The sequence below is a fragment of the Streptomyces sp. NPDC050703 genome (genome assembly GCF_040654435.1).
GTDB lineage: Bacteria > Actinomycetota > Actinomycetes > Streptomycetales > Streptomycetaceae > Streptomyces.
In genome coordinates this window covers 56,484-113,285 of record NZ_JBFAHX010000007.1, presented here as the reverse complement: position 1 = coordinate 113,285, position 56,802 = coordinate 56,484, and the positions used below count along the sequence as shown (strand labels likewise).

54 protein-coding genes (2 of these 54 running past the window's edge) are annotated in these 56,802 nt (G+C 69.4%); 28 read left to right on the top strand and 26 right to left on the bottom strand.

Annotated features, from left to right (window positions below):
- Positions 1 to 1,356 carry the 3' portion of a YibE/F family protein gene (locus AB0I16_RS09335; protein ID WP_363248694.1) on the top strand. Its footprint begins 48 nt before the window's first position, so 1,356 of the gene's 1,404 nt are visible here — the last part of the coding sequence; its start codon lies off the left edge, out of view; the stop codon is at positions 1,354 to 1,356.
- Between the two features lie 96 nt (positions 1,357 to 1,452).
- Here the strand turns inward: AB0I16_RS09335 and AB0I16_RS09330 are convergent, their stop codons facing one another.
- The 4 genes from AB0I16_RS09330 to AB0I16_RS09315 form a co-directional block, all read right to left on the bottom strand.
- On the bottom strand, positions 1,453 to 1,890 hold the full coding sequence (locus tag AB0I16_RS09330; protein ID WP_363248693.1) for an SsgA family sporulation/cell division regulator: 438 nt from the start codon (positions 1,888 to 1,890) through the stop codon (positions 1,453 to 1,455).
- 104 nt (positions 1,891 to 1,994) lie between these two features.
- Entirely contained in the window at positions 1,995 to 2,729 is a 735-nt protein-coding gene (locus AB0I16_RS09325) for a helix-turn-helix domain-containing protein (RefSeq protein ID WP_363248816.1), read from the bottom strand.
- A 289-nt stretch (positions 2,730 to 3,018) separates the two neighbouring features.
- Positions 3,019 to 3,240, bottom strand: coding sequence for a DUF5326 family protein (locus tag AB0I16_RS09320; RefSeq protein WP_363248692.1), 222 nt, complete (start codon positions 3,238 to 3,240; stop codon positions 3,019 to 3,021).
- Positions 3,241 to 3,412: 172 nt separating this feature from the next.
- Positions 3,413 to 3,730 (bottom strand): cupin domain-containing protein, encoded by a 318-nt coding sequence (locus AB0I16_RS09315; protein ID WP_363248691.1) that lies wholly within the window; start codon positions 3,728 to 3,730, stop codon positions 3,413 to 3,415.
- Between the two features lie 108 nt (positions 3,731 to 3,838).
- Between AB0I16_RS09315 and AB0I16_RS09310 the strand changes: the two genes are divergently transcribed.
- From AB0I16_RS09310 to AB0I16_RS09295, 4 genes are all read left to right on the top strand, one after another.
- Positions 3,839 to 4,219, top strand: coding sequence for a phage holin family protein (locus tag AB0I16_RS09310; RefSeq protein WP_363248690.1), 381 nt, complete (start codon positions 3,839 to 3,841; stop codon positions 4,217 to 4,219).
- Between the two features lie 153 nt (positions 4,220 to 4,372).
- Complete coding sequence (locus AB0I16_RS09305; RefSeq protein WP_363248689.1) at positions 4,373 to 5,530, top strand: cystathionine gamma-lyase; 1,158 nt, start codon at positions 4,373 to 4,375, stop codon at positions 5,528 to 5,530.
- Between the two features lie 246 nt (positions 5,531 to 5,776).
- The gene (locus tag AB0I16_RS09300) at positions 5,777 to 6,682 is read left to right on the top strand and encodes a LysR family transcriptional regulator (protein ID WP_363248688.1); all 906 of its coding nucleotides are present in this window, start codon (positions 5,777 to 5,779) and stop codon (positions 6,680 to 6,682) included.
- A 130-nt stretch (positions 6,683 to 6,812) separates the two neighbouring features.
- Entirely contained in the window at positions 6,813 to 7,295 is a 483-nt protein-coding gene (locus AB0I16_RS09295) for an NUDIX hydrolase (protein ID WP_363248687.1), read from the top strand.
- 21 nt (positions 7,296 to 7,316) lie between these two features.
- On the opposite strand, the gene AB0I16_RS09290 is transcribed toward AB0I16_RS09295, so the two are convergent.
- Together AB0I16_RS09290 and AB0I16_RS09285 are read right to left on the bottom strand one after the other, a co-directional pair.
- Entirely contained in the window at positions 7,317 to 8,597 is a 1,281-nt protein-coding gene (locus tag AB0I16_RS09290) for a globin domain-containing protein (RefSeq protein ID WP_363248686.1), read from the bottom strand.
- A 304-nt stretch (positions 8,598 to 8,901) separates the two neighbouring features.
- Positions 8,902 to 9,531 carry an HAD-IB family phosphatase gene (locus AB0I16_RS09285; protein WP_363248685.1) on the bottom strand — a complete coding sequence of 210 codons (630 nt, stop codon included), beginning with the start codon at positions 9,529 to 9,531 and terminating at the stop codon, positions 8,902 to 8,904.
- Between the two features lie 76 nt (positions 9,532 to 9,607).
- Between AB0I16_RS09285 and AB0I16_RS09280 the strand changes: the two genes are divergently transcribed.
- Entirely contained in the window at positions 9,608 to 10,144 is a 537-nt protein-coding gene (locus AB0I16_RS09280) for a DUF2269 domain-containing protein (protein ID WP_363248684.1), read from the top strand.
- Between the two features lie 5 nt (positions 10,145 to 10,149).
- A complete protein-coding gene (locus tag AB0I16_RS09275; RefSeq protein WP_363248683.1) occupies positions 10,150 to 11,019 on the top strand; it encodes a GNAT family N-acetyltransferase in 870 nt (289 codons plus the stop codon).
- A 94-nt stretch (positions 11,020 to 11,113) separates the two neighbouring features.
- On the opposite strand, the gene AB0I16_RS09270 is transcribed toward AB0I16_RS09275, so the two are convergent.
- Positions 11,114 to 11,533 carry a heme-binding protein gene (locus tag AB0I16_RS09270; protein ID WP_363248682.1) on the bottom strand — a complete coding sequence of 140 codons (420 nt, stop codon included), beginning with the start codon at positions 11,531 to 11,533 and terminating at the stop codon, positions 11,114 to 11,116.
- A gap of 45 nt (positions 11,534 to 11,578) precedes the next feature.
- On the bottom strand, positions 11,579 to 12,793 hold the full coding sequence (locus tag AB0I16_RS09265) for an MFS transporter (protein ID WP_363248681.1): 1,215 nt from the start codon (positions 12,791 to 12,793) through the stop codon (positions 11,579 to 11,581).
- Between the two features lie 141 nt (positions 12,794 to 12,934).
- On the opposite strand from AB0I16_RS09265, the gene AB0I16_RS09260 reads away from it, so the two are divergent.
- A complete protein-coding gene (locus AB0I16_RS09260; protein WP_363248680.1) occupies positions 12,935 to 13,393 on the top strand; it encodes a MarR family transcriptional regulator in 459 nt (152 codons plus the stop codon).
- Positions 13,394 to 13,505: 112 nt separating this feature from the next.
- Complete coding sequence (locus AB0I16_RS09255; protein WP_363248679.1) at positions 13,506 to 13,958, top strand: GNAT family N-acetyltransferase; 453 nt, start codon at positions 13,506 to 13,508, stop codon at positions 13,956 to 13,958.
- A 194-nt stretch (positions 13,959 to 14,152) separates the two neighbouring features.
- Here the strand turns inward: AB0I16_RS09255 and AB0I16_RS09250 are convergent, their stop codons facing one another.
- The gene (locus tag AB0I16_RS09250) at positions 14,153 to 15,529 is read right to left on the bottom strand and encodes a serine hydrolase domain-containing protein (RefSeq protein WP_363248678.1); all 1,377 of its coding nucleotides are present in this window, start codon (positions 15,527 to 15,529) and stop codon (positions 14,153 to 14,155) included.
- Positions 15,530 to 15,664: 135 nt separating this feature from the next.
- Positions 15,665 to 17,137, bottom strand: a complete 1,473-nt coding sequence (gene dnaB, locus AB0I16_RS09245; protein ID WP_363248677.1) for a replicative DNA helicase — start codon at positions 17,135 to 17,137, stop codon at positions 15,665 to 15,667.
- Between the two features lie 458 nt (positions 17,138 to 17,595).
- Between dnaB and AB0I16_RS09240 the strand changes: the two genes are divergently transcribed.
- Complete coding sequence (locus AB0I16_RS09240) at positions 17,596 to 18,933, top strand: MATE family efflux transporter (RefSeq protein WP_363248676.1); 1,338 nt, start codon at positions 17,596 to 17,598, stop codon at positions 18,931 to 18,933.
- 145 nt (positions 18,934 to 19,078) lie between these two features.
- Here the strand turns inward: AB0I16_RS09240 and rplI are convergent, their stop codons facing one another.
- From rplI to rpsF, 4 genes are all read right to left on the bottom strand, one after another.
- Complete coding sequence (gene rplI / locus AB0I16_RS09235) at positions 19,079 to 19,525, bottom strand: 50S ribosomal protein L9 (protein ID WP_363248675.1); 447 nt, start codon at positions 19,523 to 19,525, stop codon at positions 19,079 to 19,081.
- A gap of 18 nt (positions 19,526 to 19,543) precedes the next feature.
- On the bottom strand, positions 19,544 to 19,780 hold the full coding sequence (gene rpsR / locus AB0I16_RS09230; RefSeq protein ID WP_003949403.1) for a 30S ribosomal protein S18: 237 nt from the start codon (positions 19,778 to 19,780) through the stop codon (positions 19,544 to 19,546).
- Between the two features lie 72 nt (positions 19,781 to 19,852).
- Positions 19,853 to 20,449, bottom strand: coding sequence for a single-stranded DNA-binding protein (locus AB0I16_RS09225; RefSeq protein WP_150169892.1), 597 nt, complete (start codon positions 20,447 to 20,449; stop codon positions 19,853 to 19,855).
- A gap of 76 nt (positions 20,450 to 20,525) precedes the next feature.
- On the bottom strand, positions 20,526 to 20,816 hold the full coding sequence (gene rpsF / locus AB0I16_RS09220) for a 30S ribosomal protein S6 (RefSeq protein ID WP_016644628.1): 291 nt from the start codon (positions 20,814 to 20,816) through the stop codon (positions 20,526 to 20,528).
- Between the two features lie 267 nt (positions 20,817 to 21,083).
- On the opposite strand from rpsF, the gene AB0I16_RS09215 reads away from it, so the two are divergent.
- From AB0I16_RS09215 to AB0I16_RS09205, 3 genes are all read left to right on the top strand, one after another.
- Positions 21,084 to 21,401, top strand: coding sequence for a hypothetical protein (locus tag AB0I16_RS09215; RefSeq protein WP_363248674.1), 318 nt, complete (start codon positions 21,084 to 21,086; stop codon positions 21,399 to 21,401).
- Between the two features lie 146 nt (positions 21,402 to 21,547).
- Positions 21,548 to 22,669: a peptidoglycan bridge formation glycyltransferase FemA/FemB family protein gene (locus AB0I16_RS09210; RefSeq protein ID WP_062771398.1), complete on the top strand. Its 1,122-nt coding sequence runs from the start codon at positions 21,548 to 21,550 to the stop codon at positions 22,667 to 22,669.
- Between the two features lie 65 nt (positions 22,670 to 22,734).
- On the top strand, positions 22,735 to 23,766 hold the full coding sequence (locus AB0I16_RS09205) for an alanine racemase (RefSeq protein ID WP_363248673.1): 1,032 nt from the start codon (positions 22,735 to 22,737) through the stop codon (positions 23,764 to 23,766).
- An 84-nt stretch (positions 23,767 to 23,850) separates the two neighbouring features.
- Here AB0I16_RS09205 and AB0I16_RS09200 read toward each other — a convergent pair whose 3' ends face one another.
- Complete coding sequence (locus AB0I16_RS09200; RefSeq protein ID WP_363248672.1) at positions 23,851 to 25,389, bottom strand: glycosyltransferase 87 family protein; 1,539 nt, start codon at positions 25,387 to 25,389, stop codon at positions 23,851 to 23,853.
- Between the two features lie 111 nt (positions 25,390 to 25,500).
- Positions 25,501 to 28,242 (bottom strand): transglycosylase domain-containing protein, encoded by a 2,742-nt coding sequence (locus tag AB0I16_RS09195; protein ID WP_363248671.1) that lies wholly within the window; start codon positions 28,240 to 28,242, stop codon positions 25,501 to 25,503.
- A gap of 372 nt (positions 28,243 to 28,614) precedes the next feature.
- Here AB0I16_RS09195 and AB0I16_RS09190 point away from each other — a divergent pair, with 372 nt between their 5' ends.
- The 4 genes from AB0I16_RS09190 to AB0I16_RS09175 all read left to right on the top strand — a co-directional run bounded on the left by AB0I16_RS09190 (position 28,615) and on the right by AB0I16_RS09175 (position 32,427).
- Positions 28,615 to 29,301 carry a helix-turn-helix transcriptional regulator gene (locus AB0I16_RS09190; protein ID WP_363248670.1) on the top strand — a complete coding sequence of 229 codons (687 nt, stop codon included), beginning with the start codon at positions 28,615 to 28,617 and terminating at the stop codon, positions 29,299 to 29,301.
- 59 nt (positions 29,302 to 29,360) lie between these two features.
- On the top strand, positions 29,361 to 30,443 hold the full coding sequence (locus AB0I16_RS09185) for an inositol-3-phosphate synthase (protein WP_363248669.1): 1,083 nt from the start codon (positions 29,361 to 29,363) through the stop codon (positions 30,441 to 30,443).
- 89 nt (positions 30,444 to 30,532) lie between these two features.
- On the top strand, positions 30,533 to 31,789 hold the full coding sequence (locus tag AB0I16_RS09180) for an MFS transporter (RefSeq protein ID WP_363248668.1): 1,257 nt from the start codon (positions 30,533 to 30,535) through the stop codon (positions 31,787 to 31,789).
- A gap of 113 nt (positions 31,790 to 31,902) precedes the next feature.
- Positions 31,903 to 32,427: a hypothetical protein gene (locus AB0I16_RS09175; RefSeq protein ID WP_363248667.1), complete on the top strand. Its 525-nt coding sequence runs from the start codon at positions 31,903 to 31,905 to the stop codon at positions 32,425 to 32,427.
- Between the two features lie 168 nt (positions 32,428 to 32,595).
- Here the strand turns inward: AB0I16_RS09175 and AB0I16_RS09170 are convergent, their stop codons facing one another.
- Entirely contained in the window at positions 32,596 to 34,062 is a 1,467-nt protein-coding gene (locus tag AB0I16_RS09170) for a CCA tRNA nucleotidyltransferase (protein WP_363248666.1), read from the bottom strand.
- Between the two features lie 192 nt (positions 34,063 to 34,254).
- Here AB0I16_RS09170 and AB0I16_RS09165 point away from each other — a divergent pair, with 192 nt between their 5' ends.
- The 7 genes from AB0I16_RS09165 to trxA all read left to right on the top strand — a co-directional run bounded on the left by AB0I16_RS09165 (position 34,255) and on the right by trxA (position 44,220).
- Entirely contained in the window at positions 34,255 to 36,603 is a 2,349-nt protein-coding gene (locus tag AB0I16_RS09165; RefSeq protein WP_363248665.1) for a DUF6049 family protein, read from the top strand.
- A gap of 47 nt (positions 36,604 to 36,650) precedes the next feature.
- Positions 36,651 to 39,083, top strand: coding sequence for a murein biosynthesis integral membrane protein MurJ (gene murJ / locus AB0I16_RS09160; protein ID WP_363248664.1), 2,433 nt, complete (start codon positions 36,651 to 36,653; stop codon positions 39,081 to 39,083).
- 118 nt (positions 39,084 to 39,201) lie between these two features.
- A complete protein-coding gene (locus tag AB0I16_RS09155) occupies positions 39,202 to 40,917 on the top strand; it encodes a protein kinase family protein (RefSeq protein WP_363248663.1) in 1,716 nt (571 codons plus the stop codon).
- Between the two features lie 43 nt (positions 40,918 to 40,960).
- Positions 40,961 to 41,710, top strand: coding sequence for an RNA polymerase sigma factor SigM (gene sigM / locus AB0I16_RS09150; RefSeq protein WP_363248662.1), 750 nt, complete (start codon positions 40,961 to 40,963; stop codon positions 41,708 to 41,710).
- The gene (locus tag AB0I16_RS09145) at positions 41,707 to 42,672 is read left to right on the top strand and encodes a hypothetical protein (protein ID WP_363248661.1); all 966 of its coding nucleotides are present in this window, start codon (positions 41,707 to 41,709) and stop codon (positions 42,670 to 42,672) included. The genes sigM and AB0I16_RS09145 overlap by 4 nt, the downstream gene beginning before the upstream one ends.
- Before the next feature lie 215 nt (positions 42,673 to 42,887).
- Positions 42,888 to 43,850, top strand: a complete 963-nt coding sequence (gene trxB / locus AB0I16_RS09140) for a thioredoxin-disulfide reductase (RefSeq protein WP_363248660.1) — start codon at positions 42,888 to 42,890, stop codon at positions 43,848 to 43,850.
- 37 nt (positions 43,851 to 43,887) lie between these two features.
- Entirely contained in the window at positions 43,888 to 44,220 is a 333-nt protein-coding gene (trxA, locus tag AB0I16_RS09135; RefSeq protein ID WP_363248659.1) for a thioredoxin, read from the top strand.
- Positions 44,221 to 44,322: 102 nt separating this feature from the next.
- On the opposite strand, the gene AB0I16_RS09130 is transcribed toward trxA, so the two are convergent.
- The 9 genes from AB0I16_RS09130 to rpmH form a co-directional block, all read right to left on the bottom strand.
- Positions 44,323 to 44,940 carry a GNAT family N-acetyltransferase gene (locus tag AB0I16_RS09130; RefSeq protein WP_363248658.1) on the bottom strand — a complete coding sequence of 206 codons (618 nt, stop codon included), beginning with the start codon at positions 44,938 to 44,940 and terminating at the stop codon, positions 44,323 to 44,325.
- Between the two features lie 307 nt (positions 44,941 to 45,247).
- Positions 45,248 to 46,363 (bottom strand): ParB/RepB/Spo0J family partition protein, encoded by a 1,116-nt coding sequence (locus AB0I16_RS09125; protein ID WP_363248657.1) that lies wholly within the window; start codon positions 46,361 to 46,363, stop codon positions 45,248 to 45,250.
- Positions 46,360 to 47,439: a ParA family protein gene (locus AB0I16_RS09120; RefSeq protein ID WP_363248815.1), complete on the bottom strand. Its 1,080-nt coding sequence runs from the start codon at positions 47,437 to 47,439 to the stop codon at positions 46,360 to 46,362. Before AB0I16_RS09120 ends, AB0I16_RS09125 begins: the two co-directional genes overlap by 4 nt.
- Positions 47,440 to 47,701: 262 nt before the next feature.
- Positions 47,702 to 48,418 (bottom strand): 16S rRNA (guanine(527)-N(7))-methyltransferase RsmG, encoded by a 717-nt coding sequence (rsmG, locus tag AB0I16_RS09115; protein WP_363248656.1) that lies wholly within the window; start codon positions 48,416 to 48,418, stop codon positions 47,702 to 47,704.
- A 102-nt stretch (positions 48,419 to 48,520) separates the two neighbouring features.
- Entirely contained in the window at positions 48,521 to 49,036 is a 516-nt protein-coding gene (locus AB0I16_RS09110; RefSeq protein WP_363248655.1) for a R3H domain-containing nucleic acid-binding protein, read from the bottom strand.
- 14 nt (positions 49,037 to 49,050) lie between these two features.
- A complete protein-coding gene (gene yidC, locus AB0I16_RS09105) occupies positions 49,051 to 50,352 on the bottom strand; it encodes a membrane protein insertase YidC (RefSeq protein ID WP_363248654.1) in 1,302 nt (433 codons plus the stop codon).
- A 3-nt stretch (positions 50,353 to 50,355) separates the two neighbouring features.
- Positions 50,356 to 50,712, bottom strand: coding sequence for a membrane protein insertion efficiency factor YidD (gene yidD, locus AB0I16_RS09100; RefSeq protein WP_363248653.1), 357 nt, complete (start codon positions 50,710 to 50,712; stop codon positions 50,356 to 50,358).
- Positions 50,709 to 51,080, bottom strand: a complete 372-nt coding sequence (gene rnpA / locus AB0I16_RS09095; RefSeq protein WP_363248652.1) for a ribonuclease P protein component — start codon at positions 51,078 to 51,080, stop codon at positions 50,709 to 50,711. Before rnpA ends, yidD begins: the two co-directional genes overlap by 4 nt.
- Before the next feature lie 21 nt (positions 51,081 to 51,101).
- Positions 51,102 to 51,239 carry a 50S ribosomal protein L34 gene (gene rpmH / locus AB0I16_RS09090; protein WP_006381191.1) on the bottom strand — a complete coding sequence of 46 codons (138 nt, stop codon included), beginning with the start codon at positions 51,237 to 51,239 and terminating at the stop codon, positions 51,102 to 51,104.
- Between the two features lie 366 nt (positions 51,240 to 51,605).
- Between rpmH and dnaA the strand changes: the two genes are divergently transcribed.
- The 4 genes from dnaA to recF all read left to right on the top strand — a co-directional run.
- A complete protein-coding gene (dnaA, locus tag AB0I16_RS09085) occupies positions 51,606 to 53,492 on the top strand; it encodes a chromosomal replication initiator protein DnaA (protein WP_363248651.1) in 1,887 nt (628 codons plus the stop codon).
- A 1,063-nt stretch (positions 53,493 to 54,555) separates the two neighbouring features.
- Positions 54,556 to 55,686: a DNA polymerase III subunit beta gene (dnaN, locus tag AB0I16_RS09080; protein ID WP_363248650.1), complete on the top strand. Its 1,131-nt coding sequence runs from the start codon at positions 54,556 to 54,558 to the stop codon at positions 55,684 to 55,686.
- 90 nt (positions 55,687 to 55,776) lie between these two features.
- A complete protein-coding gene (gene gnd, locus AB0I16_RS09075; RefSeq protein ID WP_363248649.1) occupies positions 55,777 to 56,661 on the top strand; it encodes a phosphogluconate dehydrogenase (NAD(+)-dependent, decarboxylating) in 885 nt (294 codons plus the stop codon).
- An 81-nt stretch (positions 56,662 to 56,742) separates the two neighbouring features.
- Positions 56,743 to 56,802 carry the beginning of a DNA replication/repair protein RecF gene (gene recF / locus AB0I16_RS09070; RefSeq protein ID WP_363248648.1) on the top strand. It continues 1,062 nt past the right edge of the window, so only the first 60 of its 1,122 coding nucleotides appear in the window; its start codon is at positions 56,743 to 56,745; the stop codon falls past the right edge of the window.

Sequence of the window (56,802 nt, the reverse complement as noted above, 5' to 3'; positions counted from 1 at the left end):
GTCTCCGGCCCGCCACCGGGTGACCGCGGCCATGGAGGCGGTCATGCGCACAGTCATGGACACTCGCACAGCCATGGTCCGGCCGCGCCCGTCTCCCGGCATCTGCGCAAGGTCATCGCCGCGGTGCTGATCCCGTTCGCCGCCGCGGTCGTCGTGGGGCTCCTGGTCTACTGGCCCGGAGGCACGCCCTCGCACGAACGCACCGGCGTCGGCTTCGACCGGCAGACGCAGTCGGCGTCGGTCACGAAGGTGCGGGAACTCCCCTGCAAGGACCTCAACCCCTCGCAGACCCCGCCGAACGGCGACACCTCCACGGCCGAGGGCCAGTCCGCCCAGTCACGGGCGACCGGCACCTGCAAGAAGGCGACGATCGAGGTCAGCAGCGGCAAGGACAAGGGCCGCACGTTCACCGAGGTCATCCAGCCCGACTCACCCCGCCAGCTGAAGCAGGGACAAGAGGTGGTGGTCGCCTACGAGCCCAAGGCCCCGGAGGGCCTTCAGTACTCGGTCGCCGACGTGAACCGCAGAATTCCGATGGCCCTGCTCGCCGGCATCTTCGCGCTGGCCGTCGTCGTGGTGGGGCGGCTGCGCGGCGTCATGGCCCTGGTCGCGCTCGCCATCAGCTTCCTGGTGCTCACCTTCTTCATCCTGCCCGCCATCCTCCAGGGCTCGAACCCCCTGGTCGTGGCGGTGATCGGGGCGAGCGCCATCATGTTGATCGCGCTCTATCTCTGCCATGGGCTCACGGCCCGCACCTCCGTCGCCGTGCTCGGCACGCTCATCTCCCTCCTCCTGATCGGTCTGCTCGGCTCGCTCTTCATCGGCTGGGCGGCGCTGACCGGCAACACGGACGACAACACGGGCCTCATCCATGGCCTGTATCCGTCCATCGACATGAGCGGTCTGCTGCTCGCCGGCGTCATCATCGGCTCCCTCGGCGTCCTGGACGACGTGACGGTCACCCAGACGTCGGCGGTCTGGGAACTGCACCAGGCCAACCCGACGATGGGCTGGCGCGGCCTCTACCGTGCGGGCATCCGCATCGGCCGCGACCACATCGCCTCGGTCGTCAACACCCTCGTCCTCGCCTACGCGGGCGCCGCGCTGCCCCTGCTGCTGCTCTTCTCCATCGCACAGTCCAGCGTGGGCACGGTGGCCAACAGCGAGCTGGTCGCCGAGGAGATCGTGCGCACCCTGATCGGCTCGATCGGCCTGGTCGCCTCGGTCCCCGTGACGACCGCGCTGGCCGCCCTGGTCGTCTCCGCCGACCGCACGTCCGGCCCGGCCCCCGCGGCGACGGGTGCCCCCGCCCCCCGCTCCTCCCGTGGAGGGAAGGGCCGCCGCAGGAAGGCGTGAACGACCGCCGACGGACGAGGAGGCCGGCTCGCCGCCTGCCGCGCCACCGCGAAATGCAGCAATCTGCCATGGCCACCGGCCCCTTGGGGGCCGGGGTCAGCCCGCGTTCTGCTCCTCGGCGAGGATGCGGTCGAGCGTTTCGTCGAGATGCGCCTCGAAGTCGGCGAGCGCCCGCTCCTGCCCGAGCGGCACCAGCCGGTCCGTCCGGTCGAGGAAGGCCAGGAGCGGCGGGATGCCCACGCGGAACAGCGCCTGCTCCGCACCCACCTGAAGCTTGATCAGCGCCTCGTCGAGCAGATCGGGATCGGTGGGCTCGATGCGCACGTCCCCCACGCCGCACGGCCGGCCCACCCCGTCGATCAGCAGCTCCCGCCCGAAGGCCCAGGTCACCGGCGCGTCCCCGGGAAGGTGGAAGGTGAGCCGCACGGCGTACGGATCATCGCTCTCGTACCTCAGCTCCACCGGAATACGGAACGACAGATCCTCGGAAACGAGGAAGTTCATCATGACCTCTGCCTGTACCGAGTCGTCCATCGCGCAATACCCCGTCCCTCAGCCCTGGGAGTGGCCAGGAACCGACTCCCTGACACTCTGGGCATCTTGCTCAAAGTGCATGCCACGTCACAAGGAGTGAGTTTTCAGATGCTGATAGAGAAGCCGAGTGTCCCTAGTAGCTTTCCGATTTCGCGTTGCAGGGACTGCACTGCTGCTAGCAGCCGGTCCGCCTGATGGGAAGGGACAGAAATGGCCATCGTCGCCGCGATGTCACCCAGTGTGATCGGAATGGCGGCGCACACGGTCCCGAGCGCGTACTCCTGACGCTCCACGACGGGGCGCATCCGGTCCGCCGCGTCGAGCCTCCGAAGGAACGTGCGGTCGTCCCGCACCGAGTAACGCGTGATCGACTGCACGGGATAGCGGTCCAGGTGGTCCCTCCTTGCTTCGGCGTCGAGTTGACCGAGCAGACACTGGCCGATCGCATGGGCGTGGCCCGTCTCCCGGAAATCGGCCCACTCCTCGACGGCCGGGTTGCCCGGGCTGTCCGCGACGGTCACGAGCTCGATCTCGCCCTCGCGGTAGACGGCGAAGTAGAGGGGCGCCCCGATGACCTCGTGCCAGTGCGCCAGGGTCGCGTCGAGCGTGCCGCGCCGTCTCTGCCGCGCCCCGCCGGCGCCCAGCCGCTCGGCCGCCTCACCGAGCACGAGCAGCCCTTTCCTGCGGCTCAGATAGCCCTCGTAGGTCAGCGTGCGCAACAGGTGATACGCCGTGGGCAGCGCGAGCCCGGCCTCGCGGGCCAACTGCTTGGCGGGGGCTCCGTCCGGATGCGAGGCGGCGGCTTCCAGCAACCGCATCGCCCGCTGCACGGAGCCGATGAGGGTCGGCGCGGTGGTGGCGTGGTCCGACGGCGTGGCTCTGTCCGGTGGAGTGGCTCCACCTGCTGACGTACCAGCATCGGCCGCGACCAAGGTTCTCTCCCGAAGCGCGAGGGGGCCGCCCGTACCGGAGGCTCACGGGGTGGGGCGGTGCGCCCGTACACGAGGGCCGGCCCGACGGCGGACTCGGACTCTAGCCCTTGGCCACCGCTCTACGGCCACGGGTTGCGGAAACTTCCCCCGGCCGAGGGAATCCCGGCGTGCATGCGCTGGTGCAAGAACGGCGCGGTCACCAGTCCGAGCGCGACGAGGACGAACCGGATATGAACTTCCGTACGACATAGATGAGTCCGCCGACCAGGGCGACGAAGAGCAGCGCCTTGAAGAGCAGGCCGATCACGAAGCCGACGACGCTCGCGATCACACCGCCGAACACGACCAGCGCGATGACGGGCACCGCCACCCACTTCACCCACCACGGCAATCCCGCAAAGATCTCCTTCGCCGCCATCGTCCATACCTCTCTCTGCACTCGTCGCATCGGTGCAGGTCCCTGAATTTCCGCAGGTCCCCGGCTTCTGCATTCGATGCTAGGGCGCCGAAGGGCTCCGTGGGGGCCGCGGAGCCCTTGTCTGCCCCTGATCCGTCCCCTAGGGAACCCTGAGGCCAGAGCCTCGATCCCGTCAGCCTTCGGGCGGAGAGAAGACGACGAGAACCCGCAGGTCCTCGCTGATGTGGTGGAACTTGTGGGCCACCCCGGCCGGGACGTAGACGACGCTGCCGCGCGCCACCGACGTGGTCTCCATGCCCACCGTGATCGAAGCGCGCCCGCTGACCACCATGTACACCTCGTCCTGCCCGTGCGGCTGCTGCGGATCGGAGTCTCCCGCGTCGAGCGCGTAGAGACCGACCGACATGTTCCGCTCCCGCAGAAACTGCAGATACGCGCCGTCGTTCGCCGCGCGCTCCGCCTCCAGCTCGTCCAGTCGGAATGCCTTCATCGCCGTCGTACGCCCCTTGCTGGTGTGGGCTCCGCGGGCGTTCTCGCGCGGACCTCTCCGCCGCCCGGAGCCGACCTCTCGTGATCCCCGTCTGCCACGATCAGACACATGAAGAATTTCGTAGTCAAGACGATCGCCAACGCCGCGGCCCTGGCCGTCGCCGTGTGGCTGCTGGACGACATCACCCTGACCGGCGACAGCACGGGCAAGAAGGCCGGCACGCTCATTGTCGTGGCTCTCCTCTTCGGCCTCGTGAACTTCCTGGTCAAGCCGGTGGTGAAGGTCCTGACCTTCCCGTTGTTCATCCTGACCCTCGGCCTGATCACCCTGGTGGTCAACGCCCTGATGCTGCTGCTCACCTCGTGGCTCGCCGACAAGCTCGACGTCAGTTTCCACGTGGACGGCTTCTGGACCGCCGTCCTGGGCGGCCTGATCATCTCCATCGTGTCCTGGGCCATGAACGTCGTGCTCCCCGACGACAAGGACTGAAGGCGCCGCCTCGCCGGGCGGGCCGCCTCCGCCGCCCCCGCGCCGCCTCGGGGCACCCCACGCCCCTTCCGTCCGGCCAGTGCCCGAGAATGGACAGGGCGCTGGGTGACGGCCTGCCCGGCGCCGTACGGCGAGCGGTGAAAGGCGGGCGGCATGACGGATTCGGCGGCCACGGGTGACGGTACGGCGGATGTGGGCGACGGCACGCGGGCGGTGCGGGCCGGGCTGCCCGAGCCGGTGAAGTACGAGCCGACGCTGCCGGGGCCGGTGTTCGCTGCCCACTTCCATCTGCCGGGCGACCCCACGGGCGGATACGCCTACGCGCGCGACGAGAACCCCACCTGGACGCATCTGGAGCGCGCCATCGGCGAGCTGGAGGCGCCGGACGCCGGGGACGTCGAGACGCTCACCTTCGCCTCCGGCATGGCCGCGATCTCGGCTGTGCTGTTCTCGCAGCTGCGAGCCGGCGACACGGTGGTCCTGCCCGACGACGGCTACCAAGTGCTCCCCCTGGTCCGCGAGCAGCTCACGGCCTACGGGATCGAGGTGCGGACCGCGCCGACCGGCGGTGACGCCCAGCTCGGCGTCCTCGACGGCGCGAAGCTGCTGTGGATCGAGACGCCGTCCAACCCCGGCCTCGACGTGTGCGACGTGCGCAGGCTCGCCGACGCGGCACACGCGCGTGGCGCCCTCGTGGCCGTCGACAACACCCTGGCCACACCGCTCGGCCAGCGTCCGCTCGAACTGGGCGCCGACTTCGCGGTGGCCAGCGGCACGAAGATGCTCACCGGCCACGGCGACCTCCTCCTGGGGTACGTCTCCTGCCGTGACGCGGAGCTCACCGCCTCCGTTCGGCGGTGGCGCAAGATCGTCGGGGCGATTCCGGGGCCGATGGAGGCCTGGCTGGCACACCGTTCACTGGCCACGCTCCACCTCCGCGCCGACCGGCAGAACGTGAACGCCCTGGCTCTCGCCGAGGCCCTGCGCGAGCGCCCCGAGGTCACCGGGCTGCGCTACCCCGGCCTGCCCGACGACCCTTCGTACACGATCGCCTCGCGACAGATGCGTCGCTTCGGGTGCGTGGTCTCGTTCACGCTGCCCACACGCGCGCGTGCCGAGCGTTTTCTCGAATCGCTGCGGCTGGTGGACGACGCGACCAGCTTCGGGGGGGTGCGTTCGACGGCGGAGCGGCGCCGGCGGTGGGGCGGGGACGCTGTCCCGGAGGGCTTCATCCGCTTCTCGGCGGGCGCGGAGGACCCCGACGACCTGGTGGCCGACGTGCTCCGCGCGCTGGACGAGTCGGCCGACTGAGCGCCGCCGTGCGCCCGGCCCCCTCTTCCGCACTTCGGGTCCGGGCGTCAGGGTGCTTCGGCTGCGCACATTGAACGGTCCGAGCCTCCCCCCTCGTGGCTCGGACCGCTCCGGTTCCGCGCGCGAAGAACCGCGTCGACAAGGCTAGTTGACTCTGTGTCAGTGTCCAATCACGGTAGCGACAGAGACCTATCGACATATTTATAGTTGGGCGCGCCCGAGAGTGCGGAGGGAGGGAGCGCCGTCATGGACCTGGCCCTGCTGCGCACCTTCGTCACGGTGCACCGGGCCGGTTCCTTCACCCGCGCGGCAGCCCTCCTCGGTCTGTCCCAGCCCGCCGTCACCTCGCAGATAAGGACGCTGGAGCGCCAGTTGGGCCGCCCCCTCTTCCTGCGCCAGGCCCGCGGGGTGACGCCCACGACCATCGGTGACGAGCTCGCCCACAAGGCCGCCCCTCATCTGGACGCTCTCGTGGAGATAGCCGAGACAGGACTCGACGAGGACTCCTCCGTGCGCACGCTCCACCTCGCCGGGCCCCCGGAGTTCACCGCGGAACGCGCTCTGCCCGCGCTCACCGCGCTGACCGGCCACGACGGCCACAGCTACGCCCTGCGCGCGTCATTCGGCACCGCCGAGGAAACCCTGGAGGGGCTGGCCGCCGGCCACCATGAGCTGGCCATCGGCACGGCTCAGCCGCGCGGCGGGCTGCTCACCGCCACACCGCTCTGCGACGAGGAGCACGTACTGGTCGCGGGGGAGCGCTGGGCAGCCCGCATCGGACCCGGCAAGCTGCACCGCAAGGGAGCGCTGCCGCTGGAGAACCTGCCGGTGGTCGAGGTGCACGAGTCCCTGCCGTTCGTCTCGCGCTACTGGGCCGCCGTCTTCGACGCCCGCCCCGCGGCCTCCGGCGCCGTCATCGTGCCGGACCTGCGTGCGGTCCTCGCCTGCACGGCCGCGGGCGCCGGCCTGGCCGTACTGCCCCGCTATCTGTGTGCCGAGGCCCTCAAGCGCGGGGACGTCGTCGCGCTGCTCGACCCCGCGGTGCCGCCTCTGCGCACGTATTTCCTGGCGGTGCGGACGGGCACGCTGGCCATGCCGCACATAGCGCGGGCGCATGCGTGGCTGCTACACGCCGCGGCTGACTGGACCTGATGCCGCGACCGAGCGGACTGATGACCGTGGCCGATCTGACCGGATACCCGCGACGGCGCCACTGGGCTTGATGGCCTCCACGGCCGGTCGATGATGTTTCACGTGGAACAGTCCGGGCCACATTCCCCCCATGACCGTCCGACCTGTGGTCAAGCGCACCGCACGCGCCGTCCTGCTGGACGGCGACGACCTGATCCTGATCAAGCGCACCAAACCCGGCGTCGACCCCTACTGGCTCACCCCCGGTGGCGGCGTGGAGCCGGAGGACGCGACCGTGGTCGATGCCCTGCACCGCGAGCTGGACGAGGAACTCGGGGCCAAGGTCACCGACGTGGTCCCCTGCTTCGTCGACACCGTGGAGCACATCGGTGAGGACAGCGCGTCGACCGGCGTGAAGGTGCAGCACTTCTTCGTCTGCCGTCTTGAGTCCATGGACCTCAGCCGTCGGCATGGCCCCGAGATCGAGGAGCCGTGCGGCGAGTACGAGATCGTGCATGTGCCCTTCACCCGGATCGGCATCGCCTCGGTCCACCTCGTGCCGCTGTCGCTGCGGCACTACCTGGACGGCAACATCGAGGGAGTGCGCGCGATGCACGCCCCTGACCTGGGCTGAACCTCGGCAGTCACGCTCTGCTCAACTCGGCGGGGCCCCGGCCGCCACCAGTTCCTCGACGGCGTCGTGGCGTATCCGGCCCTCGGGTATGCCGACGCCGCGCAGGGCGTCCACTCCGTTGCGGATCATGCCGGGCGGGCCTGAGAGGTAGGCGTCATATTCGTTCCACGGTCCGTAGGCGCGCAGGGCGTTCGGGAGTTGTGACCGCTGGTCGACGACCGGGCGGACCGCCAGCCAGGGATGGGCACGCTGAAGCCACAGCAGGGTGTCGATGTCGTACAGGTCGTGGTCGATGCGGGCGCCGTAGAACACTTCGACCGGGCGCCGTCTGCCATGCTCCGCGACGTCCTCGACCATGGCCTTGATCGGCGCGATGCCGGTACCGCCGCCGAGGCAGAGGAGGCCGCTGTCGGTGGTGTGGTCCACGGTCATCGAACCGGCGGGCGGTCCGAGCCGCACGATGTCGCCGGGCCGGGCACGGTGCACGAGGGCGTTGGATACCCAGCCGGCCGGTACGGCCTTGACGTGGAAGGACAGCAGTCCGTCACCCCGGGGCGCCGACGCGAAGGAGTAGTGCCGCCAGATCCGAGGCCACCAGGGCGTCTCCAGGCCGGCGTACTGCCCGGCGAGGAAGGGGTACGACTGGTCCGGGCGCACCGTGACGACGGCGATGTCGGAGGTCCGCAGCTCGTGCGCGACCACCTCGGCGTGCCACCAGGCGGGGGCCCTCAGCTCGTCGTCGGCCGCCGCGTCGATCATGATCTGGGAGATCGTCGTGTACGCACGGACCCACGCGGCCTCGGTCGCCTCGTCCCAGGACGCGCCCGTGTACCGGCTGAGCGCGTCGATCAGGCACTCCCCGACGGCGGGATAGTGCTCGGGCCTCGTCCCGTACTTGCGGTGTCCGCGGCCGAGACCCCGCAGATACGAGGTGAGCGCGTCCTCGTGGTCGATGTGCTCGGCGGCCGTGAGCAGCGCCTTCAGAATCCGCTCCCGCTGGATGTCCATCGCCACGGGGAACAGGGAGCGCAGGTCCGGACGGCGTGTGAAGAGCAGTGCGTAGAAGTACGAGGTGACCTGGTCGGCCCTGGGGCCGATCTCCGCCAACGTGCGCCGCACCAGGAGCGCGTCGGGGGATGCCGGTCTCACCTGACCCGATGCCCGGGCGAGGGAATCGGCCTGTGGCCCCGGGGTGGCGGTCTCGGGGGTCTGCTCGCCCTGTGGCGGCCTGTGCGAGGCGAACCAGGCGCCTCCGCGGCCGGGAGCGCCGTCATCCGCCGACATGGTGGTCGGAGCGTCCATGCTGTGCCTCGCCTCGCACGTCTCTCGGTAGGTCCGAGTACTCCCTGCCGGAAGCCGCCTGCGTTTCCCCGCTCTGCCTCGATGGCCGCCACGACACAGGGAACATCGGCTTCCCCGGGCCCACGGACAAGTGGGGCGAGAACGCGACATTGGCCGCAGCCACCTCACCGCAGCATGCCATTCACCGCCGCCGCGCAGGTGGCATAGCGCGAAAGTGCGCGCTCTGGATCTCCCCGCCCCGCCAGGCTTCCGCGCTTCGTGCGCGTACCTGCCCCTGAGCGGTCGGGCCCCCGTCACGCGTCTGTCAGGCGTCCCTCACCAGCTCGTACGCCTTGCGGAGATCCCGCCCGACATAGCTGTGCGTCGCCAGGCTCACCAGCCGCGGATCGGCGTTGACCGCGACCGATACGGGTACGGCGGTGAACAGGTCCAGGTCGGAGAGCGAATCGCCGTACGCGACACAGTCACCGGCGCCGATGCCGAACTCCGCACGGAGACGGGACGCGATCTCCACCTTCGCCGCCGCGTTGAGGATGCCCGTCGGCTCTACCGGCTCGGTGAACGGCACGGCGGGGAAGCGTGAACCGTGCGCGGCGTGCGCTCCCCAGTCGATGAGCCGCTCGACGAAGAAGGACGGGGAGAGGGACACCACCGCGCAGTAATCGCCGCCCGCCCGGATCTCGGCCCAGGTCTCGCGTATCCCGGCGAGCCAGGGCGCGCCCTCGAAGGCGGCGGTCACATGCGCGTCCGTGAGCTCGGCCCACAGGGCGTGCACGCGCACCGCGTACTCCGGTGAGTCGATCCGCCCCACGACGAACTCGCGCTCCAGTGCGGCTATCTCCGCGTCCAGGCCGAGCTGCCGCGAGATCAGTACGGGGGCGGCCGTGCCGTGCAGCAGCGTTCCGTCCAGGTCGAAGAGGTGAAGGCGTGCCATGTACGCCGAGGCTAGTAGCCGCGGTTACTCCCGCCGTCAGACGCCGGAACGCTCCACGCCCGGCACCGTGTTTCACGTGAAACTAAGCCGCCCCGCTCGTCGGGCCACCCTGGTCGTCCATGTAGTCGGCGCAGCCGGCTGGCTCGGGCTCTCGCTCGGCCTGGTCGCTCTCGCCCTCACCGCGCTCTCGACGGAGTCCTCCGCGGCCACCGAGGCCGCCGTCCGCTCCATGCAGGTCTTCACCGACTGGCTCGTGCTGCCGCTCGCCCTGCTCACGCTGCTGAGCGGTCTCCTGCTCTCCCTGGGCACGCCTTGGGGTCTCGCCAGGCACCGCTGGGTCTACACGAAGTTCTGGCTGACCCTGATCACCACCGCCGCCTCGGCCGTCGCGCTGCGTCCCGGCATCAATGAAACGGTCGGGATCGTGGCCGCAGGCGAGCCGATCACCGACGCGGCCGATCTGATCGCCGGGCCAATCGTCTCGCTCGGCGCCTATGTGTTCATGACGGTCCTTTCGGTACTCAAGCCGTGGGGACTCACCCGGCGTGGCCGTAAACAACGTGCTTCTGCCCACAAACGGGTGGACGCCGGGGACGTACGTCAGACAGCCTGAGCCGCGTGTCGACACCTTCCCTCTCCGCTCTGCCCATTCGCCGGCTCACCCCCCGCGACGTCATGTCCTGCGCCGACCTCTCCGAGGACCGGGGCTGGCCTCGTGAAGAACACAAATGGGGCTTCCTGTTGTCGGCCGGAACGGGTTACGGCATCGACGACCCCGACGGCGACGGACTCATCGGTGCCTACGTCGTGACCCGGTACGGCCCGCTGGAGCGGCCCGGCCTCGCGGCGATCGGCATGGTCCTCGTCGCCGAGCGGTACGCCCGCCGGGGTGTCGGACGCCGCCTGATGCGGCACGCCGTGGAGGCGGAGACCACCACTCCGCTGACCCTCCACGCGACTCCGAACGGGCAGCCCCTCTATGAGCAGCTCGGCTTCAAGGTGATCGGGCGTGCCGAGATGGTCCGCGGCCGTCTCACGCCCGCGGGCCCGCTCCCCGCCGTAGCCACTCGTCCGGCCACCGCGGAGGACCTGGCCGCCATCCTGCGACTCGACACCGAGATCTTCGGCCATGACCGCACGCACGTGATCACCCGGCTGCCGGCCTTCACCGACCAGTTGCGGGTCGCGGAGTCCGACGGCGAGATCATCGGGTACGCGGGCGCCTGGCCGAACATGGAGACCCATGTCGTCGGTCCGCTCATCGCCCGTGACACGGAGACCGCGAAGGCGCTGATCGCCTCGCTCGGCGCCCACAGCGACCGCCCGTTGCGCACCGACATCGACGTCCGGCACGAAGAGCTTCTTGCGTGGGTGAAGGAGAGCGGCCTCGAATCCATCGCCTTCAACGCGGTGATGGCCCACGGTGCCCCGGAACTGCCCGGTGACTGGACGCGCCGCTTCGCGCCGCTGACGGTGGCGGCCGGCTGACACGGGCCGCGCGACACGGAAAGGCCCGCCCTAGAACGCCGATGGGTCATCGGTGTTCGGGGGCGGGCCTTCCCGCTGCGCGGGGTTCGCTGAGTTACGCGAGTGCTGCCACGGCCTTCGTCGCGAAGCCGTGGTCCTGCTCGGGCGCGCCGCCACCGACGCCGATCGCGCCGATCAGACGGCCGTCGCGGTGGACCGGTACGCCGCCCGCGATGAAGAGCAGCGGCCTGTCCAGGGCGGTGGGCAGGGTGTGGAAGAGGCCACCGGGCTGGACCGCGTCGACCAGGTCGGCCGTCGGGGAGTTCAGCTGGAGGGCGGTGTACGCCTTGCGGGTGCTGGTCTCGCCGGAGATCAGCACGGCCCGGTCGTCACGCCGGAAGGCGAGGAGGTGCCCGCCCGCGTCGAGGACGGTGACGCTGACGGTGACGCCTGCCGTTTCGGCGGCACGGCGGGCCGCGTCGACGAGTGCCTCCGCGTCTTCGATGGTGAGCGGGGCGACGGCGGTGGTGCTCATGGGGTTTCTCCTTCAGGGGTGGTGCTTGAGGGGGGGTGGGGATGGTCAGTGGTGGGCGGGCGTCGGCTGTTCGGCGGGAGCCGTGCCGGTCACGACCAGGCTGCGGACGGCGACGGTGGAGCGGCGCTCCAGCGCGGCCGAGAGGATGGCGAGGACCAGGGCGGAGCCGGCGAGTGCGGCCCCGACCCAGTTGGGGGCGGTGTAGCCGAGGCCCGCGGCGATGACGATGCCGCCCAGCCAGGCCGAGAGGGCGTTGCCGAGGTTGAAGGCGCCGATGTTGACCGCCGAGGCGAGAGTGGGGGCGCCGGACGCCTGGTCGAGGACGCGCTTCTGGAGCGGCGGCACGGTCGCGAATCCCAGGGCGCCGATCAGCGCGATCGTCACGGCGGCGGCGATCTTGTTGTGCGCGGTGACCGTGAAGAGGGCCAGGACGACGGCCAGGGCGCCCAGCGAGATGAAGAGCAGGGGCATCAGCGCACGGTCGGCGAACTTCCCGCCGATCAGGTTGCCCGCGACCATGCCGAGGCCGAAGAGGACGAGCAGCCAGGTCACGGAGGAGTCCGCGTAGCCGGTGACGTCCGTCATCATCGGGGCCAGGTAGGTGACGGCCGCGAAGACACCGCCGAAGCCGAGGACGGTCATCGCCATGGCCAGGAGCACCTGTACGTTGCGGAAGGCCGCCAGTTCGTGGCGGAGCCGTACGCCCTCGGGCTTGGGCAGGTCCGGGACGAGCTTGGCGATGCCCACGAGTCCGATGACGCCGAGCGCGGCGACGATCGCGAAGGTCATGCGCCATCCGAGCGTCTGCCCGACGAGGGTGCCGAGCGGCACTCCGACGACGTTGGCGACGGTCAGCCCGGTGAACATCATGGCGATGGCGCCGGCCTTCTTCTCCGGGGCGACCAGCTCGGCCGCGACGACGGAGCCGATGCCGAAGAAGGCACCGTGGGCGAGGGAGGCCACGACGCGGCCCGCCAGCATCACGCCGAAGACGGGTGCGACGGCGGAGAGCACGTTGCCGACGACGAACAGGCCCATGAGCAGCATCAGCATCCGCTTGCGCGAGATCTTGGTGCCGAGCACGGTCATCAGCGGGGCGCCGAGGACCACGCCCAGGGCGTAACCGGTCACGAGGTAGCCGGCGGTCGGGATGGAGACGCCGAAGTCGCCCGCGACCTCGGGCAGGAGCCCCATGATCACGAACTCCGTGGTCCCGATTCCAAAGGCCCCGATCGCGAGGGCCAGTAGCGCGAGAGGCATGGCTCTACCTTCCAGAAGATTGCAGATGCGCTTAACGTGCGTCCACAATAATTGCAGACGCGGGCTAAACGCAAGCGCCGTATGTTGCGTCCGTGGACTACCCTGGTTCGTAGCCGCTCCGGGACGGAGGAACGAAGAGCCATGACAGCGACCGACCCCGCACTCACCGCCCTCGCTCAGGGCTGGTGCGCGCTCTCCCTGCTCCACGGGCAGATCGAGAGCCACATCGAGCGCGCCCTCCAGGCCGAGCACGGACTGAGCGTGCGCGAGTACTCCCTGCTCGACGTCCTCAGCCGCCAGCACGACGGTGAGGGCGGGCACCTGCAGATGAAGCAGGTCGCGGATGCCGTGGTGCTCAGCCAGAGCGCCACCACCCGCCTGGTGACGCGCCTGGAGGACCGTGGGCTCCTGGCCCGCTATCTGTGCCCGACCGACCGGCGCGGCATCTACACGGACGTCAGCGAGGCGGGCGCCGCGCTGCTCGCCGAGGCGCGCCCCACCAACGACGCGGCTCTGCGCGAGGCGCTCGACGAGGCTGCACAGAATCCGGAGCTCGCCCCGCTGGTCAGGGCCGTGGAGACCCTGCGCGTACCGGTCTAGGGGGACGGTCGGCCGCTCTCACGGGATACGGCTGGCTGCTCTCACGGGGTGCTTCCCCCCACGCCCGGTTGTCTCCCCGCCCGGTGATCACGCTTCGGCATAGGCTGCGCCCATGGGAGATCTTGAGATACGCCCGGCCGTCGTCGACGACCTGCCGGCCATCGTGGCCATGCTCGCCGACGACCCCCTGGGCGCGGCACGGGAAACGCCCGGCAACCTCACCCCGTACGTCACCGCGTTCGAGCGTCTGGACGTCGACCCGAACCAGCATCTGGTCGTCGCCGTGCGCGACGGGCGGGTGGTGGGCACACTCCAGCTCACGATCGTGCCGGGTCTCTCCCGCACGGGGGCGACGCGGTCGATCATCGAGGGCGTACGTGTCCATGCCGATGAGCGGGGCAGCGGGCTCGGGACCCGTTTCATCGAGTGGGCCGTCGACGAATCCCGGCGGCAGGGCTGCCAGTTGGTTCAGCTGACCTCTGACGCCACTCGCACCGACGCGCACCGTTTCTACGAGCGGCTCGGGTTCACCGCGTCGCACCTGGGATTCAAGCTGCAGCTCTGAACCGGCTGCCCTGGGGGCCGGCTGCCTTTGGGGGCTGGCTGTCTCACGAGGAGTGTCCCGTTCAGGCGAGGAGCCGGTCCTGGTGAGGAGCCGTTTCGGGTGAGGTGCCGCTCCTGGGAGGAGCCGTTTCACGTGAAACGCTCCACTGGCCGGCTGTCCGGGGCCAACCGCGGCGTACCGGTTGGCCCACTCGATCAGAAGCCGCGCCACCCCTGCGGGTCCACGCCGCCAGGGATCGGAGCCCCCGCGTCGTACGGCTCACGGGTGAACACGAACGACCCGAGGTCGAGATGGCTCACCGAGCCGTCCGCCCTGCGCACCGCCATCAACCGCTCCCCCGCGTAGTAGCCGTTGAGCCCCGTCCAGGTGCCGTCACCGTTGGCCCGGAACCGCGCCTGGCGTCCCGTTCCGGACAGCGGGCCGAGTTCCACTCCACCGTCGGCCGTGAGGCGGAGCGCGAGCACCTGTGTGCCCCAGTACCAGGGCCCGGCCAGCTCAAGAACCTTCTCGTCCACCTCGGGCAGGGGCCGCCACGGCTCCGGGATACGCGGCTCGGCCTCGGCGACGATCTTCACCAGATCGGCGGCAAGCGTGGCCACCAGCGGCCCGGAGGTGCAGTTGGCGAGCGCGACCGCGGCCACTCCGTCCCGCTCGCTCACCCAGAGCCCCGCCAGGAAGCCCGGCAGCGAGCCCGTATGACCCGCCAGGTCGATCCCGTCGTACGTCAGCAGGTCGAGGCCCAGGCCATACGCCCGCTCCCGGCTCTCCGGCTGCGGCGGCGCCGACGGGGTGCGCATCTCGCGCACGGACCCGGCGCCCAGGACCCGGTCGTCGCCCTTCACCAGGAAGTCGGCGAAGCGCAGCAGGTCGGCCGTCGTGGACCACAGCTGCCCGGCCGGGGCCATCAGCCCGAGGTCCTCGACCGGCTCCGGCATCATCACGTCGGCCCACGGGTGCACGGCCCAGCCCCCGGCGTGCGGCGCCTCGGCCTCCACGCTCGTACGGTCCAGGCCCAGCGGCACCAGGACCTCACGCCGCAGCACCTCGACCCAAGGCGCGCCACGCACCTCCTCCACCAGGGAACCCAGCAACGTATAACCGGGGTTGGAGTAGTGGTGGAGCCGGCCGACGGGGTGCTTGAAGGGCTCCTCGCCCAGGACATCGGAGAGCTTCGGCCGCGTCGAGCCCGGCGTGCGCTCCCACCACGCACCCGGGGTCTCCGCCGCCAGCCCCGCGGTGTGCGCGAGGAGTTCGGCGATCGTGGCCTCCCCCGCACCCGTGCCGGGCATGTACTTCTCCAGGGGGTCCCCCAGGCTCAGCAGGCCCTCGTCCCGCAGCCGCATCACCAGTACGGCCGTGAAGGTCTTGGTGATCGAGCCGACGCGGTACTGGACGTTCTCGTCCGGCGCGTGCCCGTCCACCATGCTGCGGCCGCCGCTCCACACCAGGTCCCCGTCCCGGGCCACCGAGGCGACGAGCGAGGGGGCCCGACCCCGCGACTGTTCGGTGGCGACGCGGTGCAGCAGGGCCCGGCGGGTGGTGGGGAGGAGTTCTTCAGAGGGCTTCGTCATGGGACCAGTCCACCCGGAAGCCGCTTCCACGTCGAGCGAATTCGGGCGGCGCCCCCGGCTCTGGGACCTCTCCTACGAACCGGCCCGGCTCAGGTTGTGCCGAGCCGGGTCCCGGTGGACGGAGCGGACAGCGGATCAGGTCTGCGCCATGTCCACGAAGCGGGAGTAGTGGCCCTGGAAGGCGACCGTGATCGTCGCCGTCGGACCGTTACGGTGCTTGCCGACGATGATGTCGGCCTCACCGGCGCGCGGTGACTCCTTCTCGTACGCGTCCTCGCGGTGCAGCAGGATCACCATGTCCGCGTCCTGCTCGATCGAGCCGGATTCACGCAGGTCGGAGACCATGGGCTTCTTGTCCGTACGCTGCTCGGGGCCACGGTTCAGCTGCGAGAGCGCGATCACCGGCAGTTCGAGCTCCTTCGCGAGGAGCTTGAGGTTTCGCGACATGTCCGAGACTTCCTGCTGGCGGCTCTCGGCCCGCTTGGAGCCGCCGGACTGCATCAGCTGGAGGTAGTCGATGACGACCAGCTTCAGGTCGTTGCGCTGCTTGAGCCGGCGGCACTTCGCGCGGATCTCCATCATCGACAGGTTCGGGGAGTCGTCGATGTAGAGCGGGGCGGCCGAGACGTCCGGCATACGGCGGGCCAGCCGGGTCCAGTCCTCGTCCGTCATCGTTCCGGACCGCATGTGGTGCAGTGCGACCCGGGCCTCGGCGGACAGCAGACGCATGGCGATCTCGTTGCGCCCCATCTCCAGCGAGAAGATCACGCTCGGCATGTTGTGCTTGATCGAGCAGGCCCGGGCGAAGTCCAGCGCCAGCGTCGACTTACCCATGGCGGGACGCGCGGCGATGATGATCATCTGGCCGGGGTGCAGGCCGTTGGTGAGCTGGTCCAGGTCGGTGAAGCCGGTCGGCACACCGGTCATCTCCCCGGACCGCGAACCGATCGCCTCGATCTCGTCGAGGGCGCCCTCCATGATGTCGCCGAGCGGCAGGTAGTCCTCGGTGGTGCGCTGCTCGGTGACCGCGTAGATCTCGGCCTGGGCGCTGTTGACGATCTCGTCGACGTCGCCGTCGGCCGCGTATCCCATCTGTGTGATGCGCGTGCCGGCCTCCACGAGGCGGCGCAGCACGGCGCGCTCGTGGACGATCTCCGCGTAGTACTCCGCGTTCGCCGCCGTCGGGACCGTCTGCACCAGCGTGTGCAGATACGATGCGCCGCCGACCTTGGTGATCTCACCCCGCTTGGTGAGTTCGGCCGCGACCGTGATGGGGTCGGCCGGCTCGCCCTTCGCGTACAGATCGAGGATCGAGGCGTAGATCGTCTCGTGCGCAGGGCGGTAGAAGTCGTGGCCCTTGAGGACCTCGACGACGTCGGCGATGGCGTCCTTGGAGAGCAGCATGCCGCCGAGCACGGACTGCTCGGCGTCGAGGTCCTGCGGGGGGACGCGCTCGAAGGACGAGCCGCCGTCCCAGCCGCTCTCACGGCCGCGGTCATGCTGCTCGTCGCGGCTTCGGCCCCCGTCGCGGCGCTGGCGGGAGACAGGCAGACGGTCACTGGGACCGCTGTCGGCCCAGGGATCGTCCAAAGGCTCGGAGATACTCACCGGGCCACCTCCTCCCGTCCGCCGAGCGGACCTCGCCGTGCCCCTCTTTCTAAGGCACGACACTGACAAATAACGGGCCCGACTCCGGTTCTGACGCGTCGGTTTTGCGGGGATTCCGAGGTCGTCTGACGAGGCGGGCGCCGGACCACGGTAGGCCCGCGGGCACCGTCAGCCAATCTGGTTATCCACAGGCGCTGTGGATGACGGCCCCGTTGCTGTGGAGAACTCGTCGAAACCTGTGCACGGCTCGGTGGACAGCCCTGTGAACAAGCACTCAGCCATCTCGGCAGAACCCGTCTCACCTGCGACTTTGCCGTCCACCGGCTGTGCAGAAGAAAAACTTCCCCAGTCGGGCCAAGTTCGTCGCGAACGGCGTGCCACGGCGCGTTCACCGCGGGTCAAAGTAAGGGGCTCTAATCCTTTGCATCTCTTACCTGTGGAAGATTACATTGGTGCCCATGACACAGGCTTCCGCCGCGCCCAAGGCCGACCGACGCAGGCATGACCGAGAGATCATCGCGCTCGCCGTACCCGCCTTCGGCGCGCTGGTCGCCGAACCTCTCTTCGTACTCGCCGACAGTGCCATCGTCGGCCATCTCGGCACCGCTCAACTGGCCGGACTCGGCGTCGCCTCGGCCCTCCTCACGACCGCGGTGAGCATTTTCGTCTTCCTCGCCTACGCCACCACTGCCGCCGTTGCCCGGCGCGTGGGTGCCGGAGACCTCCAGTCCGCCATCCGCCAGGGCATGGACGGCATCTGGCTCGCACTGCTGCTCGGCGCGGCGGTCATCGCCGTCGTGCTGCCCACCGCCCCCGCGCTCGTCGACCTCTTCGGCGCCTCGGAGACCGCGGCCCCGTACGCCGTCACGTATCTGCGGATCTCCTCACTCGGCATTCCCGCCATGCTCGTCGTACTCGCCGCCACCGGCGTGCTGCGCGGCCTGCAGGACACCAGGACCCCGTTGTACGTCGCGATCGGAGGCTTCGTCGCCAACGGCGCCCTGAACCTCGGTCTGGTCTACGGAGCGGATCTCGGCATCGCGGGTTCCGCGTGGGGCACCGTCATCGCCCAGTGCGCCATGGCCGCCGTCTACCTCTTCGTCGTCGTACGCGGTGCCAGGCGCCATGGTGCCTCACTGCGTCCCGACGCCGCCGGAATCCGTGCGTGCGCACAGGCCGGCGCGCCGCTCCTGGTCCGCACCCTCTCGCTCCGGGCCATCCTGATGATCGCGACCGCCGTGGCCGCCCGGCTCGGAGACGCCGACGTGGCCGCCCACCAGATCATCCTGTCCCTGTGGAGCCTGATGGCCTTCGCGCTGGACGCCATCGCCATCGCCGGGCAGGCGATCATCGGGCGCTACCTCGGTGCCGACGACCCGGCCGGTGCGCGCGCCGTCTGCCGTCGCATGGTGCAGTGGGGCGTCGCCGCCGGGGTCGTCCTCGGCCTGCTGATCGTGCTGGCACGACCGTTGTTCATCCCGCTCTTCACCGGCGATGCCGCTGTCCAGGACGCGGCACTGCCCGCACTGGTGGTGGTGGCTCTCGCGCAGCCGATCTGCGGCATCGTCTTCGTGCTCGACGGCGTCCTGATGGGCGCGGGCGACGGACCGTATCTCGCGTGGGCCATGCTGATCACCCTCGCGGTCTTCACACCCGTGGCGCTGCTGGTGCCGACCCTCGGCGGCGGACTCACCGCGGTGTGGGCGGCGATGACCCTGATGATGACGGTGCGCATGCTGACCCTGTGGTCACGCTCCCGCTCCGGGCGCTGGCTCGTCACGGGGGCCACCCGGTAGGTGCCCCTGGGGACCGGCCCGTCGGCCGTTTCACGTGAAACCACCACGGGCGAGCCATAGCTGACCAGTGCCGACGGCGGCGCACGAGGAAGGGGCCGCACCCAACGGGTGCGGCCCCTCCACTCAGTTCAGCCAAGCGCAGTGCTTAGGCGGAAACGACCTCGATGTTGACCTTCGCGGCAACCTCGGGGTGCAGACGCACGGACGTCGCGTGGGCGCCCAGGGTCTTGATCGGCGAGCCCAGCTCGACACGACGCTTGTCGATCTTCGGGCCACCGGCAGCCTCGATCGCCGAAGCGACGTCGGCCGGGGTGACGGAACCGAAGAGACGACCGGCGTCGCCGGAGCGGACGGCCAGACGGACCTTGACGCCCTCAAGCTGGGCCTTGACCTCGTTGGCCTGCTCGATGGTCGCGATCTCGTGGATCTTGCGAGCACGACGGATCTGCTCGACGTCCTTCTCGCCACCCTTGGTCCAGCGGATCGCGAAGTTCCGCGGGATCAGGTAGTTGCGGGCGTAGCCGTCCTTGACGTCTACGACCTCGCCGGCGGCGCCGAGGCCGGAGACCTCGTGGGTGAGGATGATCTTCATTAGTCGGTCACCCTTCCCTTATCGCGCGGTGGACGTGTAGGGCAGCAGCGCCATCTCACGGCTGTTCTTCACGGCCGTGGCGACGTCACGCTGGTGCTGCGTGCAGTTGCCGGTCACGCGGCGGGCACGGATCTTGCCGCGGTCGGAAATGAACTTCCGCAGCATGTTCGTGTCCTTGTAGTCCACGTACGTGACCTTGTCCTTGCAGAAAGCGCAGACCTTCTTCTTCGGCTTGCGCACAGGCGGCTTCGCCATGGTGTATCTCCTGTGTGATCAAGAAGTGGGGGTACGGCCCACCCTCGGCCCGTGGCCCGAAGGCCCCGAGGCTTAGAAGGGGGGCTCGTCCGAGTAGCCGCCACCGGAGCCGCCGGAGCTTCCGCCCCAGCCGCCACCGCCGCCGCCCTGCTGCTGGCCGCCGCCGGCCGGCGCACCGGTCGCCCAGGGGTCGTCGGCGGGAGCACCGCCGCCACCCTGCTGCTGACCGCCGCCGGAGCCGCCGCCCCAGCCGCCGCCCTGCTGGCCGCCGCCACCGCCGCCGTAACCACCCTGGCCGCCTCGGCCGGTGGTCTTGGTGACCTTGGCCGTGGCGTTCTTCAGGCTGGCGCCGACTTCCTCGACGTCCAGCTCGTAGACCGTGCGCTTGATGCCCTCACGGTCCTCGTAGGACCGCTGCTTCAGCCGGCCCTGCACGATGACGCGCATGCCTCGCTGGAGCGACTCCGCGACGTTCTCCGCCGCCTGACGCCAGACCGAGCAGGTGAGGAAGAGGCTCTCGCCGTCCTTCCACTCGTTCGTCTGACGGTCGAAGGTGCGGGGGGTGGACGCGACACGGAACTTCGCGACCGCCGCACCGGAGGGGGTGAAGCGCAGCTCGGGGTCGTCGACAAGATTGCCGACGACCGTGATGACGGTCTCGCCTGCCATGGGGAACCTCTCGGCGGGATTGCTGCTGGCTGCTTGTTGCTGCTACTCGATTCCCGGGTGCTGCTGAGCTGGAAGCTCAGTGCATCTCGGGACGGAGGACCTTGGTCCGGAGGACCGACTCGTTCAGGTTCATCTGTCGGTCGAGCTCCTTGACGACCGCGGGCTCGGCCTGCAGGTCGATGACCGAGTAGATGCCCTCGGGCTTCTTCTTGATCTCGTAGGACAGACGACGACGGCCCCAGGTGTCGACCTTCTCGACCTTTCCGTTGCCCTCACGGACGACGGAGAGGAAGTTCTCGATCAGCGGGGAGACAGCGCGCTCCTCGAGATCGGGGTCGAGGATGACCATCACTTCGTAGTGACGCATGTGGAACCCACCTCCTTTGGACTCAGCGGCCACGGTCGTTCCGTGGCAGGAGGGTCGTGATGCGTACGCAACGGTATCGGCCGCCACTGACAATCGGCTCCCGCGAGCGGGGGCACATGCCGTGGCCAAGGCAGACACCGGTGCAGACGGTACAGACTACCCGCACCGAGGCTTCCGGTTGAAATCCGATGCCGAAGGGGGAGAATCTGTACACATCGGGTGTCTATGGCGCTACGATGCGCCGTCTTTCCGCAGGAGGTGCCTGACATGGCACAGGCAATGCGACCCCACGCCGCGACGTCCCTGTTCTCCACGGACGGCAAGCCCCATCCGCTGCAGGACACGCTCCTCGCCGTGACCCTGGTGCTCGGAGTGATCGCCTTCGTGACGGCGATGTTCCACCACCTGCATCTGCTGAGTTCGTGGACGGGCCTGGCCGGCATCGCCACGGGCCTGTACGGCCAGTACATCTCCGTGACGACCCGCGAGCGCTTCGGCCTGATCCTGGGCCTCGGCGCGGCGGCGATCGGCTTCTTCCTCGGCATGGCGCACGGCGGACTCTTCGGTGGGGTCCTCGGCGTCTGACGGCCTCGCGGCACCCCCGGCCCGGGCGGGCCGGGGGTCGAGGTCGTGTGCGGCCAGACGGGGCGCTCGCGGGGCGCAGTAGGCTTCGGCGCGAGAGCCGGAGCCCCTGAACCCATGGGGACACACCAGCCCGAGGAGCGCCCCGAATGAGTCTGACCCTGAGGACCATCAGTCGTGAGCAGCATCTGGCGTATATCCAGACACTGCCGTCGGCGAGTCACTGCCAGGTCCCGGCATGGGCTGACGTGAAGAGCGAATGGCGCTCGGAGAACCTGGGCTGGTTCGACGACAGGACCGGCCACCTGGTCGGCGTGGGCCTGGTGCTCTACCGGCAGCTGCCCAAGCTGAAGCGTTACCTCGCGTACCTCCCCGAGGGCCCGGTCATCAACTGGTACGCCCCGAACCTGGACGAGTGGCTCCAGCCGATGCTGGCGCACCTCAAGCAGCAGGGTGCCTTCTCCGTGAAGATGGGGCCGCCCGTCGTGATCCGCCGCTGGGACGCTCCGGCGATCAAGGCCGGCATCCAGAACCCGGACGTGAAGCGGCTGCGGGACACCGAGGCGACGTACATCGAGCCGCGTGCCTTCGAGGTCTCCGACCGGCTGCGCCGCATGGGCTGGCAGCAGGGCGAGGACGGCGGCGCCGGCTTCGGTGACGTGCAGCCCCGCTTCGTCTTCCAGGTACCGCTGGCCAACCGCTCCCTGGACGAGGTCCAGAAGGGCTTCAACCAGCTCTGGCGGCGGAACATCAAGAAGGCCGAAAAGGCCGGGGTCGAGGTCGTCCAGGGCGGCTACCAGGACCTCGCCGAGTGGCAGCGCCTCTACGAGATCACGGCCGTGCGCGACAAGTTCCGCCCGCGTCCCCTCGGCTACTTCCAGCAGATGTGGCAGGCCCTCAACTCCGAGGACCCCAACCGCATGCGGCTGTACTTCGCGCGCCACAACGGCGTGAATCTTTCGGCCGCCACGATGCTCGTCGTCGGCGGGCACGTCTGGTACTCCTACGGTGCGTCCGACAACATCGGGCGTGAGGTCAGGCCCTCGAACGCGATGCAGTGGCGGATGCTGCGCGACGCGTACGCCATGGGTGCGACGGTCTACGACCTGCGCGGCATCTCCGACTCCCTGGACGAGACGGACCACCTGTTCGGCCTGATCCAGTTCAAGGTGGGCACCGGCGGTGAGGCCGCCGAGTACATCGGCGAGTGGGACTTCCCGCTCAACAAGCTGCTGCACAAGGCCCTCGACATCTACATGTCGCGCCGCTGATCCCGCACAATTCCTTCCACACCTCTGACATACCGCAGACACGAGAAAGGTTCCGGGAACCAGCCATGGCGCTCACGCTCTATGTCGACACCGCGCGCTGGCGGGCACACCACAAGCACGTGCTGGAGCGGTTTCCGGGCATCGTCCCGGTCTGCAAGGGCAACGGCTACGGCTTCGGGCACGAGCGCCTCGCCGAGGAAGCCACGCGCTTCGGCTCCGACATCCTCGCCGTGGGCACCACCTACGAAGCGGCCCGGATCAAGGACTGGTTCAGCGGGGACCTGCTGGTCCTGACGCCGTTCCGGCGGGGCGAGGAGCCCGTGCCGCTGCCCGACCGCGTCGTCCGCTCCGTCTCCTCCCTCGACGGCGTGCACGGCCTCGTGGGTGCCCGTGTGGTCATCGAGGTCATGTCCTCGATGAAGCGTCACGGCGTCAGCGAGCAGGACCTGCCGCAGTTGCACGCCGCCATCGAGGACGTACGGCTCGAAGGCTTCGCGATCCACCTGCCGCTCGACCGCACCGACGGCTCGGACGCCGTCGAGGAGGTCATCGGCTGGATGGACCGGCTGCGCGCGGCGCGTCTTCCGCTGCACACGATGTTCGTCAGCCACCTCAAGGCCGATGAGCTGGTCCGCCTCCAGCAGCAGTTCCCGCAGACCCGCTTCCGGGCGCGCATCGGCACCAACCTCTGGCTGGGTGACCACGAGGCCACCGAGTACCGCGGCGCCGTCCTCGACGTCACCGCCGTCGCGAAGGGGGACCGCTTCGGCTACCGCCAGCAGAAGGTGGCCTCCGACGGCTGGCTGGTCGTCGTCGCGGGCGGCACCTCGCACGGCGTCGGCCTGGAGGCCCCGAAGGCGCTGCACGGCATGATGCCGCGCGCCAAGGGCGTGGCCCGGGCCGGCCTCGCGACCGTCAACCGCAACCTGTCGCCGTTCGTCTGGGCGGGGAAGCAGCGCTGGTTCGCGGAGCCGCCGCACATGCAGGTGTCGATCCTCTTCGTGCCCGCCGACGCGCCGGAGCCGAAGGTCGGCGAGGAGCTGGTGGCGCACCTGCGGCACACCACGACACAGTTCGACCGGATGGTCGATCGCTGAGGGCCCCGGGACTCCGAGGGCCGGTACGACGAAGGGGCCGGACACGACGTTGATCGTGTCCGGCCCCTTCGTCCGTGAGCCGCATCAGCGGGACGGCTCGACGGCCGACCCCCACTTCACGACCGGTCCCGCGGTGGAGTGCGCCACGGTCCGCACCGGGTGCGTCGCGGCCCCGAGCACGAAGACGTCATCGGCGGAGTCCAGGACACCGCCCGAGGGGTCGTCGTCCCCGCCGCGCCGGACCGGGTCCCGCTCCGGCATCCAGATGTCACGTACGACCACGGCGCAGAGGTACAGCGTCCCCAGCAGATGGACCGCGATCACCGCCTGGTAGCCCTCGGTGGGGAGTCCCTTGTGGGCGTCTCCGCTCGTCGTGTACGCCAGGTACATCCAGATCCCGAGGAAGTACGCGACCTCGCACGCCTGCCAGATCAGGAAGTCGCGCCAGCGGGGCCTCGCGAGCGCGGCGAGGGGGATGAGCCACAGGACGTACTGCGGTGAGTAGACCTTGTTGGTCAGGACGAAGGCGGCCACCAGCAGGAAGGCGAGCTGCGCGAAGCGCGGCCGGCGCGGCGCGGTCAGGCCGAGCGCGGCGACACCCAGGCAGGCGAGGAGCATCAGCGCCATGGCGAGGGCGTTGACCGTGCCGGTGCTCAGCGGCGAGTCCATGCGCTGGGCCAGGATCAGCCAGAAGGAGCCGAAGTCGACGGGGCGCTCCTTGCTGAAGGAGTAGAACCTCGACCAGCCGTCGTTCGCGAACACCATCACCGGCAGGTTGACCACCAGCCAGATCCCCGCCGTACCGAACAGCGCGGTCCCGAACTCCCGCCATCGCCCCGCACGCCAGCAGAGGATCAGCAGGGGCCCGAGCAGCAGGAAGGGATACAGCTTGGCGGCCGTCGCGAGGCCGAGCAGCACGCCGAAGGCCAGGGCGCGCGAGCGGGACCACATCAGCATCGCCGCGGACGTGAAGGCGACGGCGAGCAGGTCCCAGTTGATGGTGGCCGTCAGTGCCAGCGCCGGGGCGAGGGCGACGAGGAGGCCGTCCCAGGGGCGGCGCCGGTGCGTACGCGCCACACAGACGGCGACGACCGCCACGCAGGCCATCAGTATCCCGCAGTTGACCATCCAGTAGATCTTCTCCTGGTGCTGCATGGAGCCGCTGCCCGGTGTCACCCAGGAGGCCACTTCCATGAACGCGCCGGTCAGCACCGGGTATTCGAGGTACTCCATGTCGCCGGGCAGCTTGTCGAAGTACGGCACGAGGCCATCGGCGAAGCCGCGCCCCTGGTAGAGGTGCGGAATGTCGGAGTAGCACGCGTGCGTGTACTGGGAGCTGGTCCCGAAGAACCACGCGCCGTTGTAGCACGGCATCTTCTGGACCATCCCGAGCGCGAACATGCCGATCGCGACCAGGGCGACGATGCGCACGGGCGACCACCAGGTCGCCGCGTAGAGCACTCTCCGGCCGAGAGGGCCGCCGATCAGCTCACTGCCGGCCCGGGCGACCTCGTCCTCCCTCGTGGGCCGTACCGGCTCCGGCTCATGCGGCCGCACGGGTTCGTACGCACTCGCGCTCGGTGTCTCTGCGCCGCGGCCGGCGCTGGGGTCTGCACTGGGCATGCCCGCCATCCTGCCGCAAGCGGCTGGGAACGCGGAGAGGACCGCCGCACCGGTCGGTGCGACGGTCCTCGTTTCACGTGAAACATCGACGGGACGGGCTCGGCCCCGTGGTCAGCCGAAGATCCCTCCGTGGTCCTCCTGGCCCGGTGGCTCCTCCGTGGCCGATGGCGACTCGCCTCCGGGACCACCGCCCGGACCACCGCCCGGACCGCCGTCCTCGCCACCACCGTCCGCACCACCGTTGTGGTTGCAGTCCCAGTCGAACTGGTCGCAGGTCTCGGTCGGGTCGGGTGACTTCGTGGGCGGCTTCGTCGTCTCGGTCTCCGTGGGCGTCGGTGTCGAAGGCTCCTCCGTCTCCTTCTGGGTCACCGTCGGGGAGGGCGGCGGAGGCGGCGTCTCACCGACGATGTCACCGATCGGTTCCGGCACGGGGAACGGCTTCGGAGGCACGTTCTTGAGCGCCTCCGCCATGTAGTTCTGCCAGATCTGCGCGGGGAACGAGGCGCCGTGGATCTTCGCCTCACCACCCGTGCCGAACATCTCCAGGAACTCGCGCTTCTTGTTGGACTCGTCGTCGTCGAGCCGGTACATGCTGACCGCCGTCGAAAGCTGGGGCGTGTACCCGACGAACCAGGCGGACTTGTTGCCGTCGGTCGTACCGGTCTTGCCGGCCACCTGCCGGTTGGGCAGCTTGGCCGAGGTGCCGGTGCCCTTCTCCACCACGGTCCTCAGGACGTCCGTGACGTTGTCGGCCACCTCCGGGGAGAATGCCTGCTTGGTCGCCTTCGGGTGCTTGTAGACCTCGTTGCCCCCGTGCTCGACCTTGCTGACCGAGTACGGCTCGTTCTGCTTGCCGCTGGCCGCGAACGTGGAGTACGCCCCGGCCATGCGGATCGCGCTCGGAGACGAGGTGCCGAGCGAGAAGGACGGGTAGTTGGCGCTGGCCATGGAGGTGTCATCCTTGAGACCGGCCTCCATGGCCGTCTGCTTGACCTTGTCCAGGCCGACGTCCATGCCGAGCTGGACGTACGCCGAGTTGACCGACTCCTTCATCGCCTCCCGCAGGTCGATCTGGAAAGTCGGCCGGTTGTACGACTGGTCACCGTCGTTCTTCTGGTTCCACTGCTTGCCGTCGCGGTCGGTCCAGACGGTCCCGTCGTAGTTCTGGATCTTCAGCTCGTTCTTGCCGCTGTACAAGCTCTTCGGGTTGACGACTGTGCGCTGGGCATCGCCCTGCTCCGCCGGTCCCTCGGGGTCGCGCACACCGTGCTTGAAGGCCGCGGCCAGCACGAACGGCTTGTACGTCGAACCGACCTGCGCACCGGTCTGGTCGGCGTTGTTGGTGAAGTGCTTCGTCGCGTCCTCACCGCCGTAGATGGCCTTGATCGCGCCGTCCGCCGGGTCCACGGAGGCACCGCCGAACTGGACGTGCGTGTCCTTCTCCGGACGCAGCTTCGGCTTGATCTTCGCCTTGCGGACCTTGTTCACCGACTTCTCGAGCGCCTTGACCTTCGCCCTGTTGAAGGTCGTGTGGATCTCGTAGCCGCCCTGCTGGAGCTGCTCGGCGGTGATGTCGGAGTTCCGGATGACGTACGCCTTGGCGAGGTCCACGAGGTAACCGGTCTGGCCGGCCAGGTCGACGTTGGACCGCGGGTTCTGCAGCTTGGGGAACGTCCGGTACTTGTTCCGCTGCTCCGCCGTCAGCCGGCCGTCCTTGACCTCCTCGTCGAGGATCCACTTCCACCGCTTCTTGGCACGAGCGGTGTTGTCCTCCCGGCTGGCCGCGGGGTCGATCTCCGGGGCGCCCGCGGGGTCGTAGTACGTGGCTCCCTTGAGCACCGTCGCGAGCAGCGCGCACTCGCTCGGGTCCAGCTCCTTGGCCTCCTTGTCGAAGTACGCCCTGGCCGCCGCCTGGATGCCGTACGCCCCGCGCCCGTAGTACGCGGTGTTGAGGTAGCCGGCCATGATGTCTTCCTTGGATTCGGTCCGGCCGACCTTTATGGAGATGAAGAGCTCTTTGAACTTACGGCTGAACGTCTGCGACTGGTCGCCCAGGCGCGCGTTCTTCACGTACTGCTGGGTGATCGTGGAGCCACCCTGGGTCTGCCCGCCCTTGGCCATGTTGACCACGGCACGCGCGATACCCATGGGGTCGACGCCCTTGTCGTCCTCGAACGTCTTGTTCTCCGCCGACATGACGGCGTAGCGCATCTCCGCCGGGATGTCGTCGTAGTCGATGATCTGCCGGTTGCGCTCACCGCCCGTCGCGACCATCTGCTTGCCGTCGTCCCAGAAGTAGACGTTGTTCTGGGCCTTGGCCGCCTTGTCGACCTCCGGCACCTCCACCAGGGCGTACGAGATGCCGGCGACCGCCATCAGGCTGCCGAGGAAGCCGATGAACAGGCCGGACACCAGGCGCCACGACGGCACCCAACGCCGTGCGCCCTGCCGGCCCGCGCGTGGATAGTCGATGAACCGCTTCTTGCCAGACGGCTGCGGACCACGGCCCCTGCCGCGCCCGGCACCTCCGGCACCCCCGGCCCCACCGCCACCGCGGCGGCCCCCACCACCGGCTCGCCCGCCACCGGCGCCGTCAGTGACCCGGCGGCGGCCACCCGTGGCGCCGACGGAACCGCTGCGCTGGGCGGCGCGCCGGGCCTCGGCCCGGCCGCCGTAGTTGCGGCCCCCGCCGTCTGCGGGCCCGGACCCGTGCGGCTCAGGGGAGGAAGAAGACGATCCGGTGGCATCTCGCGGTGCCGCGCGGCGGCCCGACGGCGCCCCTGGGGCGCCACGCCTGGCCGCGGCGCGTCCGCCGCCCTGCGGCTGCGGCGGTTTGCGACGGTGCTCGCTCATCGAACGATTACTCCTCGGGCAGGCGCAGCTGTCCGCGCCTGGAAACGGCGGCTGGTTTCCGGTCCCCCCGACGTACGGATGAGCCGGTTCCGGCGCTCACCCGCACTACACCAGGGACGACGACGCTCCCTGGCGTCACACGGTTCCCGGTGGCATACATGGCGCACAGACTACGCACCGTCAAAACCCGCTAGAGCCGAAGTTCACCCCAAATCAGGCAAGTTCCTTCCTACGAATCGGTGATGTGACGCCGTTCACCATGCCCCCTCTTGTCTCAACCCGGTCACCGTTCTATCGTCTCGATGTATCGAGTCGATACATCAGCTCGGCATAAAGGCCGTACTGAAGGACCGCGGCAGACGGGAGGCGACGATGAGCAGGCGCTCCGGCATCCTGGAATTCGCCGTGCTCGGACTGCTCCGCGAGTCCCCCATGCACGGCTATGAGCTGCGGAAACGCCTCAATACATCACTGGGCGTGTTCCGCGCCTTCAGCTACGGGACGCTCTACCCCTGCCTCAAGACGCTGGTCGCCAACGGCTGGTTGATCGAGGAGACGGGCAGCACCTCCGAGGAGGCTGTCGCCGCTCCGCTCGCGGGGCGGCGCGCCAAGATCGTCTATCGGCTGACGGCGGAAGGTAAGGAGCACTTCGAGGACCTGCTCTCGCAGACCGGCCCCGACGCGTACGAGGACGAGCACTTCGCCGCCCGCTTCGCCTTCTTCGGCCAGACCTCGCGGGACGTACGCATGCGGGTGCTCGAGGGCCGCCGCAGCCGCCTCGAAGAACGCCTGGAGAAGATGCGCGCCTCCCTGGCCCGTACCCGGGAGCGCCTGGACGACTACACGCTTGAGCTGCAGCGGCACGGCATGGAGTCCGTGGAGCGCGAAGTGCGCTGGCTGAACGAGCTCATCGAGAGCGAGCGCGCGGGGCGTGACCAGCAACGGTCCGCCTCCCCGGGTTCCGCTCAGCAGGACAGCACATCCGGGGAGTCGGCGGGCCTGCCCCGGCGGCGGGAGAACGACCCGCCGCCGGATCCGTCCGATGACCCCACCAAGTGAGACCCAGCATTCCGCCGGGTCTCATCCGGAATACCGAGATCACACAGGGAGCAACCGGAATGGGTTCGGTTCGCGTAGCCATCGTCGGCGTGGGCAACTGCGCCGCCTCGCTGGTCCAGGGCGTCGAGTACTACAAGGACGCCGACCCGGACGCCAAGGTCCCGGGCCTGATGCACGTCCAGTTCGGCGAGTACCACGTCGGTGACGTGGAGTTCGTCGCCGCCTTCGACGTCGACGCGAAGAAGGTCGGCCTCGACCTCTCGGACGCCATCGGTGCCAGCGAGAACAACACCATCAAGATCTGCGACGTGCCGAGCAAGGGCGTCACCGTCCAGCGCGGCCACACCCTCGACGGCCTGGGCAAGTACTACCGCCAGACCATCGAGGAGTCCGACGAGGCCCCGGTCGACGTCGTCCAGGTCCTCAAGGACCGCGAGGTCGACGTCCTCGTCTGCTACCTGCCCGTGGGCTCCGAGGACGCCGCGAAGTTCTACGCGCAGTGCGCCATCGACGCCAAGGTCGCGTTCGTCAACGCGCTGCCGGTCTTCATCGCCGGTACCAAGGAGTGGGCGGACAAGTTCACCGAGGCCGGTGTCCCGATCGTCGGCGACGACATCAAGTCCCAGGTCGGCGCCACCATCACGCACCGTGTGATGGCGAAGCTCTTCGAGGACCGCGGTGTCCGCCTCGAGCGCACCATGCAGCTGAACGTCGGCGGCAACATGGACTTCAAGAACATGTTGGAGCGCGACCGCCTCGAGTCGAAGAAGATCTCGAAGACGCAGGCCGTCACCTCGCAGATCCCCGACCGCGAGCTGGGCGAGAAGAACGTCCACATCGGCCCGTCCGACTACGTCGCGTGGCTCGACGACCGCAAGTGGGCCTACGTCCGCCTGGAGGGCCGTGCCTTCGGTGACGTCCCGCTGAACCTGGAGTACAAGCTCGAGGTCTGGGACTCCCCGAACTCCGCGGGTGTCATCATCGACGCCCTGCGCGCCGCGAAGATCGCCAAGGACCGCGGTGTCGGCGGCCCGATCCTCTCCGCGTCCTCGTACTTCATGAAGTCCCCGCCGGTCCAGTACTTCGACGACGAGGCCTACGACAACGTCGAGAAGTTCATCAAGGGCGAGGTCGAGCGCTAAAGCGCCCTTCCCTGCCGCACGTCGAGGGTCCCCGGGCATCGCGCTCGGGGGCCCTCCTCGCATGTACGTCCCATACGAGGGTGAGGCCCATGGCTGTCGTCGGTGACCTGCGTGTCCTTCTGCGCCTGCGGGACTTCCGACGGCTGCTCGCCGTGCGGCTGGTCTCCCAGAGCGCGGACGGGGTCTACCAGGTCGCGCTGGCCACCTATGTCGTCTTCTCCCCGGAGAAGCAGGCCTCACCAGGGGCGATCGCCTCGGCCATGGCCGTGCTCCTCCTGCCGTACTCGCTGGTCGGGCCCTTCGCCGGCGTCCTGCTCGACCGCTGGCGGCGCCGCCAGGTCTTCCTGTACGGCAACCTCCTGCGGGCCGTCCTCGCCGCGCTGACCGCCGTCCTCATGCTCAGCGGCGTACCCGACTGGCTCTTCTACGCCTCCGCGCTCTGCGTCACGGCCGTCAACCGCTTCGTCCTGGCCGGTCTCTCCGCCGCCCTTCCCCGTGTGGTCGACGCGGATCGCCTGGTCATCGCCAACTCGCTCTCGCCGACCGCGGGGACGCTCGCCGCGACCGCGGGCGGCGGCCTCGCCTTCCTCGTACGTCTGCTGGCGTCGGACTCCGACGCGGCGGTGGTCCTCCTCGGAGCCGCCCTCTACCTCTGCGCCGCCCTCGCCTCGCTGCGCATGGCCCGTGACCTGCTCGGTCCCGATCCGGGCCTGGTCACACCACGGCTCGCGGACGCGCTCGCCGGCACGGCACGCGGTCTGGCCTCGGGCGTACGGCACCTGCGGCGACGCCCGGCCGCCCTGCGCGCGCTCACCGCCATGACGGTGATGCGGTTCTGCTACGGCGCCCTGACGGTCATGGTCCTGATGCTGTGCCGGTACGCCTGGTCGTCGTCGGAGTCCGAGGGACTCGCGCTGCTCGGACTCGCCCTCGGCGTCTCCGGAGCGGGCTTCTTCGTGGCAGCCGTGGTCACGCCGGCCGCGGCGGGACGCTTCGGAGCCGGCGGCTGGATCGTCGTCTGCGCGGGCTCGGCAGCCGTCCTGGAACCGGCGCTCGCCCTCTCCTTCGCCCCCGTCCCCCTCCTGATCGCCGCCTTCGCCCTCGGTCTGACGACGCAGGGAGCGAAGATCGCGACGGACACGGTGGTGCAGTCCGCGGTGGACGACGGCTTCCGCGGCCGCGTCTTCTCCCTCTACGACGTCCTCTTCAACGTCGCCTTCGTGGGCGCTGCGGCGGTGGCGGCGCTGGTCCTGCCGCCGGACGGGCGCTCAATCCCCCTGGTCCTGGGGGTGGCGCTGCTCTACGCGGCGGTTGCTGCGTCTATGGCCCGGTTTGACTCCCAGTAAGTGTCACATCAGTGCCACAGAGCCTCTCTCGGCTTCAGAGTGACGACCACACCTCGGTAACTTACGGGCGTCGCATTCGCGCCATCGCGCTTTCGTTCGAGGGGGACCCCCACGTGACCACTCCGCCGCCCCAGGGCCAGGCTCCTTACCCGCCCCAGGGCCAGAATCCCTATGGCCAGCCGCAGGGGCAGAACCCCTACGGTCAGCCGCAGGGCGGGGCCCCCTACCCTCCGCAGCAGGGCCAGCCCGGCATGCCGCAGCAGCCATATCCGGCCTTCAACCAGGGCGGCCCCGTGCCCCCGCCCCAGCCGCAGCGCCGGCCCCTCAAGTTCTATCTGCGGATCGCGGGCGCGGTGGTCGTCGTCATCCTGATGGTGATCGGCTACTTCGCCAGCCAGGACGACGCGGACACCGCCAAGGTCGGCGACTGCCTGAAGTCGGCCTCGTCCTCCTCGCAGCGCATGGAGGTCGTGGACTGCTCGTCCTCCGAGGCGGAGTCCAAGGTCATCAAGAAGATCGACGGCCACTTCACCCAGTTCACCGCGGAGACCGAGTGCCGCAAGGTGGAAGGCGCCACCGGCTTCTACGCGGAGACCGGCAAGGGCGACGAGTTCCTGCTCTGCACGAAGGGCGCCTGACAACGTCTGACCCGATGTGGGCCGCGGCCTGAACGCCGTGCGGCAGCACGCCGGGAGGTAGCACGCCGAGGTAGCACGCCGAGGGGCACTGTTTCACGTGAAACAGTGCCCCTCGGCGCATATGGGCCCGGTTGTCGTGTTTCACGTGAAACACACCGCCGGAGCTGTTCAGCTCTGCGCGGCCCACCACTCCTTGAGCGCCGCCACGGCCGCTTCCCGCTCCATCGGACCGTTCTCCAGCCGCAGCTCCAGCAGGAACTTGTAGGCCTGGCCGATCACCGGCCCGGGACGCACGTCCAGGATCTCCATGATCTCGTTGCCGTCGAGGTCGGGACGGATGGAGTCCAGCTCTTCCTGCTCCTGGAGGCGGGCGATGCGCTCCTCCAGGCCGTCGTACGCACGCGACAGCGCGTTCGCCTTGCGCTTGTTGCGCGTCGTGCAGTCCGAGCGGGTCAGCTTGTGCAGACGCTCCAGGAGCGGCCCCGCGTCGCGCACGTAGCGGCGGACGGCCGAGTCCGTCCACTCGCCCGTGCCATAGCCGTGGAAGCGCAGGTGCAGCTCGACCAGGCGCGAGACGTCCTTGACGAGCTCATTGGAGTACTTGAGTGCCGTCATGCGCTTCTTGACCATCTTGGCGCCCACCACCTCGTGGTGGTGGAAGGAGACCCTGCCGTCGCCCTCGAAGCGCCGCGTCTTCGGCTTGCCGATGTCGTGCAGCAACGCGGCGAGCCGCAGCGTCAGATCGGGGCCGTCCGTCTCCAGCGCGATCGCCTGCTCCAGGACGATCAGCGAGTGGTCATAGACGTCCTTGTGGCGGTGGTGCTCGTCCCGTTCCAGCCGGAGCGCGGGAAGCTCGGGCAGGACCCGCTCCGCGAGACCGGTGTCGACGAGCAGGGCGAGGCCCTGGCGCGGGTGCCGGGAGAGGATCAGCTTGTTCAGCTCGTCCCGCACACGCTCCGCGGAGACGATCTCGATGCGCTCGGCCATGGCCTTCATCGCGGAGACGACCTCGGGCGCCACCTCGAAGTCGAGCTGCGCGGCGAAGCGTGCGGCCCGCATCATCCGCAGCGGGTCGTCCGAGAAGGACTCCTCAGGGGTCCCAGGGGTGCGCAGGACACGCTCCGCGAGGTCGTCGAGCCCGCCGTGCGGGTCGATGAACTCCTTCTCGGGCAGCGCCACGGCCATCGCGTTGACGGTGAAGTCGCGGCGGACGAGGTCCTCCTCGATGGAGTCGCCGTAGGACACCTCGGGCTTGCGCGAGGTCCTGTCGTACGCCTCCGACCGGTAGGTCGTGACCTCGATCTGGAAGCTCTGGTCGGCGTCCCCGACACGGGCGTCCTTCTGGCAGCCGACCGTGCCGAAGGCGATCCCGACCTCCCACACGGCGTCGGCCCAGGGCCGCACGATCTTCAGCACGTCCTCGGGGCGGGCGTCCGTCGTGAAGTCCAGGTCATTGCCGAGCCGCCCCAGGAGGGCGTCCCTGACCGAGCCGCCGACCAGGGCGAGAGAGAACCCGGCCTCCTGGAATCGGCGGGCGAGCTCGTCCGCGACAGGGGACACCCGCAGCAGTTCGCTGACCGCGCGGCGCTGCACCTGGCTCAGTGCGCTGGGATTGTCTTCATTGGCGTTCGGCACAACAGAAAAGGGTACGTGCACCGAGCCACCGGAGCCGACCCGATTCCCGCCGGGCGCGCGCGGCGCGCTCCGGCGGACGCGACGCCTCTTCCGATCATGTGAAGCAGTCCGCGGCACTTCGCCACAGCACACCTCGTTACCATGCGTGGACGCACAACCGACGACCACTGACGACGAGGGATAGGCGAACGCGTGGCCGAGGCGGCAGACTTCCCGGGGACACGCCCCACACCTGCCCGCCGGTGGCTGCGGCGCACCGCGGCACTGCTGGTGGGTACCCCTTTGCTCGCCGGGCTCCTGCAGGCCCCGGTGAGCCCGGCCGCGGACGCCGCGGTGCCCGGTGCGCCGGCCGCCGCCGCCCCCGACAAGGGCCCCGTCGACGTCTCGCTGGACGAGCTGACCCCCGCCATCCCCCGTGAGGGCGACACGGTCACCGTCTCCGGCACCGTGACCAACAAGGGCAAGCAGACGGTGACCGACGGGAAGGTCGGGCTGCGCCTGGGACCGCCCCTCAGCGGCCGCAGCGCCCTCGACAGCGCCACGAAGCGCAAGGACTTCCAGCCGGGCACCGACGGCACCGAGCTGGGCGGCAAGTACGTCGACGAGATCGCCAAGCTCGTGCCCGGCGTGCCCACGGACTTCAGCATCTCCGTCCCGGTGAAGGCGCTCGACCTCGGTGAGGACGGCGTCTACCAGCTCGGCGTGACCCTCACCGGTCAGAGCGCCGCCCGGCCCTACCCCCAGGTGCTCGGCATCGAGCGCACCTTCCTGCCGTGGCAGCCGGAGGCCGCGGAGACGAAGACGAAGACGACGTATCTGTGGCCGCTCATCTCCGAGACGCATCTCACCGCGGAGACGGGTTCCGACGAGCAGCAGACGCCCGTCTTCAAGAACGATGACCTCGCCGACGAGCTCGCCGCGGGCGGGCGCCTGCAGCAGCTCCTCGCGCTGGGCAGCGACCTCGACGTCACCTGGGTGATCGATCCGGACACGCTGGCCTCGGTCGAGGCGATGACCGAGGGCTACCGCATCCGCAACGCCGACGGGAAGACCACCAGGGCGGGCAAGCACCAGGCCGTCGCCAAGCAGTGGCTCAACGACCTCGAAGCCGCCGTCAAGGACAAGAAGGTCGTCGCCCTCCCCTTCGCCGACCCCGACCTGGCGTCGCTCGCGCACACCGGCAAGGGCGTCACCGGCTCCCTCAGCCACCTCAAGGAGGCCACGGAGGCCGGGGTCAGCGCGGTGAAGGCGATCCTGCACACCGAGGCGAGCACCGACTTCGCGTGGCCCGCCGAGGGGGCCATCGACCCGTCGATCGTGGACGTCTCCACCTCGGCGGGCGCCCACACGGTGATCGCCCGCAGTGACAGCCTCCGGGAGAGCGAGTCCCTTCCGTACTCGCCGACCGCGGCCAGGCCCATCGGTGGCGGCACCACGGCGGTGGTGGCCGACGCGCGGCTGTCCACGGCCTTCGAGGGCGACATGACGGTGAGCGAGAACGCCACGCTCGCCGTGCAGGAATTCGCCGCCCAGAGCCTGCTGCTCAACCAGCAGGTGCCGGGCAAGCAGCGCAGCATCGTCATCGCCCCCCAGCGCATGCCCACGGTCAGCCAGGCCCAGACGATGGCCAAGGGCCTCACGGCGCTGCAGGAAGGCCCCTGGACGCAGTTCCAGGGGCTGACCGCGGCGGCGAAGGCGAAGCCGGACCCGCAGGCCACGACGCGGGTGCCGTCGGCGCGGGCGTACCCGGCCGCGCTGCGCAAGCGGGAGCTGCCGCAGTCGGCCTTCATGACCTTCCGCGACACGCAGAGCGCGCTGGAACGCTTCCAGGTCATCCTCACCAAGAGGGACCGCGTCGTCACCCCGTTCAGGCGGGCCATAGACCGCGGGATGTCCACGTCCTGGCGCGGCAGGCCGGCCGAGGCGACCACGTACCGCAACGGCGTGCAGAGCTATCTGGAGAGCCTCACCAAGCAGGTCTCGCTGATCAAGAGGTCCGACGCGAAGCTCTCCGGGCGCAGCGCCACCATCCCGGTGTCGGTGCAGAACAACCTGGTGCAGGGTGTGGAGCATCTGACCCTGCGGCTCTACTCCAGGAAGCCGACCCGACTGGAGGTCGGCGGCGGGGAGTACGAGGAGAAGCAGGTCAAGATCGCCGGCGGGCACTCCCAGTCGGTGAAGTTCACCACCACGGCCAAGGCCAACGGCCCGGTCCCGGTCTACGCCCAGCTCTTCACGGAGGACGGGCAGCCCTACGGGGAAGCCGTGCACTTCGAGGTCAACGTCACCGAGTTCACCCTCGCCGTGATGCTCGTCATCGCCGGTGGCCTGCTGCTCCTGGTGCTCGCCGGATTCCGGATGTACACGCAGCGCAAGCGCGCGGCGCGCAAGCGGGCCGAAGAGGGCCCGGACGAGGGCCCCGAGGACGAGAACGGGGCCGCCGCCGAAGACGGCGACCCCGAGCAGCCGAGTGACCCGACACCGGACACCGCTCCCGAAAGCACCGACCCGTCGGACACGGGTGAGAGAGTGGACCGTTGAGCGATGTCGTGGCCGGTGGGCCCGGGGACGATGAGGTGGGGTAATCCATGAACGCGCCGTACGACGGTGACCGTGGCCAGGGCTCGGGTGGCTCTGGCCCGGCCGGCGGCCCCCCTCCGGGCCCCGACGACCACACCGGGCAGCAGGTCCCGCCGCAGCCCGCGCCCGACGCGTACCTCCAGGACGCCTACGACCAGGACCCCTACCGCGGGCAGGACCTCTCCGCGCAGGACCCGGTCGCCGAAGCGCTCTACGACCGCGCGGCGCACCCCCCGCCGCCGCCCGGCACATACCCCCAGCAGCCGCTCTACGGTCGGCCGCCCGTCTCGGAGCACGCGCCGGACCCGCGCGTCTGGGCGCAGCCTCCGGCCCCGGAGCCGGAGGGGCCCTCGCGGCACCTGCCGTACGGCGACGACGCCCGTACGACGCAGTTCGTGGGCGTCGACGACCTGGTCACCCAGGCCGGCGAGGAGTACCACGAGCCGGACGCCTTCGCGCATCTCTACCGCGACCAGCAGGCCGGCGGATACGGCGGCCGACAGGCCGAGTACCAGCAGAGCGGTCATCAGCAGGGCGGCTACCCACAAGGCGGCTACCCGCAGGGCGGTTATCAACAGGACGGCTACCAGCAGGGCGACGGCTACCCGCAGAACCAGGGCCAGGGCTACCCCCAGGGCAGTGGCTATCAGCAGGGCGGCTACCAGGGCGGTGACGGCTACCCCCAGGGCAACGGCTACCAGCAGCCCGTCGACGGCGGCTACGCACCCGCCGACCAGCCGATCGTCCCCGCCCCGGCCCCCGCTCCGGCGCCCGCACCCGCTCCGGCTCCCGCCGCGAAGTCGGGCGGCCGTGCCTCCAGCCTGCTGAAGTCGAGCGCCCTGATGGCGGCGGGAACCATCGTCTCCCGCCTCACCGGCTTCCTGCGCACGCTCGTCATGGCGGCCGCGATCGGCGTCGCCACGCTCAACGACTCGTACCAGGTCGCGAACACCCTGCCGACGATGATCTACGTCCTGGTCGGCGGCGGCGCCCTGAACGCGGTGTTCATCCCTCAGCTCGTGCGCGCCATGAAGAAGGACGAGGACGGCGGCGAGGGCTATGCCAACCGGCTCCTCACCCTGGTCATGGTGCTGCTCGCCGGTGTCACCGTGATCTGTGTGGTGGCGGCGCCGATGTTCGTGCGGTTGATGTCGCCGACGATCGCGGCCGACCCCGTCCGCATGGACGTCACCGTCACCTTCGCGCGCTTCTGCATCCCGACCATGTTCTTCATGGGCGTGCACGTCGTGCTCGGGCAGATCCTCAACGCCCGCGGGCGCTTCGGCGCGATGATGTGGACCCCGGTCCTCAACAACATCGTGGTCATCGCCACCTTCGGCGCATTCATCTGGGCCTTCGGAAGCTTCACCGAGTCGGGCGTCGCCCCCTCCAACATCACGCCGGACGGCGTACGCCTCCTGGGCCTCGGAACGCTGCTGGGCCTCGTCGTGCAGTCGCTGGCCATGCTCCCGTACCTGCGCGAGGCCGGGTTCAAGATCCGCCTGCGCTTCGACTGGCGCGGACAGGGGCTCGGCAAGGCCGCGCGGCTGGCGAAGTGGACCTTCTTCTTCGTCCTCGCCAACCAGCTCGGCATGGTCGTCGTCACCCAGCTGGCCACCAGCGCCGGCACGACGGCCTCCGACCAGGGCCACTCCGGCACGGGCATCACCGCGTACAACTACGCGCTGCTCCTGTGGCAGATGCCGCAGGCCATCATCACGGTCTCCGTCATGACCGCGGTCCTGCCGCGCATCTCGCGCTCCGCGAACGACGGCGACCCCGCCGCCGTCCGTGACGACATCTCGTACGGTCTGCGCACCTCGGCGGTGGCGATCGTGCCGTGCGCCTTCGCCTTCCTCGCCCTCGGCGTCCCGATGGCGACGCTGCTGTACGCGGGCTCCGGCTCGGGCGCTCAGAACATCGGCTACATCCTGATGGCCTTCGGGCTCGGTCTGATTCCGTACTCGGTCCAGTACGTCGTCCTGCGCGGGTTCTACGCCTACGAGGACACCCGCACGCCGTTCTACAACACCCTCATCGTGGCCGCGGTCAACGCTGCGGCGTCGGCGCTCTGCTTCTTCGTGCTGCCCGCCCGGTGGGCCGTCGTCGGCATGGGAGCCTCGTACGGCCTCGCCTACGCGGTCGGGGTGGGTGTGGCCTGGCGGCGCCTGCGCGCGCGGCTGGGCGGCGATCTGGACGGCGCTCAGGTGGCGCGCACGTACACCCGGCTCTTCGGCGCCTCGATCCCCGCGGCCCTGGTGGGCGGTGCCATCGGGTTCGCCGTCCTGCGGACCATGGGTACGGGGGCGCTCGGCTCACTGGCCGCGCTGATCGCGGGCGGCGTCGCGCTCATCGGCGTGTTCTTCGTGGCCGCCCGAAAGATGCGGATTGCGGAACTCAACTCGATGGTCGGCATGGTCCGCGGCCGTCTCGGACGCTGAGATGAGCGCTACCGCACAACCATCGTTCGCTACCGCGTGTCGTGCATAGCACCGGACTGTGGGCACAATTGGCTTTGGCGTCTGACGTAGCGCAACGGATGGGGAGGCAGGAACGACGGTGGCGGAACGGAGCACGGCTGCCGTCGACGTGGCAGACAACAGTGGTGACGAGCCGCTGACCGCCAAGGCGGAGAAGGCCACGGCCGACGGGGCGGCCCAGACCCGGGAGCGGGACACGGCAGCTGACGAAGACGGGGCGGAGACCGACAAGCCCAAGAGCCGAGGGACGACCTCACCCCCAGAGCTGCACAGTGGCCACAAGCTCGCCAGACGCTATCGGCTCGAAGAGTGCGTCACCCGTCTGGACGGTTTCAGCAGCTGGCGCGCGGTGGACGAGAAACTCCGCCGCGCGGTCGGCGTGCATCTGCTGCCCGCGGACCATCCGCGGGCCCGCTCCGTGCTGGCCGCGGCGCGTTCCTCCGCCCTTCTCGGGGACCCGCGCTTCGTGCAGGTCCTGGACGCCGTCGAGGAGAACGACCTCGTCTACGTCGTCCACGAGTGGCTTCCGGACGCCACGGAGCTGACCGCGGTGCTCGCGGCGGGCCCGCTGGAGGCCCACGAGGCCTATCAGCTCGTCAGCCAGGTGTCCCAGGCCATGGCCGCCGCGCACCGGGAGGGCCTCGCACATCTGCGGCTGACCCCGGGGGCCGTCCTGCGTACCTCGACCGGTCAGTACCGCATCCGCGGCCTCGCGGTGAACGCCGCGCTGCGCGGCATCGAATCCGATACGCCGCAGCGCACGGACACCGAGGCGATCGGCGCCCTCCTGTACGCGGCCCTGACCCAGCGCTGGCCCTACGAGCAGGACGCCTACGGCCTCTCGGGCCTGCCCAAGGACGTGGGCCTCATCGCCCCCGACCAGGTACGCGCCGGAGTCCACCGCGGCCTCTCCGAACTCGCCATGCGGGCGCTCGTCAACGACGGGGCGACCGCGTCCCGCCAGGACCCGCCGTGCACGACGCCCGAGGAGCTGGTCAAGGCCATCGGCGAGATGCCCCGCATCCGCCCGCCGGAGCCCGCCTTCACCGCGCCCCCCGAGTACCAGCGCACCTCGTACCAGCAGGGCGCGTACAACCGCCCCGCGGCCCACCTCGGCGTCACACAGCCCGTCGTGCCCCCGCCGCCCCCGCTGCAGAGCCGTACGGGCAGGGCCCTCAAGTGGGCCGTGTCGGCGCTGCTCATCGCCGCGCTCGGCCTCGGCAGCTGGCAGCTCGCCGATGCCCTGATGGACCGCGAGAACTCCGGGGACTCCGACGGCACGACGCAGACCACCGGTGGCGACGACAAGGACCAGCCCAGGCCCAAGAAGCCGATCGCCATCGAGGACGCACGGGAGTACGTCGCCAAGGGCCCCGCACAGTCCCCGGAGAGCGTGCGGAACACCTACGACAAGGACAGCTCCTCGCTGTGGCGCACCAAGACGTTCAACGACGGTCCTGAGCTCGCCCCGTACAAGCCCGGTGTCGGTATCGTCTACGACCTCGGCTCGGCACAGGACGTCTCGGCCGCGTCGATAGCTCTCAAATACGGCGGTTCCCACACCACGGCCACGCTTTATGCCACGGATTCCTTGACGCCCTCCTCGGCGATCGATTCGATGAAGAAGATCGGCGGCGTCACCACGTCGGACACCACCGCGAAGATCTCGGCCAAGAAGCCGGTCAAGTCGCGGTACGTGCTCCTCTGGCTCACCGCTCTGCCGAACTCCGGTCCCGACGGTTACTACAGGGCCGGTTACAAGCAGGCCATCACGGACGTGCAGTTCAAGGGCTGAGGAACCGGCTCGGCGAGGCTCACTGGGGGGAGGGGGTTCGACGGTGGACGACACCGCGCATGGCGACGTCAGCGACAAGGACCTCCTCGCCCGCCACGTAGCCGGCGACAAGGACGCCTTCGGTGAGATCGTCCGGCGCCACCGTGACCGGCTGTGGGCCGTGGCCCTGCGCACCCTCGGGGACCGCGAGGAGGCGGCCGACGCGGTACAGGACGCCCTCGTCTCCGCCTACCGCGCCGCTCACACCTTCCGGGGGCAGTCCGCCGTGACGACGTGGCTGCACCGCATCACCGTGAACGCCTGCCTCGACCGCGCGCGCAAGGCCGCGTCCCGCAAGACCTCTCCGATCGACGACACCGAACGCCTCGATCAGCTTCTGGAACCCGAGGAGTCCGCTGCCGAACCGGTCGAGCGCGGCGACCTCCACCGGGAGCTGGTGGAGGCGCTGGGCACTCTCCCGCACGACCAGCGCGCCGCTCTCGTCCTGGTCGACATGCAGGGCTATCCGGTGGCCGAGGCGGCACGGGTCCTCGACGTGCCCAGCGGCACCGTCAAGAGCCGCTGCGCCCGGGGCAGAGCCAGGCTCCTGCCGCTCCTCACGCACCTGCGCACGGACGCACGCGCCCAGGGAGCCAAGAGCACCGACACCGGAGGGAGCGAGAAGCCCGCCGCGGAAAGGAACCGGACGCGGGGGGCATCCGTCCCACCGGCAGCGGGGCCACGAGACACAGGACCACGAGATGCAGGACCAAGCGATTCAGCTGCCGTGAAGGGCGGAGGTGGGCGAGCGTGACAGCCACGACCGACTCGGCCGGGCACCCGGAGGTCACGGAGATCTCCGATCTGACCGAGGGTCTCCTCTCCCCGTCGCGCACGGGCGCCGTGCGACGGCATCTGGACGGCTGTGAGCTCTGCGCCGACGTCTACGCCTCGTTGAAAGAGATCCGCGACACACTCGGCACCTTGCCGGGGCCGTCCCGCATGCCCGCCGATGTCGCGGGCCGCATCGACGCCGCGCTGGCCGCCGAGGCGCTGCTGGACTCCCTCACACCCGACGACCACGTTCCAGACGCTCCGGACTCAGGCGCCCATGAGCCCTCCCCGGAGTCCCCAGCCTCCCCCTCGGTCGGGGATGTTTCACGTGAAACATCGCCGGTCTCCACTCCGGGCATACCGGCGGATCGCCCCGCCGGGCGTCCACGCGCCGCCACCGGCCCCGGACGCGGGAAGCAGCCCCGGCGCCCGCGCCGCCGAACGGCCGTGCTCGGCGCCGTCTTCACCGCAGCCGCCATCGGCCTCGGTTCCCTGCTGATCCAGACCGTCGGTGACGACGGTGGAGGCACGTCCCCCAACGCGGGGCGGCATGACTCGGCGTACTCCTTCTCCAAGGGCGCCCTGAAGGGTCGGGTCGCCGCTCTCCTCGCCGAGAACTCCACCAAGGAGGCAGGGCAGGAGAAGTCCGAGGGCGGGAAGCAGTCCTTCGGCCCGCGCTCCAGCCCGGAGTCCCCGGAAGGCACCCCGATGCGCGCGAGCGCGGCTCAGGTGCCCGAGTGCATCCAGCGCGGCATCGGTGACCGCATCCCTCTCGCCTCCGAAGAGGGCTCGTATGAAGGAAAGCGCGCCTATCTCGTCGTGGTGCCGCATGACTCGGACGCCGCCCAGGTGTCCGCGTACGTCGTCGACGCCGCCTGTGTGGGCGATTCCTCGCCCCGGGCCGGCAAGGTTCTGTTGACGCACTCCTACCCCCAGGGCTGACGGGCGGACGTCTTTTCGCACCCCCTCTTCATGGGTACTCGCGTCCGCTGCCAGGGGTGTTGTGGCCGACCGCACGGTCCGGCCCCGACATGCTTCCGTACGCGCCGACCCGACCGGGAATGCATGCCCCGTAGGATCCGTTGGGTGGGGTGAGAGTCCTGAGACAGGCCCCCACCAGCAGTACGCAGCAGTCCCCAGAGACGAGGAATCAAGCCGTGACCGACGTCCGTAACGTGATCATCATCGGCTCCGGGCCCGCCGGCTACACGGCGGCGCTCTACACCGCGCGCGCGTCGCTGAAGCCGCTGGTGTTCGAGGGCGCCGTCACCGCCGGCGGTGCGCTGATGAACACCACCGAGGTGGAGAACTTCCCCGGCTTCCAGGACGGGGTCATGGGTCCTGAGCTCATGGACAACATGCGCGCCCAGGCCGAGCGCTTCGGTGCCGAACTCGTGCCCGACGACGTCGTCGCCGTCGACCTCAGCGGCGAGATCAAGACCGTGACGGACACCGCGGGCACCGTGCACCGTGCCAAGGCCGTCATCGTCACGACCGGCTCCCAGCACCGCAAGCTCGGCCTGCCGAACGAGGACGCCCTCTCCGGACGCGGCGTCTCCTGGTGCGCCACCTGTGACGGCTTCTTCTTCAAGGACCAGGACATCGCCGTGATCGGCGGCGGCGACACCGCGATGGAGGAGGCCACCTTCCTCTCCCGCTTCGCCAAGTCCGTGACGATCGTCCACCGCCGCGACAGCCTGCGCGCCTCCAAGGCCATGCAGGAGCGTGCCTTCGCCGACCCGAAGATCAAGTTCATCTGGGACAGCGAGGTCGCCGAGATCAAGGGCGAGCAGAAGCTCTCCGGCCTGACGCTGCGCAACCTCAAGACCGGCGAGACGGCCGAGCTGCCCGTGACCGGCCTCTTCATCGCCATCGGTCACGACCCGCGCACCGAACTCTTCAAGGGCCAGCTCGACCTGGACGACGAGGGCTACCTCCGGGTCGCGGCCCCCTCGACCCGGACGAACCTCACCGGTGTCTTCGGTGCCGGTGACGTCGTCGACCACACCTACCGCCAGGCGATCACGGCCGCCGGCACCGGCTGCTCCGCCGCCCTCGACGCCGAGCGCTACCTCGCTGCCCTCGCCGACAGCGAGACGGCCACGGCCGCCACCGTCTGACCCCCTCTTCCCACCGCAACAAGTTAAGGAGACTGCCGTGGCCGGCACCCTCAAGAACGTGACCGACGCCTCCTTCGAGGAGGACGTCCTCAAGAGTGACAAGCCCGTACTGGTGGACTTCTGGGCCGCTTGGTGCGGTCCGTGCCGTCAGATTGCCCCGTCGCTCGAGGCGATCGCGGCCGAGCACGGCGACAAGATCGAGATCGTCAAGCTCAACATCGACGAGAACCCGGGGACGGCCGCCAAGTACGGCGTCATGTCCATCCCGACGCTGAACGTGTACCAGGGTGGCGAGGTCGCCAAGACCATCGTCGGCGCCAAGCCGAAGGCCGCGATCGTGCGTGACCTTGAGGACTTCATCACCGAGTAGTCCACGGGCTTCGTCGCCGTGCACGCCATCTCGTGACCGGTGACGATGTTTCACGTGAAACACGAATGGACCAGTCCCTCCGGGGGCTGGTCCATTCGTCGTTCAGAGCGGTCGGAGCGCTGGTTCCTTCTGTACCGCGCCCAGGAGACGGTCCAGCGCCATCTCGACGTCCTCTTTCCACGACAGCGTCGTCCGCAGCTCCAGCCGCAGCCGAGGATGGCTGGGGTGCGGACGGACCGTCTTGAATCCCACCGCCAGCAGATGATCCGCGGGCAGCAAGCACGCCGGCCCTTCCCACCGCGCGTCCCCGAACGCCTCGATGGCCTTGAACCCCCGGCGCAGCAGATCCTTCGCCACCGTCTGGACGATCACCCGCCCAAGCCCCTGCCCTTGATAGCCGGGCATGATCCAGGCCGTTATCAACTGCACGGCATCCGGGGAGACCGGGCTCGTGGGAAACGCGGTCGAGCGCGGGACGTAGGCGGGAGGTGCATAGAGCACGAATCCCACCGGGACGTCGTCGACGTAGACGATGCGGCCGCAGGAGCCCCACTCCAGCAGGACGGCGGAGATCCAGGACTCCTTCTCCAGCTCCGCGGTCCCCGCCTTTACCGCGGCTTGCCCGCTGACCGGGTCGAGTTCCCAGAAGACGCAGGTGCGGCAGCGCTGGGGGAGGTCCGGGAGATTGTCCAGCGTGAGCGGTACGAGCCGACGCCCCATGAAGGCGAATCCTCACTTTCCTCGCCCGCGGCGTCGCGGGCGGCTGTCAGAGCACCGCGTTCCCTGAGCAGGCTGCCGACGAACCCGCCGACCGCTCCCAGCCCAAGGCCCGCGGTCATCAGTCCGGTGCGGCTCACCGATCGCATGGCCCCCGCCTCCCCAAAGAGGTGCTGTCAGGTGGATGTGCCATACCTGTACGCATCGTATCCACGATGAGATTGCATCTATACCGTAAGAAAGCAAAGAGCGGGCGGTGTGCCGGTACAGACCGGACACCGCCCGCTCTCGCGGTGGCTACCCCACTGGCTCAGTCCTTGCCGTCCTCGGACGACTCCTCCGAGTCCTCGTCCGACCCGTTCTGCAGGACGGGGCCCTCGCCCGGGGCCAGCGTGCTCAGGATGCGCTCCAGGTCCTCAAGCGAGGCGAAGTCGACAACGATCTTGCCCTTCTTCTGGCCCAGGTCCACGCGCACCCGCGTCTCGAAGCGGTCCGAGAGCCGGCCCGCCAACTCGCTGAGAGCGGGCGAGACCCGGGCACCGGCCCGCGGCCCCTTGGCCTTCGGAGCGCTCTGCGGCCGCGACCCCATGAGGGTCACGATCTCCTCCACAGCACGGACCGAGAGCCCCTCGGCCACGATCCGGTGGGCGAGGCGGTCCTGCTCCTCCGAGTCCTCCACCGAGAGCAGCGCCCGAGCATGACCCGCCGAGAGGACACCGGCCGCGACCCTGCGCTGCACCGCCGGCGAGAGCTTCAGGAGCCGCAGCGTGTTGGAGACCTGCGGGCGGGACCGGCCGATGCGGTCCGCCAGCTGATCGTGCGTGCAGTTGAAGTCCTTGAGCAGCTGGTCGTAGGCAGCGGCCTCTTCCAGCGGATTGAGCTGCGCCCGGTGCAGGTTCTCCAGCAGCGCGTCCAGAAGGAGCTTCTCGTCGTCCGTGGCACGCACGATGGCCGGGATGCGCTCCAGACCCGCCTCGCGGCAGGCCCGCCAGCGCCGCTCACCCATGATGAGCTCATAGCGCCCGGCACCGAGCTGGCGCACGACGACCGGCTGGAGAAGCCCGACCTCCTTGATGGAGGTGACGAGCTCGGCGAGCGCGTCCTCGTCGAACACCTCTCGCGGCTGCCGGGGGTTCGGCGAGATCAAGTCGAGTGGCAGCTCGGCGAAGTACGCGCCGGCGACGGGCTTCGTCTCCGGTGCGGGCTCCGCGGCCTGCTGATGCTGCTCCGGTGTTTCACGTGAAACAGGGGGCTGCGAGAGCGCGGTCACCTTGGCGGCCGCCACACCGCGCTCGGTGGTGAGCACGGGCACGGCCGTCGGCGAGGCCGAGGCTCCCGTCGTGCTCTGCGGTACCTGCTTCTCCGTAGGGGCTGCGGGGATCAGGGCCCCCAGGCCCCGACCCAGTCCTCTCCGTCGATCGCTCACTGCATCCCCTCCGTCATGCTGTGCTGGTCGTTCTGTGCGCCCATCTGCTGGGCGTGCTGAACCTCGTAGCGAACCCCGACTCCGCGCAGCGCGATCTCGCGTGCCGCCTCGAAGTAGGAGAGGGCGCCACTCGATCCCGGATCGTAGGTGAGCACCGTCTGGCCGTAGCTCGGCGCCTCGGAGATACGGACCGAACGCGGAATGCTTGTCCGCAGGACCTCTTCGCCGAAGTGGCTGCGGACCTCCTCGGCCACCTGCGAGGCGAGGCGGGTCCTCCCGTCGTACATGGTCAGCAGGATCGTCGACACATGCAGGTTCGGGTTGAGGTGCCCGCGCACCAGGTCAACGTTGCGCAGGAGCTGTCCGAGCCCTTCCAGCGCGTAGTACTCGCACTGGATGGGGATGAGGACTTCCGCGCCCGCCACCAGAGCGTTGACGGTCAGGAGCCCCAGGGACGGCGGGCAGTCGATGAGGATGTAGTCCAGCGGCTGCTCATACGCCTGGATCGCCCGCTGAAGCCGGCTCTCGCGTGCCACCAGCGATACCAGCTCGATCTCCGCACCGGCGAGATCGATGGTGGCCGGGGCACAGAAGAGCCCTTCGACGTCCTGCACCGGCTGGACGACATCGGAGAGCGGCTTGCTGTCGACCAGCACGTCGTAGATGGAAGGCACCTCGGCGTGGTGATCGATGCCGAGTGCCGTGGAGGCGTTGCCCTGCGGGTCGAGGTCCACCACCAGCACGCGCGCGCCATGCAGGGCGAGCGAGGCGGCGAGATTGACGGTCGTCGTTGTCTTGCCCACCCCGCCCTTCTGGTTGGCGACCACCATGACGCGGGTCTGCTCAGGACGTGGCAGGCCCTCGCCGGTGCGGCCGAGCGCTTCTACCGCCAGCTGGGCAGCTCGACCGATGGGTGTGTCGTCCATCGGGGTCGGTGTTTCACGTGAAACATCCTCCCCCGCCGATTCGGTACGGGGGCCGGGGACCGGATCGGTCATCGGTCCCGCGATGTTGGCGTCGGACCGCAAGGATTCACTCTCCTCGACATCAGGCTCGCAATGAACAGAGCCTCCCATGCTTTCGGGGTCATGAACCAGCGAGGCCCGGTCTTCTGTGGACGAATCCACCTCTGTGGACAACTCCGTTCCCCTATCGAGGGAACCGAGTGGCCGACGGTCGCGAGGTTCCGCAGCGCGGCCGCGATTGATGATGCCATGCAGCAGTGAGCGACGTTTCACGTGAAACACGATGCACGGCAGCCGGGGTGCCGCTGGTGCGACACCCCGGTGTGCGTACGTATGGCAGCTTGTGTGGCGTATGGCTCGTCGCCGGGACGGATCAGCGGCGTCGGCGCGCGCGGCCTGCCCTGGCCGCCTTGGCGCGCTTCGCGGCGAAGCGCACACCACCTGGGCTCTCCCCGACCTCGACGCGCACGACGGTGGACTGCGGGTCCACCACGCCCTCGCCCACGTGGAGGACCGAGGTGTCCACCGCTCCCAGCTTGCTCAGAGCGGCGCCGGCCGCCTTGACCTCTTCTTCGGCGGTGTCGCCCTTGAGAAGCAGCATCTCGCCGTAAGGGCGCAGCAGGGGTACGCCCCAGGCCGCGAGGCGGTCTAGGGGAGCGACGGCCCGGGCCGTGACGACATGGACCGGCGGCAACTTGCCGAGGACTTCCTCCGCACGGCCCCGCACGACCGTCACGTGGTCCAGGCCGAGCAGCTCGACGACCTCGGTGAGGAAGTTCGTACGCCGCAGCAGGGGCTCAAGGAGCGTGATCTTCAGGTCCGGGCGGACGAGGGCGAGCGGGATGCCGGGAAGCCCGGCGCCGGAGCCCACGTCGCACACGGTGACGCCCTCGGGCACGACCTCCGACAGCACCGCGCAGTTGAGCAGGTGCCGCTCCCAGAGCCGGGGGACCTCGCGAGGGCCGATCAGGCCACGCTGCACCCCCGCTTCGGCGAGCAGCTCCGCATACCGGACCGCGTCCGAGAAGCGATCGCCGAATACCGTCCGGGCCTCTTCAGGCGCCGGGGGGAGCTCCGCTGCCTCCGTCACGGGGAACCGTCCTTCCGTACCGCACTGGGGTGGCTGACTATCAGGCTGACAAAGACCGGCCCCGCCTGCGAACAGACGGGGCCGGAGGTTACGCGGTGCCGCTCAGGCGGGGAGCACGACGACGAAGCGCTGCGGCTCCTCGCCCTCGGACTCGCTGCGCAGGCCGGCGGCCTTGACCGCGTCGTGCACGACCTTGCGCTCGAACGGCGTCATGGGCTTGAGCTTGACCGACTCACCGGAGCTCTTCACGTCGGCCGCGGCCTTGGCGCCCAGCTCCGAGAGCTCCTCGCGCTTCTTGGCACGGTAGCCCGCGATGTCGAGCATGAGGCGGCTGCGGTCACCGGTCTCGCGGTGCACGGCGAGACGGGTGAGCTCCTGGAGCGCCTCCAGGACCTCACCGTCCCGGCCGACCAGCTTCTGCAGGTCACGGCTGGCGGTGTCACTGATGATCGAGACAGCGGCCCGGTCGGCCTCGACGTCCATGTCGATGTCGCCGTCCAGGTCGGCGATGTCGAGCAGACCCTCAAGGTAGTCCGCCGCGATCTCCCCCTCCTGCTCAAGGCGGGTGAGGGTGTCGCCGGCCTCGACTTCGGTGGAGGTGGTGGTGCCTTCCGTCACGGGAGGGGCTCCTTCTACTTCTTGGAGGACGGGTGCTTGGGCCGCTGCTGGCCCTTGCGCTGCTGTCCCGACTTGGCTTTGCTGCGGGTACCGGAGCCGGGCTTGTCGCCCGTCGTGCTGCTGCCGGCGGGCTTCGCCTTCGGGGCAGCGTCCTCAGGCTGGTCCTGAGCCTTCTCCAGCGACGTCTTGGCCTCCGCCTCACCGTCGGCCCTGGTGGCGCCCTGCGTCGCGGCGGACTGGCGCTTGGCCTTGCTCTGGCGCTTGGGCTGCTGGCGCTTGGGGCCGCCCGCGGGGGTACCTTCCTCGCCGTCGGCGACGACCGCGGTCTCGCTCTCCACCACCGTGCCGTCGGCCTGGGCCGCGAGGCCCGCCTTGCTCAGACCGTTGATGAACTTGCGCTCGAACTCGTTGCGGTCCCGGCCCTTGGCGACGATCGCCTTGATCACGTTCGTGTTGCCGCGCCCGCGCACCTTCTTGTTGTGCGTGACCTGCTTCTGCAGGCGCTCCAGGAAGGCGGCCTGGGCCTTGGAGCCCGGGGTGGGGTTCCTGCGGATCACGAACATCTGCTGGCCCATGGTCCACACGTTGGTGGTCAGCCAGTAGACGAGGACACCGACGGGGAAGTTGATGCCGAAGATGGCGAACATGATCGGGAAGACGTACATCAGCATCTTCTGCTGCTGCATGAACGGCGTCTTGACCGTGGTGTCGACGTTCTTCGTCATCAGCTGGCGCTGGGTGAAGAACTGCGAGGCCGACATCAGGATGATCATGAGGGCGGTGATCACGCGGACATCGGTCAGCGAGGCACCGAGCGAGGCGACCTTGTCGGCGCTGTCCATGAACTTCGCGGCCAGCGGGGCACCGAAGATGTGCGCCTTACGCGCGCTCTCCAGGAGATCGCCGTCGATGACGCCGATCTCCTTGCCCGTCGCGATGCCGTTGAGCACGTGGTACAGGGCGAAGAAGAACGGCGACTGCGCCAGGATGGGAAGGCACGAGGAGAGCGGGTTGGTGCCCGACTCCTTGTACAGCTTCATCATCTCTTCGGACTGGCGCTGCTTGTCGCTCTTGTAGCGCTCCTGGATCTTCTTCATCTCGGGCTGCAGCGTCTGCATCGCCCGAGTGGCCTTGATCTGCTTCACGAAGAGCGGGATCAGGCAGATGCGGATCAGGATCACCAGGGACACGATGGACAGGCCCCAGGCCCAGCCCGTGTCGGGGCCGAAGATCTTCCCGTACACCGAGTGGAACTGAACGATGACCCACGAAACTGGTGTCGTGATAAAGCTGAAGAGACTGGCAATCGTGTCCACTAATCAGGCTCCTTGAGCATGGGACGGGGTCTCGGTCTCGGCGGCCGTGGCCGGGGGGAGAGTCCCGGTCGGCGCGCCTGCGGCGGAGGTCCCGCCCTTGCGCCCGCGCCAGGAGGCGCGCAGCATCTCGTGCCACCGCGGACGCTTGCGCGGCGGCACATGGTCGACACCACCGAGCGACCACGGGTTGCACCGCAGGATGCGCCAGGCGGTGAGCGCCGTTCCCTTGATCGCACCGTGCCGGTCGATGGCCAGGTAGCCGTAGCGGGAACACGACGGGTAGTACTTGCACACCGGCCCGAGGAGTGGACTGATCGTCCACTGGTACAGCTTGATCAGGGCCAGCAGCGGGTACTTCATCGCGCGCCCCCTCCCAGCAGCCGCCGCAGGGCGGTGTCCAGGTCTCGGGCCAGCTGTGCATGGTCGGCGTCGCCCGCTCCGGGCAGCGCTCGTACGACTACCAGGCTACCGGGGGGCACGGAGGCGAGCCGGTCGCGCATGAGGTGGCGAAGCCTGCGCTTCACCGTGTTCCGTACGACCGCGTTGCCCACGGCCTTGCTGACGACGAAACCCGCACGCGTCGGGGGAAGGGTCTCCCCAGGCACGTGCGGGTCCGTTGCACCGCTACTTAGGTGGACGACGAGAAGCGGGCGTCCGGCCCGGCGTCCTCGGCGTACCGCGGTCGCGAAGTCTTCGCGCCGCCTCAGCCGATGCTCGGTAGGCAGCACGACGTCATGACCTGACTGAGATCAGGCGGAAAGGCTGGCGCGACCCTTGCCACGACGGTTCGCGAGAATCGCGCGGCCGGCACGGGTGCGCATCCGCAGGCGGAAGCCGTGGGTCTTGGCGCGACGACGGTTGTTCGGCTGGAAGGTGCGCTTGCTCACTCGGGGGCTCCAGAAATGATCGTATGGTGGCGGGACATCGCCTGGCTGTCACCGTGCGCCCACGAGAAGCTCGCGAATACGCACCGAGTGCACCGCTTCACAATCACAGATCGTGATCTTTGCCCATCGGAGGCAGGCGGCAGCAGCCATCGACAACTCGACCTGGTCACGGTACGCGGGGCTACGCCATCCGGTCAAACCGTCCTCCAGGGGGAGACACTGTGCACAGCCTGTGGACAACAACTTGAACCGCAGCCGTCGCCCTGACTACCTTGGCTGAACTCCGATTCGTTCCCTTCCCCCTCCCCATCCCGATTTCCGTCCCAGGAACCACACCTTCGTGGGACCCGTGAGAGAGCGTGCCCTGTGGCTGACGTACCTGCCGATCTTGCCGCAGTGTGGCCACGAGTTCTGGAACATCTGCTGGGTGAGGGCCGCGGGCAGGGCGTCGAGGCCAAGGACGAGCGGTGGCTGCGCAGCTGCCAGCCGCTGGCCCTGGTCGCCGACACCGCCCTCCTGGCCGTCCCGAACGAATTCGCCAAGGGCGTACTCGAAGGGCGGCTCGCGCCCGTGGTCAGCGAGACCCTGAGCCGGGAGTGCGGCCGCCCGATCCGCATCGCGATCACTGTCGACGACTCGGTCGGCGAGCCGGCGGGCCCCCCGGCGCCCCCGATGCAGCAGCCGGGCCAGCACCAGCAGCCGCAGCACCACCAGCAGCACCAGCAGCACTACGAAGAGCCCGAGCTGCCGGCCTCCAGCCAGGGGCGCGACGCGTATGACGGCTATGGGCGCCGCCCCTCGGACGAGCACCAGAACGGCTCCCGCTCCGACCAGCAGATGCCGACCGCCCGCCCCGCCTATCCGGACTACCAGCGTCCGACCCCCGGGGCGTGGCCGCAGCACCAGCAGCAGAGCGACTACGGCTGGCAGCAGCCCCGCCTCGGCTTTCCCGATCGCGATCCGTACGCGAACCCGGTGCAGCAGCCGCAGCGCGACTACCGCGGTCAGCCGTCGCACGAGCGCTCCCCCTACGAGCAGCAGCGCGAGCCGCAGGACCGGCGTGAGCGCCACGACATGTCCGAGGCGTCCGGCGACCACCGCGGCGGCGGGCACGGCGGTCACGGCGTGCACAGGGGCGGCCCCGTCGGCCCCACCTCGTCAAGCGGCGCCCCCGGTCCGCTGGCCGCGCAGCCGGCGCCCGCGACGGGCCCCGGCGAGCCGACCGCGCGGCTGAACCCCAAGTACCTCTTCGACACCTTCGTCATCGGTGCGTCGAACCGCTTCGCGCACGCCGCGGCGGTCGCCGTCGCCGAGGCGCCCGCCAAGGCGTACAACCCCCTCTTCATCTACGGGGAGTCCGGGCTCGGCAAGACGCACCTGCTGCACGCCATCGGGCACTACGCCCGGAGCCTCTACCCCGGCACGCGCGTGCGCTATGTGAGCTCGGAGGAGTTCACCAACGAGTTCATCAACTCCATCCGCGACGGCAAGGGCGACAGCTTCCGCAAGCGCTACCGCGAGATGGACATCCTGCTCGTCGATGACATCCAGTTCCTCGCGGACAAGGAGTCGACGCAGGAGGAGTTCTTCCACACGTTCAACACGCTCCACAACGCGAACAAGCAGATCGTGCTCTCCAGCGACCGGCCGCCCAAGCAGCTGGTCACCCTGGAGGACCGGCTGCGCAACCGCTTCGAGTGGGGTCTGATCACCGACGTCCAGCCGCCGGAGCTGGAGACGCGTATCGCGATCCTCCGCAAGAAGGCGGTGCAGGAGCAGCTCAACGCGCCTCCGGAGGTGCTGGAGTTCATCGCGTCCCGGATCTCGCGGAACATCCGCGAGCTGGAGGGCGCGTTGATCCGCGTCACGGCGTTCGCCTCGCTCAACCGCCAGCCGGTGGACCTGGGGCTCACCGAGATCGTCCTCAAGGACCTGATCCCCGGCGGCGAGGACGCGGCCCCGGAGATCACGGCGACGGCCATCATGGCGGCGACCGCCGACTACTTCGGGCTCACGGTGGACGATCTGTGCGGCTCCTCGCGCAGCAGGGTCCTGGTGACGGCGCGCCAGATCGCCATGTACCTGTGCCGGGAGCTGACCGACCTCTCCCTGCCGAAGATCGGCGCGCAGTTCGGCGGCCGCGACCACACGACGGTGATGCACGCGGACCGCAAGATCCGCGCGCTGATGGCCGAGCGGCGCTCGATCTACAACCAGGTCACCGAGCTGACCAACCGCATCAAGAACGGCTGACGTACGCGGCGGCAGGCCGTGGAGAAGCGCCCCGGGACAGACGGGCTCCCAGGGCGCTTTTCGTTGCCCACGCACGCGTGGAGACCCTTGTCCTGCTCGCCGGCCCCACTCGGGAGCCCTGAGACGCCCCTCAGACGCCCCAGACGTCCTTCACGCGTCCCCCAGACACCGCTCCGACACCCTCCGGCGCCCCGCTGTGGTCCCTCCGGAGGTGTTCCGGCGCGGTTCCGGGGCCCATCCGCCCGCACAGCACCCTCGTACGAGCACCTCTCGCTGTTCGATTTCCCCAGCTCAGGGCCGGGTTCTCCACAGATGTGCGAACTTTTTCGCTTCCACACCCTGGGGACTGAAAAGTTGTCCAGACGCTGTCCACAGGCAGCGCCACTGAGAGATCATCAGACCAGGTCAGGTGTCTGTGGATTCGTGGACAAAAGATCTCCACAGGCTGTGGATGAAATTTTCGTCCACAGGGTGTGCACGACGTTGTCCACCGGCGGCCCACAGGCGCGAGCGGGTTGTCCCCAGCTTTACCCGGCTTCTCCACACGGCTGTCCACTGTTCGGCAACACGACGCGCCTCCTCACCGAGTCGAGTGAAAGGCGTCACACCAAGGTGCCGGGTTGGCCTGTGGGGAAGCGGGGTAAAGCTGGGGACGAAGCTGGGGAGAAGTGGCCCTCCCCTGTGCACGGGGTGTGCAGAACTTTCGCCCGTCCACAGAAACACCCGGTTGTCCACGGGTGCCGCCCACAGGCACGGTGGATAAAAAACCGGGCCTGACCAGCGATTTCGCGGTTATCCACGGTTTCCACAGCCCCTACTACTACTCCCGACTAGAGAGTCCGGGGAAATCGTTTGGAAGGGGGGCCTGTGCACAACTCGCGCTTCGGGGCCCCGAGACCGCTCGGCACGACTTGACCCCGACAGGCACCGACTGTCAGTGCGGTGCGTCAGACTGTTCCCCGGTGTCCTTCCCACGGCATGGCTGAGAGACACCGAGTCAGACGACGAGGGCCACAGGCCCAGCGGGCGAGAGCAGCCAGCAACAGCAGGAGGGCGGCTAACGGTGAAGATCCGGGTTGAACGCGACGTACTCGCGGAGGCGGTGGCCTGGGCGGCACGCAGCCTCCCGGCCCGGCCGCCAGCGCCTGTCCTCGCGGGCCTGCTGCTGAAGGCCGAGGAAGGCGCACTGAGCCTGTCGAGCTTCGACTACGAGGTCTCGGCGCGCGTCTCGGTCGATGCGGAGATCGACGAGGAGGGCACGGTCCTCGTGTCCGGTCGGCTGCTCGCGGACATCTGCCGCGCGCTCCCCAACCGCCCGGTGGAGATCTCCACGGACGGCGTGCGGGCGACGGTGGTCTGCGGCTCCTCGCGATTCACACTCCACACGCTCCCTGTGGAGGAGTACCCCGCGCTGCCGCAGATGCCGACCGCCACGGGCACCGTCCCCGGTGAGGTCTTCGCCTCCGCCGCCGCGCAGGTGGCCATCGCCGCGGGCCGCGACGACACGCTCCCGGTGCTGACCGGCGTACGCATCGAGATCGAGGGCGACACGGTCACCCTGGCCTCCACCGACCGCTACCGCTTCGCGGTCCGCGAGTTCCTGTGGAAGCCGGAGAACCCCGAGGCGTCCGCTGTGGCGCTCGTGCCCGCCAAGACGCTCCTGGACACCGCCAAGGCCCTCACGAGCGGCGACACGGTCACCCTGGCGCTCTCCGGGTCCGGTGCGGGCGAGGGCCTGATCGGCTTCGAGGGCGCCGGACGGCGCACGACGACGCGTCTGCTCGAAGGCGACCTGCCGAAGTACCGCACGCTGTTCCCCACCGAGTTCAACTCCGTGGCCGTGATCGAGACCGCCCCCTTCGTGGAGGCCGTCAAGCGCGTGGCCCTGGTGGCCGAGCGGAACACCCCGGTGCGCCTCAGCTTCGAGCAGGGCGTGCTCATCCTTGAGGCGGGCTCCAGCGACGACGCACAGGCTGTGGAAAGGGTCGACGCCCAGCTCGACGGCGACGACATCTCCATCGCGTTCAACCCGACGTTCCTGCTCGACGGCCTGAGCGCGATCGACTCCCCGGTCGCCCAGCTGTCCTTCACGACCTCCACGAAGCCCGCGCTGCTCAGCGGCAGGCCGGCCATGGACGCCGAGGCGGACGACGCCTACAAGTACCTGATCATGCCTGTACGTCTGAGCGGCTGAGCCCACAGGTGTGAGCGTGCGTCCGGGCGTAGGCTCGGACGCGGGTACGAAAGTGCCCGGAACGCCACGTCGCTAGTGAAGGAACCTCTGATGGAGCTCGGTCTCGTCGGCCTTGGCAAGATGGGCGGCAACATGCGCGAGCGCATCCGCCGCGCAGGTCACACCGTCATCGGATACGACCGCAATCCGGATCTCGCGGATGTCCACAGCCTGGAAGAGCTTGTGGGCGAACTGAAGGGCCCCCGGGTGGTGTGGGTGATGGTCCCCGCCGGGGCCGCGACCCAGGCCACCATCGACGAGCTCGCCGAGCTGCTGCAGCCCGGAGACGTCGTCGTGGACGGCGGCAACAGCCGCTGGACGGACGACGAGAAGCACGCCGAGGAGCTGAAGGCCAAGGGCATCGGCTTCGTCGACTGCGGCGTCTCCGGCGGCGTCTGGGGCCTGCAGAACGGCTACGCGCTGATGTACGGCGGTGACACCGAGGACATCGCGAAGGTCCAGCCGATCTTCGACGCCCTCAAGCCCGAAGGCGACTTCGGCTCCGTGCACGCCGGCAAGGTCGGCGCGGGCCACTTCTCGAAGATGGTCCACAACGGCATCGAGTACGCCATGATGCAGGCCTACGCCGAGGGCTGGGAGCTGCTGGAGAAGGTCGACTCCGTCACGGACGTGCGCGAGGTCTTCCGCTCCTGGCAGGAGGGCACGGTCATCCGTTCCTGGCTGCTCGACCTCGCGGTCAACGCCCTGGACGACGACGAGCACCTGGAGAAGCTGCGCGGCTTCGCGCAGGACTCCGGAGAGGGCCGGTGGACGGTCGAGGCCGCCATCGACAACGCCGTGCCGCTGCCCGCGATCACGGCCTCGCTCTTCGCCCGTTTCGCCTCGCGCCAGGACGACTCCCCGCAGATGAAGATGATCGCCGCGCTGCGCAACCAGTTCGGCGGCCACGCGGTGGAGTCCAAGAGCGAGCACTGATCCACAGCCTGTGGGGAACTCCAGCGGTTTCCCACAGGCCTCGAAGCACGTGAAGTAGGCCGGGGGAGGTCGGCGCACACCATGCACGTCACGCATCTCTCGCTGGCCGACTTCCGCTCGTACGCCCGGGTCGAGGTCCCT

Bases quoted from the DNA above. Each gene is read 5' to 3' on its own strand.
- rpsF (WP_016644628.1), bottom strand. From the start codon at position 20,816: ATGCGTCACTACGAAGTGATGGTCATCCTCGACCCCGATCTCGAGGAG.
- rplI (WP_363248675.1), bottom strand. From the start codon at position 19,525: ATGAAGATCATCCTCACCCACGAGGTCTCCGGCCTCGGCGCCGCCGGC.
- AB0I16_RS09120 (WP_363248815.1), bottom strand. From the start codon at position 47,439: ATGGGAGGCTCTGTTCATTGCGAGCCTGATGTCGAGGAGAGTGAATCC.
- AB0I16_RS09330 (WP_363248693.1), bottom strand. From the start codon at position 1,890: ATGGACGACTCGGTACAGGCAGAGGTCATGATGAACTTCCTCGTTTCC.
- AB0I16_RS09190 (WP_363248670.1), top strand. From the start codon at position 28,615: ATGAGCAGGCGCTCCGGCATCCTGGAATTCGCCGTGCTCGGACTGCTC.
- rpsR (WP_003949403.1), bottom strand. From the start codon at position 19,780: ATGGCGAAGCCGCCTGTGCGCAAGCCGAAGAAGAAGGTCTGCGCTTTC.
- AB0I16_RS09180 (WP_363248668.1), top strand. From the start codon at position 30,533: ATGGCTGTCGTCGGTGACCTGCGTGTCCTTCTGCGCCTGCGGGACTTC.
- AB0I16_RS09285 (WP_363248685.1), bottom strand. From the start codon at position 9,531: ATGGCACGCCTTCACCTCTTCGACCTGGACGGAACGCTGCTGCACGGC.
- AB0I16_RS09305 (WP_363248689.1), top strand. From the start codon at position 4,373: ATGACGGATTCGGCGGCCACGGGTGACGGTACGGCGGATGTGGGCGAC.
- AB0I16_RS09320 (WP_363248692.1), bottom strand. From the start codon at position 3,240: ATGGCGGCGAAGGAGATCTTTGCGGGATTGCCGTGGTGGGTGAAGTGG.
- AB0I16_RS09240 (WP_363248676.1), top strand. From the start codon at position 17,596: ATGACACAGGCTTCCGCCGCGCCCAAGGCCGACCGACGCAGGCATGAC.
- AB0I16_RS09210 (WP_062771398.1), top strand. From the start codon at position 21,548: ATGAGTCTGACCCTGAGGACCATCAGTCGTGAGCAGCATCTGGCGTAT.
- AB0I16_RS09260 (WP_363248680.1), top strand. From the start codon at position 12,935: ATGACAGCGACCGACCCCGCACTCACCGCCCTCGCTCAGGGCTGGTGC.
- AB0I16_RS09130 (WP_363248658.1), bottom strand. From the start codon at position 44,940: ATGGGGCGTCGGCTCGTACCGCTCACGCTGGACAATCTCCCGGACCTC.
- AB0I16_RS09215 (WP_363248674.1), top strand. From the start codon at position 21,084: ATGGCACAGGCAATGCGACCCCACGCCGCGACGTCCCTGTTCTCCACG.
- AB0I16_RS09255 (WP_363248679.1), top strand. From the start codon at position 13,506: ATGGGAGATCTTGAGATACGCCCGGCCGTCGTCGACGACCTGCCGGCC.
- murJ (WP_363248664.1), top strand. From the start codon at position 36,651: ATGAACGCGCCGTACGACGGTGACCGTGGCCAGGGCTCGGGTGGCTCT.
- AB0I16_RS09290 (WP_363248686.1), bottom strand. From the start codon at position 8,597: ATGGACGCTCCGACCACCATGTCGGCGGATGACGGCGCTCCCGGCCGC.
- AB0I16_RS09295 (WP_363248687.1), top strand. From the start codon at position 6,813: ATGACCGTCCGACCTGTGGTCAAGCGCACCGCACGCGCCGTCCTGCTG.
- AB0I16_RS09315 (WP_363248691.1), bottom strand. From the start codon at position 3,730: ATGAAGGCATTCCGACTGGACGAGCTGGAGGCGGAGCGCGCGGCGAAC.
- AB0I16_RS09250 (WP_363248678.1), bottom strand. From the start codon at position 15,529: ATGACGAAGCCCTCTGAAGAACTCCTCCCCACCACCCGCCGGGCCCTG.
- AB0I16_RS09185 (WP_363248669.1), top strand. From the start codon at position 29,361: ATGGGTTCGGTTCGCGTAGCCATCGTCGGCGTGGGCAACTGCGCCGCC.
- AB0I16_RS09195 (WP_363248671.1), bottom strand. From the start codon at position 28,242: ATGAGCGAGCACCGTCGCAAACCGCCGCAGCCGCAGGGCGGCGGACGC.
- AB0I16_RS09200 (WP_363248672.1), bottom strand. From the start codon at position 25,389: ATGCCCAGTGCAGACCCCAGCGCCGGCCGCGGCGCAGAGACACCGAGC.
- AB0I16_RS09225 (WP_150169892.1), bottom strand. From the start codon at position 20,449: ATGGCAGGCGAGACCGTCATCACGGTCGTCGGCAATCTTGTCGACGAC.
- gnd (WP_363248649.1), top strand. From the start codon at position 55,777: ATGGAGCTCGGTCTCGTCGGCCTTGGCAAGATGGGCGGCAACATGCGC.
- yidD (WP_363248653.1), bottom strand. From the start codon at position 50,712: ATGAAGTACCCGCTGCTGGCCCTGATCAAGCTGTACCAGTGGACGATC.
- AB0I16_RS09205 (WP_363248673.1), top strand. From the start codon at position 22,735: ATGGCGCTCACGCTCTATGTCGACACCGCGCGCTGGCGGGCACACCAC.
- AB0I16_RS09265 (WP_363248681.1), bottom strand. From the start codon at position 12,793: ATGCCTCTCGCGCTACTGGCCCTCGCGATCGGGGCCTTTGGAATCGGG.
- AB0I16_RS09310 (WP_363248690.1), top strand. From the start codon at position 3,839: ATGAAGAATTTCGTAGTCAAGACGATCGCCAACGCCGCGGCCCTGGCC.
- AB0I16_RS09300 (WP_363248688.1), top strand. From the start codon at position 5,777: ATGGACCTGGCCCTGCTGCGCACCTTCGTCACGGTGCACCGGGCCGGT.
- AB0I16_RS09270 (WP_363248682.1), bottom strand. From the start codon at position 11,533: ATGAGCACCACCGCCGTCGCCCCGCTCACCATCGAAGACGCGGAGGCA.